The sequence below is a fragment of the Pseudomonas sp. Leaf127 genome (genome assembly GCF_001423155.1).
In the GTDB taxonomy this organism is placed as follows: Bacteria; Pseudomonadota; Gammaproteobacteria; order Pseudomonadales; family Pseudomonadaceae; genus Aquipseudomonas; species Aquipseudomonas ovata.
In genome coordinates this window covers 73,207-129,869 of the sequence record NZ_LMOA01000006.1, presented here as the reverse complement: position 1 = coordinate 129,869, position 56,663 = coordinate 73,207, and the positions used below count along the sequence as shown (strand labels likewise).

31 protein-coding genes and 2 pseudogenes are annotated in these 56,663 nt (G+C 65.1%); 15 read left to right on the top strand and 18 right to left on the bottom strand.

Annotated features, from left to right (window positions below):
* From ASF84_RS29615 to ASF84_RS06570, 15 genes and pseudogenes are all read right to left on the bottom strand, one after another.
* Positions 1-501, bottom strand: a pseudogene (locus ASF84_RS29615) (Ig-like domain-containing protein); the annotation flags it as partial.
* Between the two features lies 1 nt (position 502).
* Positions 503-3,242 (bottom strand): Ig-like domain-containing protein (locus ASF84_RS06635; RefSeq protein WP_330219664.1); only part of this gene is annotated, 2,740 nt, incomplete at its 3' end.
* A gap of 499 nt (positions 3,243-3,741) precedes the next feature.
* The coding region (locus ASF84_RS29610) for a DUF4347 domain-containing protein (protein WP_236709379.1) at positions 3,742-4,548 on the bottom strand (807 nt) is incomplete at its 3' end.
* A gap of 789 nt (positions 4,549-5,337) precedes the next feature.
* Positions 5,338-6,123, bottom strand: a complete 786-nt coding sequence (locus ASF84_RS06625) for a cyclase family protein (protein ID WP_056836480.1) — start codon at positions 6,121-6,123, stop codon at positions 5,338-5,340.
* Positions 6,120-7,103, bottom strand: a complete 984-nt coding sequence (locus ASF84_RS06620; protein ID WP_056836478.1) for an NAD-dependent epimerase/dehydratase family protein — start codon at positions 7,101-7,103, stop codon at positions 6,120-6,122. The genes ASF84_RS06625 and ASF84_RS06620 overlap by 4 nt, the downstream gene beginning before the upstream one ends.
* Positions 7,094-8,086: a fumarylacetoacetate hydrolase family protein gene (locus ASF84_RS06615; RefSeq protein WP_056836476.1), complete on the bottom strand. Its 993-nt coding sequence runs from the start codon at positions 8,084-8,086 to the stop codon at positions 7,094-7,096. The genes ASF84_RS06620 and ASF84_RS06615 overlap by 10 nt, the downstream gene beginning before the upstream one ends.
* Positions 8,083-8,655, bottom strand: coding sequence for a cupin domain-containing protein (locus ASF84_RS06610; RefSeq protein WP_056836474.1), 573 nt, complete (start codon positions 8,653-8,655; stop codon positions 8,083-8,085). Before ASF84_RS06610 ends, ASF84_RS06615 begins: the two co-directional genes overlap by 4 nt.
* A 16-nt stretch (positions 8,656-8,671) precedes the next feature.
* Entirely contained in the window at positions 8,672-9,880 is a 1,209-nt protein-coding gene (locus ASF84_RS06605; RefSeq protein ID WP_056836473.1) for an MFS transporter, read from the bottom strand.
* Positions 9,881-9,893: 13 nt separating this feature from the next.
* Positions 9,894-12,380: an efflux RND transporter permease subunit gene (locus ASF84_RS06600; protein WP_056836471.1), complete on the bottom strand. Its 2,487-nt coding sequence runs from the start codon at positions 12,378-12,380 to the stop codon at positions 9,894-9,896.
* Positions 12,381-12,384: 4 nt separating this feature from the next.
* Positions 12,385-13,446, bottom strand: coding sequence for a WD40/YVTN/BNR-like repeat-containing protein (locus tag ASF84_RS06595; RefSeq protein ID WP_056836469.1), 1,062 nt, complete (start codon positions 13,444-13,446; stop codon positions 12,385-12,387).
* 230 nt (positions 13,447-13,676) lie between these two features.
* Positions 13,677-15,044 (bottom strand): DUF1329 domain-containing protein, encoded by a 1,368-nt coding sequence (locus tag ASF84_RS06590; protein WP_056836467.1) that lies wholly within the window; start codon positions 15,042-15,044, stop codon positions 13,677-13,679.
* Between the two features lie 14 nt (positions 15,045-15,058).
* Complete coding sequence (locus ASF84_RS06585) at positions 15,059-16,729, bottom strand: DUF1302 domain-containing protein (protein ID WP_056836465.1); 1,671 nt, start codon at positions 16,727-16,729, stop codon at positions 15,059-15,061.
* Between the two features lie 69 nt (positions 16,730-16,798).
* Positions 16,799-17,923, bottom strand: a complete 1,125-nt coding sequence (locus tag ASF84_RS06580; protein ID WP_056836463.1) for an FAD-dependent oxidoreductase — start codon at positions 17,921-17,923, stop codon at positions 16,799-16,801.
* Between the two features lie 133 nt (positions 17,924-18,056).
* Complete coding sequence (locus ASF84_RS06575; protein WP_056836461.1) at positions 18,057-18,404, bottom strand: Rieske (2Fe-2S) protein; 348 nt, start codon at positions 18,402-18,404, stop codon at positions 18,057-18,059.
* Between the two features lie 3 nt (positions 18,405-18,407).
* The gene (locus tag ASF84_RS06570) at positions 18,408-19,349 is read right to left on the bottom strand and encodes a VOC family protein (RefSeq protein WP_056836459.1); all 942 of its coding nucleotides are present in this window, start codon (positions 19,347-19,349) and stop codon (positions 18,408-18,410) included.
* Between the two features lie 276 nt (positions 19,350-19,625).
* Here ASF84_RS06570 and ASF84_RS06565 point away from each other — a divergent pair, with 276 nt between their 5' ends.
* From ASF84_RS06565 to ASF84_RS29975, 5 genes and pseudogenes are all read left to right on the top strand, one after another.
* Complete coding sequence (locus ASF84_RS06565) at positions 19,626-20,564, top strand: LysR family transcriptional regulator (RefSeq protein WP_056836458.1); 939 nt, start codon at positions 19,626-19,628, stop codon at positions 20,562-20,564.
* Positions 20,565-20,708: 144 nt separating this feature from the next.
* Entirely contained in the window at positions 20,709-21,869 is a 1,161-nt protein-coding gene (locus ASF84_RS06560; protein WP_056836456.1) for an alpha/beta hydrolase family protein, read from the top strand.
* 605 nt (positions 21,870-22,474) lie between these two features.
* Positions 22,475-23,947 (top strand): betaine-aldehyde dehydrogenase, encoded by a 1,473-nt coding sequence (gene betB, locus ASF84_RS06555; RefSeq protein WP_056836453.1) that lies wholly within the window; start codon positions 22,475-22,477, stop codon positions 23,945-23,947.
* Positions 23,948-24,086: 139 nt separating this feature from the next.
* Positions 24,087-25,844, top strand: a complete 1,758-nt coding sequence (gene betA / locus ASF84_RS06550; protein WP_109513259.1) for a choline dehydrogenase — start codon at positions 24,087-24,089, stop codon at positions 25,842-25,844.
* A gap of 318 nt (positions 25,845-26,162) precedes the next feature.
* Positions 26,163-26,336 (top strand): annotated as a pseudogene (locus ASF84_RS29975) (DUF3422 family protein); the annotation flags it as partial.
* A 108-nt stretch (positions 26,337-26,444) separates the two neighbouring features.
* Here ASF84_RS29975 and ASF84_RS06540 read toward each other — a convergent pair.
* Genes ASF84_RS06540 through ASF84_RS06530 form a run of 3 tightly spaced genes read right to left on the bottom strand, consistent with a single transcriptional unit; the run spans position 26,445 to position 28,896 of the window.
* Positions 26,445-27,140 (bottom strand): RES family NAD+ phosphorylase, encoded by a 696-nt coding sequence (locus ASF84_RS06540; protein ID WP_056836449.1) that lies wholly within the window; start codon positions 27,138-27,140, stop codon positions 26,445-26,447.
* Entirely contained in the window at positions 27,134-27,538 is a 405-nt protein-coding gene (locus ASF84_RS06535) for an antitoxin Xre-like helix-turn-helix domain-containing protein (protein ID WP_056836447.1), read from the bottom strand. The genes ASF84_RS06540 and ASF84_RS06535 overlap by 7 nt, the downstream gene beginning before the upstream one ends.
* A 50-nt stretch (positions 27,539-27,588) precedes the next feature.
* Entirely contained in the window at positions 27,589-28,896 is a 1,308-nt protein-coding gene (locus ASF84_RS06530) for an LLM class flavin-dependent oxidoreductase (protein WP_056836445.1), read from the bottom strand.
* Positions 28,897-29,071: 175 nt separating this feature from the next.
* On the opposite strand from ASF84_RS06530, the gene ASF84_RS06525 reads away from it, so the two are divergent.
* The 10 genes from ASF84_RS06525 (at position 29,072) to ASF84_RS06480 (ending at position 56,351) form a co-directional block, all read left to right on the top strand.
* Entirely contained in the window at positions 29,072-31,537 is a 2,466-nt protein-coding gene (locus tag ASF84_RS06525; protein WP_056836443.1) for a TonB-dependent receptor plug domain-containing protein, read from the top strand.
* Positions 31,534-32,469 (top strand): ABC transporter substrate-binding protein, encoded by a 936-nt coding sequence (locus ASF84_RS06520; protein ID WP_056836441.1) that lies wholly within the window; start codon positions 31,534-31,536, stop codon positions 32,467-32,469. The genes ASF84_RS06525 and ASF84_RS06520 overlap by 4 nt, the downstream gene beginning before the upstream one ends.
* Positions 32,470-32,523: 54 nt before the next feature.
* A complete protein-coding gene (locus ASF84_RS06515; protein WP_056836439.1) occupies positions 32,524-33,300 on the top strand; it encodes a 2OG-Fe(II)-dependent halogenase WelO5 family protein in 777 nt (258 codons plus the stop codon).
* A gap of 2 nt (positions 33,301-33,302) precedes the next feature.
* Entirely contained in the window at positions 33,303-34,037 is a 735-nt protein-coding gene (locus tag ASF84_RS06510) for a hypothetical protein (protein WP_056836437.1), read from the top strand.
* Positions 34,038-34,119: 82 nt separating this feature from the next.
* Positions 34,120-35,511 carry an MFS transporter gene (locus tag ASF84_RS06505; protein ID WP_056836501.1) on the top strand — a complete coding sequence of 464 codons (1,392 nt, stop codon included), beginning with the start codon at positions 34,120-34,122 and terminating at the stop codon, positions 35,509-35,511.
* A 167-nt stretch (positions 35,512-35,678) separates the two neighbouring features.
* Entirely contained in the window at positions 35,679-36,662 is a 984-nt protein-coding gene (gene tauA, locus ASF84_RS06500; RefSeq protein WP_056836435.1) for a taurine ABC transporter substrate-binding protein, read from the top strand.
* Between the two features lie 364 nt (positions 36,663-37,026).
* Entirely contained in the window at positions 37,027-37,821 is a 795-nt protein-coding gene (tauB, locus tag ASF84_RS06495; RefSeq protein ID WP_056836433.1) for a taurine ABC transporter ATP-binding subunit, read from the top strand.
* A gap of 26 nt (positions 37,822-37,847) precedes the next feature.
* Positions 37,848-38,663: a taurine ABC transporter permease TauC gene (gene tauC, locus ASF84_RS06490; protein ID WP_056836498.1), complete on the top strand. Its 816-nt coding sequence runs from the start codon at positions 37,848-37,850 to the stop codon at positions 38,661-38,663.
* Positions 38,664-38,674: 11 nt separating this feature from the next.
* The gene (tauD, locus tag ASF84_RS06485; RefSeq protein WP_056836432.1) at positions 38,675-39,508 is read left to right on the top strand and encodes a taurine dioxygenase; all 834 of its coding nucleotides are present in this window, start codon (positions 38,675-38,677) and stop codon (positions 39,506-39,508) included.
* A gap of 766 nt (positions 39,509-40,274) precedes the next feature.
* Positions 40,275-56,351 carry a BapA/Bap/LapF family large adhesin gene (locus tag ASF84_RS06480; protein WP_056836430.1) on the top strand — a complete coding sequence of 5,359 codons (16,077 nt, stop codon included), beginning with the start codon at positions 40,275-40,277 and terminating at the stop codon, positions 56,349-56,351.
* The last annotated feature ends 312 nt before the right edge of the window (positions 56,352-56,663 follow it).

Sequence of the window (56,663 nt, the reverse complement as noted above, 5' to 3'; positions counted from 1 at the left end):
GTGCTTGCAGGTGTGAAAGTTGCAGTCCAGGTCAACCCGCCATTGGTGCTGGTCACGGTACTCAAGGTGCCATTGGCCACGCTCAGGTCGGCATTGGTGAAACCGCTTACCGCTTCGCTGAAGGTGATGGTCACCAACGAGGTTTCGTCGGCTTTCAGTGCTGAATCAGCCACGACGATGGTGGCCGTCGGGCGCACGGTATCAATGGCGTAGTTATTGGACACCGTCGTGCCACTGCCGGTATTGCCGACGGCATCGGTGACCCCGGCCCGGTTGAGGCTGATCAGGTTGGAGCTGTCGCTGGTCGCAGCCTTTGGCGTGAAAGTGGCGGTCCAGGTCAGACCGCCGTCAGTGCTGGCCACGGCACTCAGGGTACCGTTGACCACGCTCAGGTCGGCATTGGTAAACCCACTGACCGCTTCACTGAAAGTGATGGTGACCCGTCCCCGGATGCTCGCCGAGTGTTGCCACCAGCCGCTCCAGGGTCGGCGGTGCACCGCGNTGGTAAACCCACTGACCGCTTCACTGAAAGTGATGGTGACCCGTGAGGTTTCACCGACAACCAACGCGTTGTCAGCCATCACGATGGTCGCGGTCGGGGCCCGGGTGTCGATGCTGTAGCTGGGCGAACCGGTCGTGCCTGTGCCGGCATTACCGGTTGCGTTGAGCACACCGCTGTTGGCCAGGGTGATGAGGTTGCCGGTGACCTCGATGTTGGTGGCTGGCGTGAAGTCGGCGGTCCAGGTCAACCCGCCGTCAGCGCTGGTCACAGTGCTCAAGGTGCCGTTGGCCACGCTGAGGTCGGCGTTGGTAAAGCCGCTGACCGCCTCGCTGAAGATGATGCTCACAGTGGCGGTGTCACCGGTCTTCAAGGCCCGGTCACTCATCGTGATGCTTGCCGTTGGCCTTACCGTGTCGATGGCGTAGCGGTCAGAATCGGTCGTGCCGCTGCCGGCATTGCCGGCGGCATCAAGCACGCCGGCATTGTTCAGGCTGATGACATTGCTGGCATCGAGCAGATCGGCCGCCGGGGTGAAGGTCGCCGTCCACGTCAGGCCGCCGTCGCTGCTGCTCACCGCACTCAGGGTGCCGTTCTCGACCGTCAGATCGTCGTTGCTCAAACCGCTGACCGCTTCGCTGAAGGTGAGGGTGACCCGCGAGGTTTCACCGGCAATCAGCGCGCTGTCGCGCATCACAATGGTCGCCGTCGGGACCAGGGTGTCGACACGGTAGCTGACCGAATCGGTCGTCCCTGCACCGGTATTGCCGGTTGCATTGACCACACCGCTGTTGGCCAGGGTAATGAGGTTGCCGGTGGCCTCGATGTTGGTGTCAGGGGTTAAATAAGCAGTCCAGGTGATACCGCCATCGCCGCTGGTCACGGTACTCAGGGTGCCATTGGCCACACTCAGGTCGGCATTGCTGAAATCGCTGACCGCCTCGCTGAAGGTGATGAGCACGATGGCGGTGTCGCCGACCTTCAAGACCCGATCATACAGCTTGAGGCTCGCCGTTGGCCGCACGGTGTCGATGAGGTATGGCGTGGACGCCGTGGTCCCGCTGCCCGCATTGCCGGCTGCATCCAGCACACCGGCAGTGTTCAGGCTGATAAGGCTGCTGGCCTCGAGCAGATCGACCGCCGGGGTAAAGGTCGCCGTCCAGGTCAGGCCGCCATCGCTGCTACTCACAGCGCTGAGCGTGCCGTTCTCGACCATCAGATCGTCGTTGCTCAAACCGCTGACCGCTTCGCTGAAGGTGATGGTGACCGGCGAGGTTTCACCAGCAATCAGCGCGCGGTCCGTCATCAAAATGGTCGCCGTCGGGACCAGGGTGTCGACACGGTAGCTGACCGAATCGGTCGTCCCTGCACCGGCATTGCCGGTTGCGTTGACCACACCGCTGTTGGCCAGGGTAATGAGGTTGCCGGTGGCCTCGATGTTGGTGTCAGGGGTGAAATCAGCAGTCCAGGTGATACCGCCATCGCCGCTGCTCACGGTACTCAGGGTGCCATTGGCCACGCTCAGATCGGTATTGCTCAAGCCACTGACTGCTTCACTGAAGGTGATAGTCACGGTGGCGGTGTCGCCGGCCTTCAAGGCCTGGTCGCTTATCGCAATGCTTGCCGTTGGTCTTATCGTGTCGATGAGGTATGGCGTGGACGCCGTGCTCCCGCTGCCCGCATTGCCGGCCGCATCCAGCACACCGGTGTTGTTCAGGGTGATCAGATTAGCGGCCGTCTGCACATTGGCGGCGGGTGTTAAGGTCGCGGTCCAGGTCAGGCCGCCATCGTTGCTACTCACAGCGCTGAGCGTGCCGTTCTGCACCGTCAGGTCGGCCAGGGTCAAATCGCTGACGGCCTCGTTGAAGGTAAAGATCACCCGGGTCGTTTCGTCGGCTTTCAGGTCAGCGTCAGCAACGGTGATGGCCACTGTCGGGCGCAGGGTGTCGACAGTGTAGTTGCCGGAACTTGCATTGCCGGTCCCCTCCGTGCCGCCGAACAGCACCTTGGCCAGGTCCAGGGTGATGACGTTGCTGGTGTCTTCGATGTCCACGTCCGGGGTGAAGGTGGCGGTCCAGGTGATCCCGCCATCCGTGCTGCTGACCGGGCCAAGCGTGCCGTTGGCCAGCACCAGGTCGCTGCTGTCGAAACCGGTCACCGCGTCGCTGAACGTCAGGGTCACCTGCGTGGTCTGGCCCGCCTGCAAGCTGCTGTCGGCCAGTGCAATGGTGGCCCTGGCGTAGTCGAGGTTCAGCGTGCCCTGATTGTAGAGCGTGTCGATGCCGACAGCCGTCGCTCCTGCCGCATCTGTACGATCAAAGCCAGCAGTACCACCGGCGCCATCGTTACCGATCAGGCGTGCATGGCTGGAGGTATTGATATTGAGGGTGCCGGCGTTCCAGATCGCCCCGACGCCAATCCCTCCCACACCGGCGGCGGCGGCGGGCAAGTATTCTGGTTGGAAACGGTTACCAGCACCGACACCGCCCCCACCGGCGCCGGCGTTGTCGGTGATACTCGAATGGCCAATGATGGTCAGCACCGCCCCGCTGCTGTTGAAGATGCCACCACTGGCATCTGCACCCTTGCCTCTGCCATCGTTCAACTCATAGCCAGAGGCGCCGCCCCCTCCGCCAATATTGATAGTTGTGCTGCTGGCCGAGCCACCGGCACCGCCGGCTACAATAACAAACTGAGAAGGCCCCCCTGAGCCACCGATGTCAGAGCCGCCGGAGCCGCCCATGGGAACGCTCAATGAAGCGCCGTTGCCTCCTTTCCCGGAGCCGCCAGGATTTCCATCAGCGTAAACGGCGCGACCTCCATAGCCCCCGCCGACGCCCGTAGAGGCACTGGTCATGATACCGCCCCCACCACCGCCGCCCCCTTGAAAGGGTTGCTCGTTAATGTTCTGAGACGCTCCACCGCCCCCCGAAGCGGCATTGGCTGTCACCGTGACGCTGTTGAGCGTCAGGTTGCCGCTATTGGCAATCCCGGCCCCTAGAGACGAAACAGCAAAACCATTAGTGTCGGCACCATTACCGGCAATCAGCCCCCTGGTGACGACCAGGCCATCGAGCGTCACCGTACTACCCGAGGTCACTTCCAGCACGCGGCTCTTGTACTGGGCGTCGAGCGTAATGTCGGCGGTGCCGTTGTTGTCCAGGTCGCCATCGAGGGTGATGTTCTTGCTGATGGTCAACTGGCTGTCGAGCAGCACCGTCGCGCCGGGGGTGCTGAAGGTNGGTGATGTTCTTGCTGATGGTCAACTGGCTGTCGAGCAGCACCGTCGCGCCGGGGGTGCTGAAGGTGATGATGTCACCGGCCTGGGCGCTGGCCAGGATGTTGCGCAACGAGGCGCTGTTGCCGGTGTCGGCGTAGTTGCTGACCACCAGGGTCTGCAGGCCCCACTGGTAACTGTCCCTGACCTGCTGCGAGAGGGCACTGGTGCTCTCCAGGTTGCCGGTGGCCACTTCCAGGCTCCAGTCGCCGCCCATGCCGGTGCGGTTGCTCGACGCGGCGATGTCGCGGCCGGTGCTGATGGCCAGGGCGTTGACGAAATCGAGCCCCTCCTCGCCTTCGGCGGTGTTGCAGGCGTAGATCAGGATATCGCCACCGGCGTTCATGTCCTGGCCGATCTGCGCCAGCACGCCGCTGTACTGGTTGAGGTTGTCGCTCGACAGGTGGGTGCTGCCCAGCCACAGATCACCGGCATTGCCGTGCGCGATGATCTGCACCGAGCTGACCCCCGAGTGCGCGTCCAGGTACTCGGCAATCTGTTGCAGGCCTTCGCGGCTGGCATCCAGCCTGACCACGTCGGTGCCGGCGGCCACGCCGGCGATCAGGCTGTCGCTGTCCTTGACCCGTGTGTCGACGAACACCACGGTCTGGCCCGGCTCGGCAGGGCCGGTGGGGGTGATGTCGGCGGTGGCGTGCGTGTTGTCCTGGCCGGCATTGCTGTCGGCGGTGGTGTTCGCTGCGGCCTCGGCCGCTACCGGGTGCTCGGTTGCGGTGTCGGCCACGGTCGCGGCCACCGCGCCGTCGAACAGCATGCGCGGTTCCAGGCACAGGATCATGGGCGGAACGGCAACGGTCTGAGCTGAACCGGCAGGCTTGACGGTCCGAGACGTTTTTTTATTCCACCACATGCTGCTCACCCAGGATTGATCGTTGCAACGGATATGAAAACGGCGATCAGGATGACCGCAGCGTCTGATGTCACGTAAAGAACAGCAATATCATTTCAGAAAGACACGTTCCGAGAAAACTCGAACAGGCAGGATCGTCGTCAAACAATACGGGCGGCGAGCGCTCTGCCATGAGTATTTCTCATGCGCCCACCGGGCAAGCACTGCACTTACAGGCCGAAGGATTTAAAACGCCAGCATAACCGAATGAAAATAACGCGGATAGCGTATGGGCAAAGACAGTAGAGGCCTTTGGAGAGAAATATTAAAAAGCTGATCAGAGCGACAAATAAAAACAAAAATAAATTGCGCACACGCGTGGGAAATTTTTAAAAGTAAAGTATGACCACAATGCGATTGAGCCCCAGGCACAGGAACCTGAATAAAGACGCCTAGCGGACAATGAATCGCCGTAGCGCACCTGGCCCGGGCTGCGTCAGCAGTCGTGAATGTCAGCGTCTCACCGATGCCTGTGAGCGCTTCGCGCTCAATCGCGGACAAGCCCCCTCTCACAGACAGTCGAGGGGGGCAGCCGCCTGCACGGCCATGCGGCGTTAAAAAGCGACTCGCAATGCTCATTGACACGTGTCAACTGCGCTTGCTCGCCGCTTTTTGCCTTGCCTGACCTTCGCTCACCGACGTTTCGTACAGAGCCTAAGGTTCCAGAATCGCCACTGCTCGCACGAACCCGGCCGAGGCATGGCGGATCTTGTACGGAAAGCAACTGATCAGAAAGCCGTGATCCGGCAACTGCTCCAGGTTGGCAAGTTTTTCCATCTGCCCGTAGCCAATGTCACGCCCGGCCTTGTGGCCTTCCCAGATCAGCGAGGCGTCGCCGGTTTCGGCAAAGCGTTCACGGGTGTACTTGAACGGTGCGTCCCAGCTCCAGGCGTCGGTGCCGACCACGCGCACGCCGCGCTCGAGCAGGTACAAGGTGGCCTCGCGGCCCATGCCGATGCCGGCATCCAGATAGCCGGGCTGACCGAACAGGCTGCCGGCGCGGGTGTTGACCAGCACGATGTCCAGCGGTTGCAGCACATGGCCGATGCGCGCCAGTTCGGCCTCGACTTCGGCGGCGCTGACCAGATGGCCGTCGGGCAAGTGACGAAAATCCAGCTTCACCCCCGGTTGCAGGCACCACTCCAGCGGCAGCTCGTCGATGCCGAAGGCCGGTTTGCCGCCGTCAGTGGTCGAGGCATAGTGCCAGGGCGCGTCCATGTGTGTGCCGCTGTGGGTGGTGATCTGCAGGCGCTCGGCGGCCCAGGACTCCTGCCCTGGCAGGTCTTCCAGACGCAGGCCGGGGAACATGGCGGCCATTTCCGGCCAGCCTTGCTGGTGGTCGATGTAGTCGATCTTCGGCAGCAAGGGCGGTGGGTCGGTGTAGGGGTTGTTGTCCAGGCTGACAGAGAGGTCGAGCAAACGGCGGCGGGTCAGGTTCATGCAGAGCGATTCCTTGGCAGGAGGGTTACGCGGCGACGCGAGGGAATGTCGAGGGCATTGCGCAGCAAGGTGGCGGCAGAGCCGTCATGGCGAAACCCCAGCGCGCGGGCAATGGGGGTGTGCAAGGGGGGGAAACGACCAAACAGGGCCTCCAGTGACGGGTCAGGTTCAAAGCGAATGTGCGCACCGTAGTCGGCCCCGTAACAGGCGGTCAAGGCGTCCAGAACCTGGCCCATGGACAGATGTAACACAGGCAGTTGCCAGACTCGCGCGCCGTCCAGGCCGGACAATTGCGCAGCATGCAGCAGGTTATCGACGCAGCAGCGTGCCGACATCCACCACGCCGTCGCCTGAGGCGAAACCGGGCAGGTGTAGCTGTCACAATTGGCAAAGGCATGTAACACATCACTCATGAAAGCCGAGCGCAGGCCATTGGCTTGCCGGGGCCTGGCGACGATGCCGGGCAGGCGTACGCTGCGGCCATCGATCAGGCCCAGGCGCGTGAGGTCCTGTACGGCGGTTTCGATCATCAGCTTGTGGGCGGCATACGACAGTTGCGGACGCGGCTGATGGCTTTCGTCCATGCGCCGGGGCAGTTCGCTGCCATACACCGCGATACTGCTGGCATACACCAGCACCGGCGGGCGCTCGCGGTGGCGCAACTGCTGCAGCAATTCCAGGCTGGCCTGCAGATTGACCTGGTAGCCCAGCTCGTAGTCCGTCTCGGCGGCCCCACCCGGCAGGCTGGCCAGGTGAAACACCACGTCCACCCCGTCGGCCAGCGCCCGGCGCAGCAAGGCCGGATCGCACAGGTTGCCGAGATGACGCCGCACCCGGCGGTCATCGGGCAGATCGGTCAGTGCCTGATCCAGCAGCAACAGGGCCTCGATACGTTGCCCGCGCAACTGGCCGGCCTCCAATAGCCGCTGCACCAGTGCGCGGCCGACAAAGCCGTTGGCCCCGGTGATCATCACGCGCATGGCCAGCCCCCCTGCACCACCTGTTGATCGATGGCGCCAAACAAGACCTCGCCTTCCTGGCCACGGGCTTCCATGCGCACCCGGTCGCCGAAGCGCATGAAGCCGGTGCGCGGCTGGCCGTGCTCGATCATCTCGATGGCCCGCCGTTCCGAGATGCACGCCGAACCGACCTGGCGATCGGCATTGGACACCGTGCCCGAGCCGATCAGGGTGCCGGCGCACAAGCGTCGTGTCAGCGCTGCATGGGCGATCAACTGGTCAAAGCCAAAATGCATGGCACCGCCGTGCGGGTGGCCGAACCACGCCCCGTTCCATTCGACGTTCAAGGGCAGGTGCACGCGCCCGTCATGCCAGGCGGTGCCCAGCTCATCGGGGGTCACCGCCACCGGGGCGAAGCTGCTGGCCGGCTTGGCCTGCACGAAGCCGAACCCGGTCTGCATTTCACGCGGTGCCAGGGCGCGCAGGCTGACATCATTGAGCTGCACCAGCAGGCGCACATGCGCCAGTGCCTGCGCAGCCGGGCAACCCATCGGCACGGCATCGAGCAGCACCGCGAACTCGCCCTCAAAATCAATGCCGTGCGCCTCGCTGGGCAGCACGATGTCGGCGCGGGGACCGAGAAAGTCATCGCTGGCACCCTGGTACATCAGCGGAATACGCTCGGCGCCTTCGATGGGGTCGAGGTTGAAGGCCTTCTGCATCAGTTCGCCGTGGCTGAGAAAGCACGAGCCGTCCAGCCATTGCCAGGCGCGGGGCAAGGGCGCGGCCAGTTGTGTGATGTCCAGGTCGAACGCCTGTTCGGCCTGATGGGCATTGAGCTGCCGATAGAGGTCCTGCAACGGTGCCTCTACCTCGCACCAGCGCTCCAGCGCTGTTTGCAAGGTGGCGGCAATGCCGCCCGCCTTCACGGCGCGGCTCAGGTCGCGGGACACCACCAGCAGGCAGCCATCGCGGCTGCCGTCGTCGAGCGTGGCCAGCTTCATGGCAGCACCGCCTTGAGCGCGGCGTCATAGCGGCCGTCAAGCAGGATGAAGACCATCCGCGCCATCTGATCGGTGCGGTTGCTCCAGGCATGGTTGGTGCCGCGCTGCACGACCACGTCGCCGCGCTTGAGGTGGACCTCCTCGGTGTCGAGCACCAGCCACACCTCGCCTTCGGTGACGATGCCGTAGTCCAGGGTCTCGGTGCGGTGCATCAACCGGTGCCGCGCCTCGGCGTGGCCGGTGCCGGCCTGCTGCTGGCCGATCTCGGCGAACACCGCCGCGGCGTCCTCGACACTGAGCGACGGCTGTGCGCTGTCGGGCGGCATGTCCACCACGCGAATGACGCTGCCCAGGGGCACGGGGCTCAGTTGCAGCGGTTGCGTGGACGGATCGGCGCCGTTGTCCAGCGGCGCCGGACTGTGTGGGCTGTTCCAGAGTTCATGGAACACCGTGCCGGGCACGGCCTTGAGTGCCACGCTGTTGGGGGTGGCGCCGCACAGGGTGACCATGGCCTGGCCATGCGGGTCATGACCGGTGACAACACGTTTGAATTCGGGCAGCGGTTGCATGGTTTCTCCTGGAAAATCAGTGGCCATCGCCCAAGGGCATGGCAGGGGCGGACGTGGCCGGGCGCGATGAGCGGCGCAGCAACAGCAGGCACAGCGGTGCCAGGATCAGTTGCACCAGGGCAATCAGCAGCAAGGCCCTGGGCAGGTGGGAAAGCTCGCCGGTGGTGATGGCCAGTACCAGCAAGGGGCTGGCGAACTCGCCGGCGAAAATCGCCGCCGTGAACCCGCCGGTGGCCCGGCCGCGTTGCTCGAAACCGACGCAGGCCATGACGCGGGTGATCAAGGTGGGCAGCAACAGGCCGATGCCCAGGCCATTGATCAGCACCGCCAGTGCCATCAGCTCCAGGCGGGTCACGTACGCCATCAGTGCCCCGCCCAGCCCGGCAATGGCAAAGCCCAGCGCCAGCACGCGCGCCGCCGGCTGGCGCGACAGCCAGCGAAAGCTCAGCGCGCCCAGCAGCACGCCCAACTGGTTGGCGCCCATGACCAGGCCGATCTGTTGCGGGGCGTGGATGTCGAGCAATTGCAGGCGGTAACCGGCCTGCACCGGAACGATGAACAAGCTGACGCCGGCCAGCAGGGTCAACAGGTACAGCGGGCTCAGGGCGCGCCAGGCAAAACGCTCAGAGGCATGCCCGGCCGGACGGACTTGCACCTGAGGCTCCCACAGCAACAGGGCCAGCAGCGGCAGGCACACCAGCCCTGCCGCATACAGCACGAACGGCGTGCGCCAGCCGTGCTCGCCCAACGCCCCGCCAAGGCCCATGAACAGCGCCGCCGACAACGAGGTGACCACCATCTGCAAGGCAAACAGCCGCTCGCGGCGCCGGCCGTCGAAGTAGTCGCCCATCAGCGTGGTGCAGCAGGTCATGATTCCCGCCTCGGCCAGGCCGATGCCGGCGCGGCTGGCGACGATCAGGTGCAGCGAATCGAGCCACAGCGGCAAGACCCCGCACAGGCTGTAGAGCAGCATGCTGCCCAGCAGCAGGCGCCGCCGGCCGATGCGGTCGGCCAGCACCCCGGCCAGCGGCGCCAGCAAGGCGATCACCAGCGCCGGCAGGGTCAGGGCCACCGGCACCAGCACCGCCGCGCCCGGGGTGTCGGCAAAATGCGCCTGCATGCGCGGCAGCACCGGGGCGATCAGCACCGCCCCCAGCACCGGCAGGCAACTGCAGAACAGTAACAACGCCGCCTGGGCGCTGCCTGCACGAGCGTGATTGTTCATGGGACGATTCTCCTCAGGCCCGAACGGGCTTGCCGTCGCCGGCGGGATTGGGCGCGCGCTGCACGGGCAGTGCCGGACGGGCGGCCGTTTGCGCCGTGTCAGGCACACCGGTGGCGTCATGCGCCGGCGCCAGGCGCTGCGGCAACAGGAAGTAGGCCAGCGCCGGCAGCAGCACCAGCGCACCGACCATGTTCCAGACGAACATGAACGCCAGCAGCACGCCCATGTCGGCCTGGAACTTGATGGGCGACAACACCCAGGTGCCCACGCCGATGGCCAGGGTCACACCGGTCAGCATCACCACCTTGCCGGTGAACAGCAGCGCCCGGTAATAGGCCTGCGACAGGCTGGCGCCCTTGCGCAGTTCGGCCAGCACGATGCTCATCACGTACAGCGCGTAGTCCACGCCGATGCCCACGCCCAAGGCAATCACCGGCAGGGTCGCGACCTTGACGCCCATCCCCAGGCCGACCATCAGCGCCTCGCACAGAATCGACGTCAGCACCAGCGGCAGCACTGCGCACACCACGGCCCGCCAGGAGCGGAAGGTCACCAGGCACAGGATGATCACCGCGCCGTACACCCACCAGAGCATGTCGCGGTTGGCCTGACGTACCACGATATTGGTGGCGGCCTCGATCCCGGCGCTGCCGGCGGCCAGCACGAAGCGCGCCTGGTCGCTGTCGTTGGCTTTGGCAAAGGCCTGCACGCTGTCGACCACCCGGGTGAGGGTGTCGGCCTTGTGGTCGGTGAGGTAGGCGTAGAGGGTCAGCAGGCTGCAGTCGTCGTTGTACAGGCCACGCGGGGCCCCGGCGGTGACCATGTTCAGGGTCGCCTGGTTATTGACCAGTTCGTACCATTTGGGGTTGCCTTCGGACAGGCCGACCAGCACCCGGCGGTTGAGCAAGGCCAGCGAGTTAGTCGAATCCACCCCGCTCAGGCCGCGCAGTTGCCAGTCCAGTTGGTCGACGCGCTTGAGCGTGTCATAGGCCGAGCAGCCGCCCGGCGGGGTCTGCACCATCACCGCAAAGACATCACTGCTGGCGCCGTAATGCTGGGTGATAAAGGCATTGTCGCGGTTGTAGCGCGAGTCGGACCGCAGCTCCGGGGCGCCGGCATCCAGGTCGCCGATCTTCAGGTGCAGGCTGACCATGAAGCCGCCGATCGCCATCAGCGCGGCCACCGTTACGCACAACGCCGCCCAGCGACGCTGGGTGAACAGGTCCAGAAAGCGCCACAGCGCAGGCTTGGCCGCCCCGCTCGCTTCGGCCTCTTCAGCGCGCAGGCTGCGCCGGGCAGCCGTGGGGCTGACACCGATATAAGACAGCAGCACCGGCAGCAGGATCAGGTTGGTGAAGATCAGCACCGCCACCCCCAGGCTGGCGATGACGGCCAGGTCCTGGATCACCGGGATCTTGATGATCATCAGCACGGCAAAGCCCACGGCATCGCACAACAGCGCTGTCAGCCCGGCGAAAAACAGCCGCCTGAAGGTGAAGCGCGCCGCCACCAGCCGGTGCATGCCACGACCGATGTCCTGCATGATGCCGTTCATTTTCTGCGCGCCGTGGCTCATGCCGATGGCAAACACCAGAAACGGCACCAACACCGAATACGGGTCCAGTTCATAGCCCAGCAGCGGCAACAGGCCCAGTTGCCAGACCACCGCCACCAGTGAACAGGTCACCACCAGCGCGGTGCTGCGCAGGCAGCGGGTGTAGCCGTAGAGCACCACGCCGGTGATGACGATGGCCGCCGCAAAAAACAGCAGGATCTGGCGCAGGCCGTCGATCAGGTCGCCCACCACCTTGGCAAAACCGGTGATGTGGATCTCTACGCCTTGCGACTGGTAGTGACTGCGCAGGGTTTCGAGTTCATGGGCCAGGGCGGTGTAGTCCAGGGCCTGGCCGTCCGGGGTCTTGTCCAGCAGAGGCACATAGATAATGCTGGAGCGCTGATCGAAAGCCACCAACTGGCCGATCTCGTTGGAGCGCTCGATATTGCGCTGCAAGGCCGAAAGGCTCGCGGCTCCGCCGTCATAGCCATCGGGAATCACCGGGCCACCTTCCAGGCCCTCTTCGGTCACCCCGGTCCAGCGCGTTGAGGGTGTCCACAGCGACTTCATGGCGGCGCGGTCCACGCCCGGCAGCAGGTAGATCTCGTCGTTGAGCGCTTGCAAGTTGCGCAGGTAATCGCGGTCGTAGATCGTGCCCTGCGGGTTGGCCACTGCGATGCGCACGGCATTGCCCAGCCCGGCCAGTTCTTGACGGTGCGCCAGGTAGTTATGGATGAATGGATGATCGTGGGGGATGGTTTTCTCGAAGCTGGCATTGAGCGTCAGGCGCGTGGCCTGCCAGCCCAGCAGCAAGGTGGCCGCCAGGCACACCAGCAGCACCCAGGTGCGATGGTTGAACAGGGCGCGTTCCAGCAAGGAGCCGGAGGCGCTGTCGAAGTCGTCGAGGCGACCGCTGGACGGTGCCTTGGAAGTCGAAACGTGCATGGGCTCAGTCCGCCGCAGAAGAAGTGGAAGAAGACGTCAGGCGCCGGGCGCCGGCCATGCCCACGGTGATCAGCGCGCCGTCGGCGGCCTGGGTCACGGCGGTCAGCGGCAGGCCTTCGGACACCGCCTGCGGTGTGGCGGCAAAATCGTTCAGGCCGCTGCGCAGCAACAGGCCGGCCTGATTGGCCAGCAGCACCTGGTTACCGGTCACGCGAATGGCGTTGAGTGACGCCGGTATCGGGTTGGCCAGGGTTTCGAAGCTGTCGCCGTTGTCTCTGGAAACAAACAGCTTGCCGCGCAGGCCGCCCACCAGCAGGCGCCCGTCGGGCAGCAGGGCGAGGCTGAAATAGCTGCCTTCGTACGGCCCGTCCAGCGCCTGGAAATGCTCGCCGCCATCGCGTGAGCGCAACAGCAACCCTTGTTCGCCGGCAATGAACAGATCGCGCCCCTGGCGCGCCAGGGCATACAGGTGCAGGCCGCCAGGGTTGGGCAAGCGGGCGCCTTGCGACTGCCAGGTGCGGCCACCGTCGGCGGTGGCCAGCGCCAGGCCATAAGCCCCCACGATCAGGCCGTGACCGGCATCGCTGAAACTGAGCGCCAGCCAGGGCTTGTCGGCGCCATCGGCCACCAGGCGTCTGGCCGCGTCGATGCGCGTGCTGTCAGCTGACGCCTCGGCGGCGCGCAGCTCCACGGTCGCCACACGCTGGCCATCCAGTTGCAGGGCCCAGTGTTCGCCGCCGTCTTCACTGCGCAGCACCACCCCGGCGTGGCCCACGGCCCAGCCGGTGCGGGCATCGACAAACTGCACCGCGTTCAGGCCGACGCTGACCGGCACCGCCGTGGCCTGGCGCCAGTGCAGGCCATTGTCGTCAGACAACAGCACCACGCCCCGCTCGCCCACTGCCACCAGACGGTTACCTGCACGGGTCACGTCCTGCAGCACCGCGCGCAAAGCTTGCGGGCCTTGCACGGCAGGCTGTTGCAGCGCCTCGGTGGCTTGCACCGTGAACACCGGCGTCAAGCTGCAACAGGCGGCCAGCAGCCAGCGGAAAACCCTTGTATTCATGTGCACGCCACCTTTCAAGGTTGTTGTTATTGAGTCCAAAACGCCTGTCGCACAGCCAACAGGGCGCCGGTGTAGGAGCGCGCTCTGCCCGCGACCGGCTGCGTAGCAGTCGTAAATTTTCAGCGTTTCCGAGATCTTGCGAGCGCTTCGCACTCGGTCGCGGTGGTCCGGCATTCCGGCAAGCGCGCTCCTACCACGGTCAGGCTGCGGACAGCGCGCCCGCTGCAGCTTCAGCGCACGCCTTCGCCGGCCATGGCGTCGGCGGTGAACACCGAGTCCTTGATCGGCGGCACGATGCGGTACTGCTCGGCCTCGCCGGCAAACAGGTCGCCGGCAAACCAGGCCCCGGACACCAGGTCGTAGAAGCCGTTGGTCAGCGTCACCACCCCCGGCAGGTCGGGCAAGACGACCGGCGATGTCCACACCACCTTGGCCAATTGCCCACGAGCGTCGTAGCGCTCGCCCAGCACCGCCGCCCAAGTGTCTTCATCGAGGTAGTAGGTGCTCTTGGGCATCACATGGCGCTGGCCGTTTTTCAGCGTGGCCTCGACCACCCAGACCCGATGCAGCTCCCAGCGAACCACGTCGGACTTCAGGTGATGGGCGTCCAGCAGCGCTTCGGCACTCGAGGCGGTGAACACCTTGTTGGCGTTGTAGGGGATGTACATCTCTTTCTTGCCCACCAGCTTCCAGTCGAAGCGGTCGAGACGGCCATTGAACACGTACAGTTCATCGAAACTCATGACCCCGGCGGTGGCCGGCGTCGGCGTGTCGCAGCAGGCGTTGGGCAAGCGACGCACGCGGCGCTGGCCCGGCAGGTAGGTCCACACCGCCGCCTTGTCGGCATTGAGGTTTTCAAGGCCGGTGATGGCCTCGCCGGCACGCAGGGGCGGACCGTCGTTGATCATGCGGATCGACCAGAACACGCCCTTCTCGCCCGAACCACCCGGCAGGTACCAGGGCATCTGCAGGTCGGCACGCGAGTCGTTGGTCAACACATGCTTGCCGTCGGCGGTGGTCAGGTACTGGGAGAAGCTGGCGTGCCAGGACGCGCCGCGCCAGCGCAGCAGGTGGTTCCACATGGCTTCGGCGCCGTTTTGCGGAATCGGGAACGGAATACCCCCGGAGGCGCCCTCGGGCATCCCCCCCGCAGGGCCTTCGACCAGCTTGCCGGCCGTGGCATTGGCAAAGGTGGCGTCGTACACCGCCTGCGGCGCGGCGGCGCTGCGATGGGTCGGGTACACCTCGACCCGGTAGCTGTCGGGGTATTTCTTGAGCATCGCCTGCACACCGGGGGTCAGTTTGTCGGCGTACTGGGCCATGTTCTGCGCGGTGATGGTCAGGGTCGGCTTGTCGCTGGCGAACGGGTCACCGCGCTTGCCGCCCGCTTTATAGGCCGGGTCGGCCTGGGTGTAGCCGCCGGTCCAGGCCGGAATGCTGCCGCTGGCATTGCCGGCGCGCTCGGCGCCCAGCGGGGTCAGGCTGGTCTTGAGCCGGGCGGCGTCCTCGGCCGACACGGCAGCCATGGCACCGTGGGCGAACAACAGGGCAGCGCTCAGGGCGCTGAGCATCGAGACGATCTTGTAGGTATGTTTCATCGGGCTGTCCTGGGTCAGAAGCTGCGGCTGACGGTGAAGGCGATGAAGTCGCGGTCTTTGAGCGACTGTTCGAAGGTGTAGTTGTTGCTGGCATCCAGAAAGGTGTTACGCGGGCCGTAGTAGTGGGTGTAGGTCAGGCCCAGGTTCCAGACGTTCAGGTAGTTGCCCTTCAGGCCAACGTTGATGTCGCCGCCCTGGTCGGTGCCAAACCCGGTGCCCAGCGCGCGCGAGGCACCGTGGGTGTAACTGGCGCCAAGCGGCACGGACAGGTCCAGGCCCGGGTAGAACTGCCGGTACATCGGCTCGTAGACCAGGCGCAGGCTGGCCGCGTCGCGGTCGGCATTGGGGTCGATGGCATCGCGGTTCTTGCTCACGCTGAGCACGCGGTTCCAGGCGATTTCACCGAGAAAGCTCGATTCGCGGGCAATGAAGCTCGGCTCCAGGCTGGCCAGCCACGACAGGTTGGCGTGCAGGGTCCGGCCGGTGGCGTACACCGGGTTATCGCTGTTGTCGAGCGCCTCGCCAGGGGCCAGCGAATGCTGGTTGGTCGAGGCCAGCGGCTGGTTCCAGCGCGTCGACACTTCACCGGCCACGTTGAAATTGCCCAGCGTGGTGGAAAAGCTGGCGCCCAGGGCCGAGATGTCCTCGGGGTAGACCCAATAGAACTCACCCGCCTTGCCGGTAACCGGGTTGAGGCTGGCAAAGTCGGGGCGCACGTTGAGCTGCGGCGACTTGTCGTGGAAGCGGATGGCATACAGGCCCCAGTCAACGGTCTCGGTGCGCCAGCGCAGTTGCACCCCGCCTTGTCCCGAGTCTTTGGCGTCCTTGTCCTTGCCGTGGTAGAAGGCCAGCGGCTGGCCACCCGGCATGACCGGTGCGCCGACAAACAAGCGCTCGGCGCCGTCGCCAAAGAAGTCGTCATTGGAAAAATAGCTGCCGGCGGCCGGCAGGCGGTTGGCTTCCCAACTGAACTGGTAATAGGCGCCGATCGACACGTCCGGGGTCAGTTGCAACTGGCCGGACAGCTGTTGCACCGGGCGGATCAATTCCTTGAACTGGGTGTTGGGCACCGACAGGCCCTTGACCACGTCGATCGGTGCCATGCCACCGGCAATGCCGTTCATGCCGTAGAACAGGCTCTCGCCCCACTGCATGGCGTAGCGGCCCACACGCCCGGACACCGGCAGGCCGCCGATTTCGGTCTTGCCGAACAGAAAGGCATCGAGCAACTCGCCCTTGCGCCCGTGCAAAGTGCGGGTGTCATCGGTGAACTGGTCATAGCGCACCGAGGTGCTGTTACTGCGGCTCGGGTCGTTGTTGTCAGTGCCACGGTTATAGGCGTCGTCGTACCAGGCTGCACCGCTGACCCGTGCGCCGACGTTGTCATAGGTGATGTCCAGCTCCGAGAGCAGGTCCAGGCGGTTGGAGATCAGGCCCTTGCGGAAATTGCGGTCGCCGTCGTCCAGGTTCAGCGAGGTCTGGCCTTCGGTCAGGCGGCTGTCGGGGTCCTGGGTGCGCCAGGCGGCGCTGTATTTCAGGGTGTTATCCCAGCGCACCCGCAGGTCGGGGATACCCGTGTCGATTTCAAAGGCCTGGCTGTGCCCGGCGGCCAGGGCCAGCAGGGTCATGGCCAGGGGTTTGAGCGGCGGCAGCGTGCGCCTGTGTACAGGGTTGCCAGTCAACATCGGAAACACCTCTTTTATTGTTGTTGTGCGTGTGTACGGCCAGGCAGCGCGCAGGCGCCACCGCAGGGTTCAGATGGGGCGAGCGGTGACCTCCAGCATCTGCTTGACCAGGCCGATGCGGTCGAACGACGGGTCGCGCTCGACCTCCTTGGCGCCGGCCAGCAGCGACATTTCACTGATGTACTTGCAGCGCTCGAAACGCCGGGCCATGAAGCGCTGCAATTGCGCCTCCAGCGTGCCGTCGGCGGTCAGTTCTTCGGCCAGCACCACGGCGTCTTCGATGGCCATGCCGGCACCCTGGCCCAGGTGCGGGGTGGTGGCGTGGGCGGCGTCGCCGATCACCAGCACCCGGCCGCGGTACCAGGGCTCGTCGATGAACACCGCTTCCAGCGGCTTGTAGACCACTTCGGCAGAATCGGTGATCTGCTCGCGCAGCTCGCCGATCAGGCCGCCGAAACCGGCCAGCCGCTCGCGCAGTTCAGTGGCCAGATGGGCTTGTTCTTTCCAGGGATTGCCCGGCTCGTGGGAGGTGGTGAACAGGTACATCAGGTCGTCGGCCAGCGGCACCAGGCCCGCATTGCCGGCCGGGCCCTGGTAGTTGGCCAGGTGATCGAGCCCGCCGCTGCGCTTGAAGTTGTAGCGCCACACCGACTGGCCGGTGAAATGTGGCTGGTAGATGTCGCCAAACAGCAGGCTGCGCACTTTGGAGAACAAGCCGTCGGCACCGACCAACAGGTCGAAGCGCCCCTGGCGACCGTCGCTGAACAGCACGTCCACGCCCGCCTCGTCCTGCTTAAAACTGTCGATCGAGGTGCCCAGGTGCACCTGGGTGCCCAGCGCGATGGCGGTTTCGCTGAGCACCTTGTGCAGGGCGCGGCGCGAGATGCCGACATTGGCCGGGTACTCGGGGCCGGCCAGGCGCTGGCCGGGAATGCGCACCAGCTGCTGGCCGGTGGTGGAATAGATGGCGACGTCCTCAAAGGCGAAGGCCGCGTCCAGGTAGGCATCCAGCAGACCCAGGCGGTGCATTTCGCGCACCACGTTGCTCTGCTGGATGATGCCGACGCCGTAGACCGTCCATTCGGTCTTGAGCTCGACCAGTTCGACGGCAATCCCTTTGCGGCGCAGGGCAATGGCGGCGCACAGCCCGCCGATTCCGCCGCCGACGATCAACACGTTATTCACGGTATTCATGGCATTCCTTATGTCTTGTTCTTGTAGTTGCGCACGGTGTGCGGGCCTTCCTGTGCCTGGGCACAGCTTCCCGGTGCAACCGGGCTTTGACCAATCGTGTGTAGGGATGCGACCTATCGCCTGGCGCGATACCTCAGTCGTGCAACTGCGCCAGCGGCACTAGCAGCCAGCCGGCCTGCTCGTGGTGTTGCAAGGACACCAACGACTGCCCCCGACACGGGCCGTAGACGCACTCGCCGGTGTCGGGCCGAAAGCGGGCGTTATGGGCGTAACACACCACCCACTGGCCGTCGGCACTGAGAAACCGGTCCTTGCGGTACTCCAGGGGCGTGTGCAAATGCGGGCAGCGATTGCGATACACCCGCACAACGCCGGCATGGCGCAGCACAAACAGGCTGTCGGCACCCTGCCCTTGCGGGTCGAACCCACGCGCCTGGCCCTCGGTGATTTCGTCGAGCCGGCACAGCGTGGCGCAGGCCATGGCTCAGCCCTTTTTCGGTGGCGGGCCGCTGGGGGCCCATTTTTCCCGGGCACTGAACAGGAATAATTGCGAGTTATCGGCCGACATCGGCGCCTGCCGGGCGGCCCATGCGTCGTCATGACGGTCCATGTCGGCGTCGTACTCGATGTGGCAGCCCAGCGGCGAGTTGAAATACCAGAACCAGTTCGAGCCCAGCATGTGCCGGCCCGGCCCCCAGAAGCTGGTCCAGCCCTGGCTCTGGAAACGCGTACCGGCCAGCAGCACTTCGGTGCCGCTGCCCATGTGGAAGGTGAAATGCTCGCAGCCCTGCATGTGCGGCGGAGTCTGGATCATGAACAGGCAGTGGTGGTCGTCCATGGCGGCGGTGCGCATGAACGGGCCCACGCCAATGAAACTGTCCGTCGTGACAAAGCCCAGCCGGTCACGGTAGAACGCCTCGCCCTTGGTCGCATCGGGGACGAAATACACCACATGCGACAAGGTGCGCGGCAAGGCCGGCATGTCGCCGTAGATGCCCAATTGATTGAGTGGGCGCTGCGGGGCGCTGCCCGGCGCGTTGGTCAGGTCGGCGGCGGCTTCGAAGGCACGCCGGCAGGTGACCTGAAAGGCAATGGCAAAGCCCAGGTCGTCGATGCAGTGCAACGCACCGTCGGCATCACGACGCACCTCGCGGTCACGACCCAGCTCATCGGCAATGGCTGCCAGGTCGGCGGCGCTGGCCACGCCATACACGGTTTCGCGCAGCGACGGGGTCGGGCCCAGGGCCGGCGGCAGGCTTGGGTCATCGCCGCGGCGGATGATGATCGCGGTGCCGTCGAGCGCTTCGAAGCGCCCGCCCTTGGCGTCCAGGTGAGTGGCCGCAAGGCCGTAGTCGCGCAGGCAACTGGCACAGGCCGGGATGTCGTCGACGCCGAAGATCAGGGCGTCGAGGCCAAGAATATTCATGGCGGGCTCTCCATTGGAATTGTTATGGGCGCCGGGCAAGGGCGCAGGTATCGGCCACGACGGCAAGGGGCCGTCCGGTTGCAGCGCAGTTGACGCCAGCACTGGGCGGCTGACCAATCGTGTGTAGGGATGTGAGGCATCGGCAATTGCGATACCTGCGCGGGCATCCATAAGGCCGGGCGTTTACCGCCCACAGCGGCAGAAGCGGGATTGACGCGGGATCGGACGCGGGCGAAGGTATCGCCAAAATAACTACAAGACCCTCGAGGTATCGCCGTGCGCTTCAACCACCTGGACCTGAACCTGCTGGTCGCGCTGGATGTGCTGCTGGAAGAGCAGAACATCACCCGCGCCGCCGAACGCCTGCACATGACCCAGTCGGCTACCAGCGGTGTGCTGGGTCGCTTGCGGACCTTTTTTGAAGATGAACTGCTGGTGCAAGTGGGGCGCAAGATGCAGCCGACCCCCTATGCGCTGGAGCTGGCCACCCCGGTGCGCGAGGTGCTGCTGACCATTCGCTCGTCCATCACCGCCAAGCCGGTGTTCGAGCCGGCCAGCAGCAAACGGCACTTTCGCCTGGTGACCTCCGACTACCTGATCAGTGTGCTGTTCGCCCGGGTCATCCAGAAGATCCACCAGGTGGCGCCGTCGATCACCTTCGAGATGCTCAGCCCCGGCGACGGCAGCGGCGAGCTGTTGATGCGCGGCGAAGTGGACATGATGATCGTGCCCGAGCGCTACGCCATCGACGGCCACCCTTCGCAGCTGTTGTTCGAAGAAGAGCATGTGTGCGTGGTCTGGCGCGACAACCCCGAGGTCGGCCAGACCCTGACCATGGAGCAGTACATGCAGATGGGCCATATCTCGGTGGGGTTCGGTCGCAACCGGCACCTGAGCATCGAGGACTGGTTCATGAGCCAGTACAACTTCCACCGGCGCCTGGAAGTGATCACCAATGATTTCAATACCCTGCCGCAATTGCTGGTCGGCACTCATCGCGTCGCCACCATGCACCGCCGCCTGGCCGAGCTGTATGCGCGCTACCTGCCGCTGCGCATCCTGCCGGCGCCGGTGAAGATTCCGGTGATGCGCGAATACATGCTCTGGCACCGCAGCATGGAAGGCGACCCCATGCACCGCTGGCTGCGCGAGCGCATCCGCGACTTCATGCACGATGTCGACCAGCCGGCCGAGGCGTTGCAAGCGACGGGCTGACGCGGTGCAGCCATCGCGTTTGGCGATACCTCGCATCCCCCGTCGCGATTGGCCGCACCCTGCCCTGCCTGCGTACCTTTCAGGGGTACGCGCCCAGCCTGTCTTTGGGCGCCGGACCTTTCGCCCGCACAAGGACAATAAAAAATGTTCCGCTATTTCCCTACCAATTACGTCTGGAACCTGTCGGTGGACCTGGCCATCGAAATGGGCGCCCGCATGGGCGAGATCGAGCAGATGTGCGCGCCCTTGCAAGAGGCCGCCAGACAGCCCGACGCCGACGGCACCCGGGCCTTTCGTGAAACCTGGGCACAGATGGCCGACAAACTGTGCGGCCTGGCCGAAGAAGACCAGGCGGCCGGCCGCTTGCTGTCGGCCGGTGAAAAATACAGCCGCGCGGCCACTTATTACCTGACTTGCGAACGCCTGCAGGCCCATGGCGCGCCGGGCCGTGAAGCGCTGTACCAGCGTTTTCTGCAGACCTTCGCACAGGGTATTGCCTTGGCGAGCGAGAATTGCGAGCGGGTCGAGATTCCTTACGAGGGCAAGCACCTGAGCGGTCTGTACGTACGCGCCGAAGGCGTGCAAGGGCCGGCGCCCTTGCTGGTGCAGGTCAACGGCCTGGACTCGACCAAGGAAATGAAATACCGCGTCGGCCTGCCGGCCTGGCTGGCCAGGCGCGGCGTGTCGTCCCTGATCATCGACCAGCCCGGCACCGGCGAAGCCCTGCGCCTGCAAGGCTTGACCGCCCGTTATGACAGCGAGCACTGGGCCAGCCGCGTAGTGGACTGGCTGGAAACCCGCGACGATGTCGATCCCGAGCGCATCGGCATGGAAGGCGTGTCACTGGGCGGCTATTACTGCCCGCGCGCCGTGGCCTTCGAGCCACGCTTTGCCTGTGGCGTGGTCTGGGGCGCCAACCATGACTGGCGCGACGTGCAGAAGCGCCGCCTGGAAAAGGAAGGTGATTTTCCGGTGCCACACTACTGGGCGCATGTGTGCTGGGTCTGGGGCGCCAGGAACGTCGATGAGTTCATGACCATTGCCGAGAATGTCCACCTCGACGGCGTGCTGGACCGCATCAAGGTGCCGTTTCTGGTGACCCATGGCGAGAAAGACTCGCAGATTCCGCTCAAGTGGGCGCACCGCACCTACGAGCAACTGGTCAACAGCCCGCGACGCGAGCTGAAGATCTTCACCGACCGCGAAGGCGGCGTGCAGCATTCGAGCTTCGACAACAGCATCAATGCCGGACACTTCATTGCCGACTGGGTGGCCGAGGCATTGGGCGGGCGCACAAAAGCCTGACCTGCACGGCAACGACCGATCATGGTGGTCGCTTGATCAGGAATTTCATCAAAACAACTTTTTGATGTTAATGGATAGTTGATTTATCTCAGTAGGAGCCCGCTTGCCGGAATGCCGGACCACGGCGACCGAGTGCGAAGCGCTCGCAGAAATCTGTGAAACGCTGAAAATTTACGACTGCTGCGCAGCCGGTCGCGGGCAGAGCGCGCTCCTACACACCGCCCCCATGTTCACTGCGCTACAGCGTGCCGCCTTGGCGCGCCGCCTTGGCGCGCTGCCCTCCCGCCATGATGCAAATGTCGCGAACAAGCGGCGAACGTCTGGCGTCGTTCTCGGTCACACCCCTTACAGGATGCCTTTATTCAGGCTCATGGCACGCTCAAAAGCGTGTCATCAGCAAGGGATCGTCGCAGTCCTCTTTTTTACTGATTGAGCGTTCAACATAAATAAAGTAGGCTGTTTTCAGTTATCAGGGTCGATCACGGCCCTGGCCTTGGCGAACAACCCGCGTGCACCGATCACCACGGTGCAATGAACGAACCGCCCTGCGGCCCCACCCGGCCCGGAGGCGGACGCCAGTCAACCTATGCACTTGCGAGAATTTTATGGCCCGTTTTGAAACGCAAAAACTCTACATCCACGGCGGCTATGTCGACGCCAGCAGCACCGAGACCTTTGATGCCATCAACCCGGCCACCGGTGAAGTGCTGGCCAAGGTTCAGCGTGCCACGGCCGCCGATGTCGACCGTGCGGTCAAGAGCGCCGCAGAAGGCCAGAAAGTCTGGGGCGCCATGACTCCTGTCGAACGTTCGCGCATCCTGCGCCGTGCCGTGGACATCCTGCGCGAGCGCAACGATGAACTGGCGCAGCTCGAAACCCTGGACACCGGCAAGGCCTATTCGGAAACCCGTTACGTCGATGTGGTCACCGGCGCCGACGTGCTGGAGTACTACGCCGGCCTGGCGGTGGCCATCGAAGGCGAGCAGATCCCGCTGCGCGACAGCTCGTTCGTCTATACCCGCCGCGAGCCGCTGGGCATCACCGCCGGCATCGGTGCCTGGAACTACCCGATCCAGATCGCCCTGTGGAAGTCGGCCCCGGCCCTGGCCGCCGGTAACGCGATGATCTTCAAGCCCAGCGAAGTCACCTCGCTGACCACCCTCAAGCTGGCCGAGATCTTCACCGCCGCCGGACTGCCCGATGGTGTATTCAACGTCCTGACCGGCAGCGGCCGCGATGTCGGCAGCGCCCTGACCGAGCATCCGCAGATCGAGAAGATCTCGTTCACCGGCGGCACCAGCACCGGCAAGAAGGTCATGGCCAGCGCCTCGGGCTCAAGCCTCAAGGAAGTGACCATGGAGCTGGGCGGCAAGTCGCCGCTGATCATTTTCGAAGACGCCGACCTGGACAAGGCCGCCGACATCGCGATGATGGCCAACTTCTACAGCTCCGGCCAGGTGTGCACCAACGGCACCCGGGTGTTTATCCCCAACAGCCTCAAGGCCGCCTTTGAAGCCAAGGTGCTGGAGCGCGTCAAGCGCATCCGCATCGGCGACCCGACCGACGAAAACACCAACTTCGGGCCGATGGTCAGCTTCGACCATATGGAAAGCGTGCTGGGCTACATCGCCCAGGGCAAGCAACAAGGTGCACGCCTGCTGTGCGGCGGCGATCGCCTGACCGAAGGCGCACTGGCCAAGGGCGCCTACATCGCCCCGACCGTGTTCACCGACTGCACCGACGACATGACCATCGTGCGCGAAGAAATCTTCGGCCCGGTCATGAGCATTCTTGGCTACGACAGCGAAGAAGAAGTCGTGCGCCGTGCCAACGACACCGACTACGGCCTGGCTGCCGGCATCGTCACCGAGAACCTGACCCGCGCGCACCGCGTGATCCATCAGCTCGAAGCTGGTATCTGCTGGATCAACACCTGGGGCGAATCGGCCGCGGCCATGCCGGTAGGCGGCTACAAGCAGTCGGGCGTGGGCCGTGAGAACGGCATTCTGTCGCTGGCGCAGTACACCCGGGTCAAGTCGATTCAGGTCGAGCTGGGTGACTACGCCTCGGTGTTCTGATAGAGGCGGCGCCTGCGCACATCGCAGGCGCCGCCTGGCGGCATTGCGCCTGAGCCGTGAAAGCGCGGCAACTATTTTTCGCGGCCCAGGCCGCTCCTACGGTCGTTGACGCGACCGTTCAGAGATGAGGACGCATTTCATGTCCCAAGAATTCGATTACATCATCATCGGTGCCGGCTCGGCCGGTAACACTCTGGCCGCCCGCCTGACCGAAGACGCCGGCGTCAGCGTGCTGCTGCTCGAAGCCGGTGGCCCTGACTACCGCCTGGATTTTCGTACCCAGATGCCAGCGGCCCTGGCCTTCCCGCTGCAAGGTCGGCGCTACAACTGGGCCTACGAGACCGACCCGGAACCGCACATGAACAACCGCCGCATGGAGTGCGGTCGCGGCAAGGGCCTGGGTGGTTCGTCGCTGATCAATGGCATGTGCTATATCCGCGGCAACGCCATGGATTTCGACGGCTGGGCCAAGCTGCCCGGCCTTGAAGACTGGGCCTACCCGGACTGCCTGCCGTATTTTCGCAAGGCTGAAACCCGCGACATCGGCCCCGATGACTGGCACGGCGGCCAGGGCCCGGTCAGCGTGACCACGCCCAAGCCCAACAACAACCCGTTGTTCGCCGCCATGGTCGAAGCCGGCGTGCAAGCCGGTTACCCGCGCACCGAAGACTTGAACGGCTACCAGCAGGAAGGTTTCGGCCCGATGGACCGTACCGTCACGCCCAACGGACGCCGCGCCAGCACCGCGCGCGGTTATCTGGACACCGCCAAGCAGCGTGACACCCTGACCATCGTCACCCACGCCACCACCGACCGCATTCTGTTCGAGGGCAAGCGCGCCGTGGGTGTCAGCTACCTGGTGGGCAATGCCACCACGCCGACCCAGGCCCGGGCGCGCAAGGAAGTGCTGCTGTGCGCCGGCGCCATCGCCTCACCACAGATCCTGCAACGCTCAGGCGTAGGTCCTGCCGAGCTGCTGAACAAGCACCATGTGCCGGTGGTGCATGACCTGCCGGGCGTAGGCGAGAACCTGCAGGACCACCTGGAAATGTACATTCAGTACGCCTGCACCCAGCCGGTGTCGCTGTACCCGTCACTGCTGTGGTGGAACCAGCCGGCCATCGGTGCCGAGTGGCTGTTCAACGGCACCGGCATCGGCGCCAGCAATCAGTTCGAGGCCGGCGGTTTCATCCGCTCGCGTCCCGAGTTCGAATGGCCGAACATCCAGTACCACTTCCTGCCGGTGGCCATCAATTACAACGGCACCAAGGGCGTCCAGGAACATGGCTTCCAGGCGCACGTCGGCTCCATGCGCTCGCCCAGCCGTGGCCGGGTGCAGATCAAGTCCAAGGACCCGCACGAGCACCCCAGCATCCTGTTCAACTACATGGCTTCGGAGCAGGACTGGCAGGAGTTTCGCGATGCGATCCGCATCACCCGCGAAATCATCGCGCAACCGGCGCTGGACCCGTACCGCGGCCGTGAAATCAGCCCAGGCCTGGACGTGAAGACCGACGAACAGCTCGATGCCTTCGTGCGCGACCATGCCGAAACCGCTTATCACCCGTCCTGCACCTGCAAGATGGGCACCGATCCGCTGGCGGTGGTCGACGGTCAGGGCCGTGTGCATGGCCTGCAGGCGCTGCGCGTAGTCGATGCCTCGATCATGCCGGAAATCATCACCGGCAACCTCAACGCCACCACCATCATGATCGCCGAGAAGATCGCCGACCGTATCCGCAACCGCAGCCCGCTGGCGCGCAGCACGGCCAGGTACTTCAAGGCCAACGGCGCGCCGGTACGTCGCACCGCGATGCGCCCGACCGAGCACACTGAGGGTCTGGATGCACCGCAAGCGGCTCCGCTTCAAGCACCGCTGGAGCCTGTGGCGCACTGATAGTCTGCATTCGCGACCGTGGGTCGCTCCTACGGGTTTTTCGCAGGAGCGACCCACGGTCGCGAATGGCCCGACCTCATCATGGCCTGGCCTGCCACATTCGCTCGACCGGCCCCCACGTCCATGAACCGGCGTGACTCATCCCCCTCTCTTCGCATCCAATCTCTCAGGCATTGACTCTTCCTGTTGACGGATCTGATGACGCAATATGCCCATTGTGTGATCAACGCCATGCAAGTGCAGGTCATCGAAGAGCGTCCCGAGTCGTTTGATTTGAGCCGCTATGGTTTCCATGACCCGGCCGGCTCCGCTATCGGCCAGCAACGCCTGGCCACCACCGCAGCCTATGCCAACCTGGTGGATGAGCGCATTGCCGAGCGGCGCGAAACCCATGCCGGCGATTCCCAGCGCCTGGGTGTGTTCATCAAACGCCGCTTTCGGCCCTCGGTGCGTTACTGCGCGGTGATACCCGAACGCCTAGCGCAACTGGCCGTGCCGGCCTGCATCCCGGTGACCCTGGCCGTGCTATGGCACAGCCGGCGCAAGATCAGGGACACCGCCTGAACCGCCCCGGCCCGACCACAGAACCGGCAACAGACCCTAAGTCGCATTCGATAGCCGGTTCACGCTGGTGATACGCCCGTTCCAGATCATCTCGTAATGCGCGCTCTGGTGAATGGCGGTCACCGGGCGCGGGGTCATCAGCGCCCAGCACAGGTTGCCTGGCGAGCGCACCGAGCAATAACGCAGGCCCACGCCGCCCTGATGCTTGATGGCTGCACCCAACTGATGAGAGTGACTGTAATCGCCCGGCGCGTGAATCGGATGCGACAGCGACAAGGCGGCGGCATCGCGCAGGCCGGCCTCGTTGAAATGACACACCAGGGCGCGAAACACAAAGCGCTCGTAACTCAGCTCCGGCACTTTCGACCAATAACGCTGTTGATGATGGTGCACTTCGGCCACGGCGGTTTCGACGGTGTCGGCCACGTACAGCACGCCAAAGCGACCATCGCTGAAGCGTGAACCGTCCGGGTTGACGTGGGTAAAGGGCGCGGCGGCATAGGAACAGCCGGGAATGCCGAAGGGAATCTCGCGCAGCGCAATCAGCTCGATACGCCCGACTTCATTGAGCAGGCGCGGGTTGGTCAGCGCCTGGATCTGATACAGCGCCTCGAACTCGGCCGCGTCGGCCACGTCGTTGAACAGGTCGATGGGCGGGAAGCGCGAATTGACCAGCCGGTGCGCCTGCACGGCCTGTTGCGGCCGCTCGGCCAGTTCGGCCGGGCTCACCATTGCGCACCCCGCAGGGCATCGATGCGCCGGAAGGTTTCGTACAACGAAATGAAGTCGCCCTGGGCCATGATCTCCAGCGGTGTACGACCATTGAAGAAATCATTGTGATTGGCCAGCGAGGCGAAGCCGTACACATTTTCAGGGTTATCGAAAATCGTGCGCAGCGCTGCATGGATATTGAGCACAAAGCTGATGCGGTGCATCTGATCCATGTCCAGACTCACCGACCAGCCGGCGTCGTCTTGCCGGGCACGGGTATAGGTGCTGCGCGAGATACGCAGGATGCGGCAGGCCTGGTCTGTCGAGGCCTGCCATTTATCGAGAATGCGCAAGGCGGCGCGCAGGCCGGTAACGCACTGGGTCTTGCTGAGGACGGCGGCTTGAGCCAAAGCGGTCATGATGCACCTCGAATAATCATTCTGTAGATTCAAATCTAGCACAAACAACTCTACAGACCAAAATCTGCAGGACGCGGCAAGCCCAGGTGCTCGCGCAAGGTATGGCCGGTGTAGCATTCGCGAAACAGACCGTGCCGGCGCAGGATCGGCAAGACACCCTCGACAAACGCATCAAGCCCTTCGGGAAAATGTGCCGGCATCAGGTTGAAACCATCGGCGGCCTCACCTTCAAACCAGGCGATCATCTCGTCGGCCACCTGATGCGCGGTGCCGACCACAATGCGATGACCCCGTGCGCCGGCGGCCAGATGGCAGACCTGGCGCAGGGTCAGACCGTCCTTGTGGCTCATGTCCAGCAACAGTTGCGCCCGGCTTCTCATGTTCTGTGGCAGGGTCAGGTCCGGCAACGGCCGGTCCAGGTCCAGGCCGCGCACGTCATGCCCCAGTCGGTCACTGACCAGCGCCAGCGCCGCGTCCAGATCATTCCATTGCTGCAAGCGTTCGAAGTGCGCCAGCGCCTCCTCCCGGGTACGGCCGATGATCGGCATGATGCCCGGCATCACCAGGCAATGCGCCGGGTCACGACCGTGCTCGACCACCTGGCGCTTGAGGTCTCGATAGAACTGCTGCGCACTGTGCAAATCCTGCTGGGCGGTGAACACCACCTCGGCAATGCGCGAGGCCAGGGCCATGCCCGGTCCCGATGAACCGGCCTGCACCAGGACCGGATGGCCCTGCGGGCTGCGAGTCAGGTTAAGCGGGCCGGCAATATTGAAAAACCTGCCCTGATGATCAAGGCGGTGCATCTTCGCCGTATCCAGGTAGACCCCCGTTTCAGCATCGCGCACATAGGCGTCGTCTTCAAAGCTGTCCCACAAACCGCGCACCACATCGACGAACTCCTCGGCCACGGCATAACGCTGCTCATGATCGGGATGGTTGCCCAAGGTGAAATTGGCCGCACTGTCGTAGCCGGTGGTCACCACATTCCAGCCGGCGCGACCACCGGACAGGTGATCGAGGGTGCCGAACTGACGCGCAATCGTGAAGGGTTCGCCGTAAGTGGTCGATGCCGTGGCAACCAGGCCGATACGCTCAGTGACCATGGCCAGTGCGCCGAGCAGGGTCAAGGGCTCGAAGCGCACAATCATCGACGGCGGTTCCTGAGGACCGGTGACAAGTTTGTCACCGAAGAACACCAGATCGAAACAGGCGCGCTCCGCGCTTTCGGTCAGGCGTCGGATCAGATTGAAATTCTCGCTGCCGCTTTGTGCACCCGGATAACGCCAGCCCGAAGCATGATGACCGGCGGCCTGGATAAACAGGCCCAGACGCATGTGCTGTTGGATACGACTCATGACACCCACACTGGATTAAGTAGTTTTGTTACAAGATATAAATATTAGCTTATGAGCTTTATGTATTTTTAACATTTTGTTACCAGTCGTACACTTTCACTCACCCAATAATGGGATCCAAAACGGGCGCTTCCGGCGCTAAGGACACTGACGATGCACGCATGGATAACGACTGATGAACAACGCTGCCCGAACGTATTTTGCCCCCCTGCCCACCGCCGGGTTATTGATTGCCGCCAGTGCCCTGAGCAGCCTGGTCCAGGCTGAAGACACGCTGGACACCGTGCTGGTGACCGGCCTTCGTGGCAACCAGCAGCGCACCCTCACCGACACCCCTGTCCCGATCGACGTCTACACCAGCGAGCAGCTCACCGCCACCGGCAAGAGCGGCCTCAAGGAAATCCTCGCCCGCCTGATCCCGTCCTTCAACGTGCCGACCTTCAACGGTGGCGGCACCGGGTTTGTGGTGCGCGGCATCAGCATGCGCGGGCTGGGTGGCGATCAAGTGCTGATCCTGGTCAATGGCAAGCGCCGGCACAACACCGCCATGATCAACAACAATGCACGGGTCGGTAATGCCTCTACCCCGGTCGATCTGGACCTGATTCCCACCGCCGCCGTGGAACGCATCGAGGTGTTGCGCGACGGCGCCGCCGCCCAGTACGGCTCGGACGCCATTGCCGGGGTCATCAATATCATCCTCAAGCGCAACGCCCAGGGCCTGACGGCTGAAACCTCGCTGGGCCAGAACTACAACGGCGACGGCACCACCGGTCATGAAGCGGCCAACCTGGGCACGACACTGGGTTATGGCGGTTTTTTCAACCTGTCGTTCGACGCCAAGGCACAGGAACCCTGGATCCGCGACTCGGCCGCCTCCGGCCAGCTCTACTTCAACCAGCCCGACGGCTCACCCGACCCACGCGAAGGCAATCGCCATGGCTGGGGCAACGAATACGGCCTGGGCCGCGACCGTACCACGAGCCTGGCCTACAACCTGGAAGTGCCGCTGCAAAACGATGTGCGCCTGTATTCGTTCTCGACCTTGAGCTATCGCAACAGCAACAAGGACCTGGGCCACCGCAAACCCACCGACATCACCAGTCTGGCCGGCGTGCCAGGGGCGCCGTATGGCGACGGCGGCCAGGCCCGGCGCGAGATCGAGGAAGTCGACTACCAGGCCACCGCCGGGCTCAAGGGCGAGCTGGCCGGCTGGGACTGGGATGTCAGCAGCAGCTATGGCCGCGACAAGGCGCGCCTGTACACCGACAACAACGTCAACATTTCCAACGGTCCGGACTTTAGCCAGCACCGCTTCCACCTGGCCAACGAAGTCTTCGACCAGTGGACCACCAACCTGGACGTCACCCGCGCCCTGGACATCGGCTGGAGCAGCCCGCTGCAAATCTCGGCCGGGCTCGAATACCGCCGTGAAACCTTCACCCTCGAAGCCGGCGAGCCCAATGCCTACAACCAGGGCAGCTACGTGATTCCCAGCGGGCCGTTCGCCGGCCGGGTACCCGACCCCGGGCTGTTTTCGGTGGCCGGTACCAGTCCGGATGATGCCGGTAGCAGCCAGCGTCAGAACGTCGCCGCTTACTTTGACCTGGGCCTGGACATCACCAACGACTGGTACGTGGGCGCAGCAGTACGCCATGAGAAGTACAACCAGGGCATCGGCGACACGACCAGCGGCAAACTGACCACCCGCTATGAATTCCTGCCCGGTTATGCCGTGCGTGCCGGAGTCAGCAAGGGTTTTCGCGCGCCGTCGCTGGCGCAGAACCAGTTTTCGGCGACCAGCAGCATCACCCAGTTCGGCGTCGGCGGCGTAACCAGCGTGGCCCGTACCCGCCAGATGCGTCCCGACTCAGCCGAAGCCAAGGCGCTTGGGGCCACCTCGCTGCAACCTGAAACCTCGCTCAGCTACAGCCTGGGCCTGACGGCAGAGCCTGTGGAGCGCCTGCGGCTGACCGCCGACTGGTACCTGATCGACATCGACGACCGCATCCTGCAAACCGGCGTGCTCAGCGGCACGGCAGTGTCGAACATTCTCACCGCCAACGGCCTGCCGCCGAATCTGGCCGGCCAGTACTACGCCAACGCAGCCGACACCCGCACCCAGGGGGTCGACCTGGTAGCCGAGTACAGCCTGGCGTTGCAGCAATACGGGCAGGCGAAGTTCAGCCTGGCCTATAACCACAACCGCAACACCATTCGCGCGCTGGCCGCCAACCCCAGCCAACTGTCCAGCCTGGGCGCCGGCTACGTGTTGTTCGACCGTCAACAGCAGACCGACCTGACCCGTGCCACGCCCAAGGACAAGTGGATTGCCTCGACGCAATACCGGCTCGACCGCTGGAACGTCAACCTGGCCCTGACCCGCTACGGCCAGTACACCGAAGGCTCGAACATCCCGGAAAACGACCGCACCTACAGTGCCAAGTGGATCACCGACCTGGACGTGGCCTACGACGTCACCGACAACCTCACGGTGGCCTTGGGCGCCAATAACCTGTTCGATGTGTACCCGGACAAGAAAGGCATCAAGACCTGGGCCGGCACTTACGAATACGGCATGTTCTCACCGTATGGATTTGCCGGTGGTTATTACTACGGCCGTGTGAGCGTAGCGTTTTGAACCGCTCGGTCAAAACCCTGCTGGCCGTGCTGGGGCTGGGCTTGACGCTGGCAGGCGCAGTGCAGGCGCAGACCACGCTGCGGGTGGGCAGCCAGAAAGGTGCGCTGAAGGTGCTGCTGGAGGCGTCGGGGCAGTTGCAGGACCTGCCCTACACCATCGACTTCGCCTCATTTGCCTCGGCGCCGCCGGTGGCCGAAGCCCTGCGCGCCGAGGCCATCGATGTCGGCGCGCTCGGCGAGGCGCCATTCATCTTTGCCGTGGCCGCCCAGGCACCGATCAAGACCGTGGCGGTGATCAAGTTGCAGGTAACCGCCACCATGGTGGCGCTGGTGGTCCGCCAGGATTCGCCGCTCAAGACGACAGCGGACCTCAAGGGCCAGCGCATCACGACCACTCGCGGCTCGATTGGCCATTTCCTGGCCCTGGCGGTGTTGCGCCAGGCCGGGCTGCACGGCACGGATGCGCAGTTCATCTTCCTGCAACCAGGCGAATCACGGGTGTTGCTGGCCAATGGCGGGGCCGACGTGTGGGCAACCTGGGACCCCTATACCAGCATGGCCCGCCTGCAGGATCAGACCCGGGTACTGGCCAGTGGCGAGAAACTGTTTGCCGGCAATGTGCTGATCGTCGCCAGCCAGCAGGCCATCGACGAAAAGACCGAGGCCGTGCGCGACCTGCTGGGCCGCATCGACCGCGCCTACCAGTGGGCCAACCACCATGTGGACGCCTACGCCGAACGACTGGCTGCCTCCACCGGTCTGCCCGTCGAGTTTCATCGCGTCTCGACCCTGGAGTCGCGCCCGCAACGCATCGCCATCGATGCGACGGTGATCGATCAATTGCAACACAGCGCCGACCTGTACCGCGATGAAGGAATCATCCGCCAGGGCATCGACGCCAGCGCGCACTACGACACCCGTTTCGATCATTGAACCCGGCACTGTTTCATCTTCAGGGTTCACTTTTACTGCCAGGAGGTACGGTAAATGCTCGCGACCATCGAAGCACGAGCCTTGAGCTCGGTGCATATCCAGCAACTGCTCGATCACGCCATCTATGGCATCCGCATCCCGGGCTTTGTCAGCGAGCAGAGCCTGGAGGCGGCGCGTCGACAGTTGTTCGACCATCCGCAGCGCGGTGCCCTGGGGCATGCGCGCGAGTTTACCCGGCTGGGCATCGCCTATGCCGAAATCAAGGACGACACGGTGCGCCAGGCCTATCACCAGGCGGCGCGAGGCAATATCGACCGGGTGCGGGATGCCTTTCGGCCTTACCTGTCGCCGCTTGACGATTTACGCCTCAGGCTTGACGAGGCGTGGCCGCGGGGTGCGCACCTGCTCGATGTCGACGGCCAGAAGTGCTTCACCGGCGTCACCCGCTACCAGGAGCCGGGCATCGACCTGTGCCCGCACATCGACAAGCTGGAATGGAACCTGCCGCCCCATTTGCAAGTGGCCTTGCAGGCGCAGCTGTCGGCCAACATCTACCTGCAAGTGCCGGCGCAGGGCGGCGAGCTGGAGGTGTGGAACACCCGCCCCAGCGAAGACCAGTACCAGCATCTGAAAAGCGCCCGCCACTACGGCATCGACCGCGACCGGCTGCCGCCGGCCGACTTCACCACCCGTCCCGAAGACGGCGACCTGATCATCATCAACCCGCGGTTCATTCACGCGGTCCGTCCCGTGCACCACACGCCGCGAATCACCCTGTCGAGTTTCATCGGTTATTTCGGCGAGCAATCCCCCCTGATCTACTGGAGTTGAGCATGAGCGCGACCTATAAAGCGGCATTTGAAACGGACCTTCAACAGGACTATCGCGGCAAGCATGCCTTGCTGCTGATCAGCGTCGGCCAGGATTATCACGAAGGCGGCAAGTTCCAGGCCACCATCGACCTGATCAACCGCCAGGGGTTTGCGTTCACCACCATTGCCGTGGCCGATATCCTGCAGCGCCATAACCTCAGCAACTACAGCTATGAAGAGGTGTACCGGGTCAGCAGCGAATCGGGCGACCAATGGCTGGCCCGCAACCAGGCGGCGATCAACTCACTGGCCAGCGTGACGCGCATCCTGCGCTGGGAGCAATGCCTGCTCGACAGCGACTACCGGCCGTGGCTGGACCGGGTGCAGTTCGAATACGAGAACAACCGCGACTACCGCGATGAGGTCAACGGCACCATCGGTCTGTTCCTCGAGCGTCTGCACAAGCGCAACCCCGAGGCGGACCTGGAGGAAGCCCGTACCCGCTGCCTCAACTACCTGATCGAGGAATGCCCGATCATCATGCCGCTGTGGGCCTCGCAAGGCATCGACTTTGTGGTCTACCCACAACCGATGACCCGCGCCATGGCGGCCACGCGCCGGCACTTCGTCGAGCCCCACTACCCCCATCAAGCCCAATGGCTGTCGCTCAAATTCAAGAAACGCGCCGCCACGGTCGAGCCGCCGCTGCATGGTAACGCGCATCCGGTCTGGGCCAGGATTGCCTTCGCCATCTGATCACAGGTCCACAGGGGATGCGTCGGTCTTCAATGACCGGCGCATGGCCCAGGGCCGGCGGATCTGGACACAGGAGATTTTCATGACAGCTTCTCGCAAATGGTGGGCCCTGGGCGGTGTCAGCATCGCCAGCTTTCTGGGCTGCGTCGACTTCACCATCGTCAACACGGCCCTGCCGGCACTGCAAGAGCAGTTGCAGGTCCCGGTCGACGCTCTGCAATGGGTGATCAACGCGTTTCTGCTGGCGATGTCCAGCTTCATGGTGCTGGCCGGACGCCTGGCCGATCTGTACGGGCGCAAGCGCGTGCTGTCACTGGGGCTGGTGGTGTTCGGGCTGGCCTCCCTGGCGGCGGGCCTGGTCAGCCACCTTGAAGCGCTGGTGGTCGCCCGCGTGCTGCAAGGGCTGGCCTGCGCGGTGCTGTACACCGCGTCCGGGGCCATCGTGGCCCAGGCCTTCACCCCTGAAGAACAGGGCAAGGCCTTCGGTGTGCTGTTCGGGGTCAACGGTGTCGGTCTGGCGGCAGGCCCGGTCTTGGGTGGTGTGCTGACCCAGGCGTTTGGCTGGCCATGGATCTTTTTGATCAACGTGCCGTTCGTATTGCTGAGCCTGGCGGTGATCGCCTGCAATGTCAGCGAATCGCGCTCCGACGAGGCGCAACCCAGGCTCGACTGGGCCGGCACCCTGCTGTTGCTGATCGGCCTGCCGGCGCTGGTACTGGTGATTGTCCAGGGCAGTCACTGGGGCTGGCAGTCGACCACGACCCTCGGCACGCTGGTGCTGGCGGTGCTGGCGCTGGGTGTATTTGTACACGTCGAACGGCGCGTGACCTCGCCCATCATCGACCTGCGCCTGTTCGCCAACCGGCGATTCGTGGCGGCGGTGCTGGCCAGCTTTACCCTGGCGGTGTTCTATTGCGTGGCCTTTTTCATGATGCCGCTGTACCTGGCACAGGTGCGCGGCACCGACAGCCAGGGCACCGGCCTGCTGCTGTTGCCCACCACCCTGGGCGTGGCGCTGCTGTCACCCTGGGTCGGCCGGCTGGTCGATCGCAAGGGGCCGGCCCTGCTGATCCAGACCGGGCTATTGCTGTTTGCCGCCAGCGCCCTGTTGCAGGCCGCGTTTTCGCCGGACACCGCCTGGGCCTATGTGCTGGCCGCATTCGCCCTGATGGGTCTGGGCTGGGCCTGCCTGCTGGGGCCCTCGACGGTGCTGGGCGTAACGGCGGTGCCCGAGCGGTTCGGCTCGGTGGCGGTCGGTTCGCTGATGACCCTGCACAACGTCGGTGGCGGCCTGGGCCTGGCCTTGGGCGTCGGGTTGCTGCGGCATTACACCGGCACGGCACAAAACGTTGGCAGCAGTGCCTTCCTGCAAGGCTACCAGGCCGTGATGATCGCCCTGACGGCCGTGCTGTTCGCCGCCTGGCTGGGGCAGCGCTGGCTACTGCGTGAAGCACCGAGTGTTGCCAGGGCCTGACAGCCCGGATCATCCTCGTTCGCCGCTCTAAGCTCATTCCAAATAATTATTGGAATGAGCTTTTTTATAACCTCAATATTCGCCTACCGAGTGAACGGCCCAGCCAGACACCTGAAATGACCGCGCCCTCGTCGCGCAAACCTGCCCCTCTATCAAGAAGAATCGTCATGGCCCATAAAGCGTTCGTTCGTCCTCTGCTCACTGTGCTGGCGGCTTCCCTGCTGACCTTAAATGTTCAGGCTGCGCCCCTGATCATCGGTTACCAGACCGGTGTCGATCCCAGCAAGGTCGCACAGGCCGACGGTGCCTACGAAAAGGCCATTGGCGAGACAATCGACTGGCGCCGCTTCAACAGCGGCCCGGAAGTGGTGACCGCGCTGGCCTCGGGCGACGTGCAGATCGGCAACCTGGGCTCCAGCCCGCTGGCCGCCGCAGCCTCGCGCAAGGTGCCGATCGTGGCGTTCATCGTTTCGGCGCAGATCAATTCCGCCGAGGCCCTGGTGGTGCGTAACGGCAGCGGCATCGTCAACCCGCAGGACCTGGTCGGCAAGACCATCGCCACGCCCTTCGTGTCCACGTCGCACTACAGCCTGCTGGGCGCACTCAAGCAATGGGGCCTGGAAGGCAAGGTCAAGGTGGTCAACCTGCAACCGCTACAGATCGCCGCCGCCTGGAAGCGTGGCGACATCGATGGTGCCTTTGTCTGGTCGCCGGCGCTGGGCGAGATCCGCAAGACCGGCAAGGTGCTGACCGACGCCGCCGAAGTCGGCCGCTGGGGCGCGCCGACCTTCGAGGTCTGGGTCGCGCGCAAGGATTATGCCGAGAAGAACCCACAGGTCATCGCGCAATTCACCAAGGTGACCCTGGACGCATTCGCCGACTACGCCGCGCACAAGGCGCAGTGGACAGCCGATTCCGAGCAAGTGAAAAAGATCGCCAGGCTGACCGGCTCCAATGCCGAAGACGTGCCTGAACTGCTGGCCGGCTCGGAATACCCGGACGCCCAGGCACAACGCTCCAGCGCGCTGCTCGACGGCGGCACCGCCACCGCCATCCACAAGACTGCCAGCTTTCTCAAGGAGCAAGGCAAGGTCGAGACCGTGCTGGGCGACTACAGCCCGTACGTCAGCGCCCGGTACATCAAGCACTGAGCCCACAGCAGGAGATCACCGCCGCCCTCGCGCGCCGCAAACAAGGGACCGTTGTAGGAGCGCGCTCTGCCGGAATGCCGGACCACCGCGACCGAGTGCGTTAGCGCTCGCAAAATCTCGGAAACGCCACAAATGCATGACTACTACCCCATCAGGGATCTATGAAACGCCGCAATTTTACGACTGCTAACCCATCAGGGATTTATGAAACACCGCAATTTTACGACTGCTACGCAGCCGGTCGCGGGCAGAGCGCGCTCCTACAAGGGGTGAACTTAATATCCAATTAAATCAGCTAGTTATTTTTTATGACAGGTCGCGTACTCAAGGCCGCTGCAGCAACATCATTCTGGAGACAAAGCCCATGGCCCTGTTGCAACTGGAGCGCGTCAGTGCTCATTACCCGGGCGCCGCCGAGCCGGTGCTGGCCGACATTTCATTGACCCTCGGCCCCCGGCAATTGCTGGTGGCCCTGGGGCCGTCGGGCAGTGGCAAGACGTCGCTGCTGAACCTGATCGCCGGCTTCGTCGCCCCCGGCAGCGGGCGTATCACCCTGGACGGCGTACCGGTGCATGGCCCGAGTGCCGAGCGCGGCGTGGTGTTTCAGGACGACGCTTTGCTGCCCTGGCTGAACGTGCTCGACAATGCAGGCTTTGGCCTGCAACTGGCCGGCGTCGAACGGCGCCTGCGCGAACAGACCGCCCGCGAGATGCTTGCCCTGGTGGACCTGGCCGGCTTCGAAGACCGGCAGATCTGGCAACTGTCCGGTGGCCAGCGCCAGCGTGTGGGCCTGGCCCGCGCCCTGGCCGCCAACCCGCGTGTGCTGCTGATGGACGAGCCGTTCGGTGCACTGGATGCCTTTACCCGCGAGCAGGTTCAGGAGTTGTTGCTGCAGGTCTGGCAACGCACCAGCAAGCCGGTGTTCCTGATCACCCATGACATCGAAGAGGCCGTGTTCCTGGCCACCGACTTGATCCTGCTGGCACCCTCGCCCGGCCGGATCGACGAGCACCTCAAACTGGACTTCGGCCAGCGCTACGCCGCCGGCGAATCGGCGCGGGCCATCAAGTCCGATCCTGCCTTCATTGCCACCCGCGAGCATGTGCTGCAGCGGGTGTTCTCGCAACGCAGCGCCGAGGCGCGCAAGGAGCCCGCATGAGCGACGCCCAGATCAGCCAGGCCGGCATTGGCCACCTGGACCGTCAGCCCCCACCGGCAACACGCCGCCCCTGGGTGCTCGGCACACGCACCATCAGCAGCCTGACCTTCATTGTGCTGCTGACGCTGTGGTGGGCCATCACCGCCACCGGGCTGATCGAGCCGCTGTTTCTGCCGCCACCCTCGGCGGTGCTGCAAAAAGCCTGGCTGCTGGTCACCGACGGCTACATGGAGTCGACCCTCTGGCAACACCTGGGCGCCAGCCTGCAACGCATTGGCCTGGCGCTGGTGGCAGCTATTGTCTGTGCCGTGCCGGTGGGCATTGCGATCGGTCATAACCGCATTGCCCAAGGCATTCTCGACCCGTTGATCGAGTTCTACCGGCCCATCCCGCCGTTGGCCTACCTGCCGCTGATCGTGATCTGGTGCGGCATCGGCGAGCTGTCCAAGACCTTGCTGATCTACCTGGCGATCTTTGCGCCGATCGCCATTGCCACCGCCACCGGGGTGCGCAATGTCGACCAGGCGAAAATCCGCGCGGCCCAGTCGCTGGGTGCCAGCCGCCGCCAGCTGATCCGTCATGTGATTGTGCCGGCCGCCTTGCCGGACATCCTGATCGGCATCCGCATCGGCCTGGGGGTCGGCTGGTCGACCCTGGTGGCCGCCGAACTGATTGCCGCCACCAGCGGCCTGGGCTTCATGGTCCAGTCGGCGGCGCAGTTTCTGGTCACCGACGTGGTGGTGCTGGGCATCCTGGTCATCGCCCTGGTTGCCTTCGCCATGGAACTGGGCCTGCGCGCCCTGCAACGCAAACTGGTGCCCTGGCACGGCCGCTCACACTAAGAGATGACTCAATGAGCCTGCATATCACCCCTGTCAGTCCGGCGCTGGGCGCCCGCATCGAAGGCGTCGACCTCAGCCAGCCTCTGAGTGCTGCGCATCACGCGCAATTGCATCAGGCGCTGCTTGACCATCAGGTGCTGTTCTTTCGCAACCAGCCACTGACACCTGCGCAGCAGGCGCGGCTGGCGGCGCATTTCGGTGACCTGCACATTCATCCGATCTACCCCAACGTGCCCGGGCAGCCCGAGGTGCTGATTCTCGACACGGCGGTGACCGACCTGCGTGACAATGCACTGTGGCATTCGGACGTGAGTTTTCTTGAAACCCCGGCGTTGGGCGCAATACTCAGCGCCAGGCAGGTGCCGCCTTACGGCGGCGATACCCTGTGGGCCAGCAGCAGCGCCGCTTACGAAGCCCTGTCAGAGCCGCTCAAGCGCCTGCTCGACGGCCTGAGCGCCACTCATGACCTGAACAAATCGTTCCCGGAATCACGCTTTGCCATTACCGAGCAGGACAAGGCTCGCTTCGAGGACGCCAAACGCCGCCACCCGCCGCGCAGCCATCCGGTGGTGCGCACCCATCCGGTGACCGGGCGCAAGGGCCTGTTTGTCAACGAGGGCTTCACCACACGCATCAACGAACTGCCGGACGCCGAAAGCGACGCCATTCTCAAGCTGCTGTTCAGCCACTCGACCCAACCACAATTCACGGTGCGCTGGCAGTGGCAACAGGACGATGTGGCATTCTGGGATAACCGCATTACCCAGCATTTCGCCATCGACGACTACAGCCCGCAGCGACGCATCATGCACCGTGCCACTGTTCTGGGTGATGCGCCGTACTAGGGCCTGTTGCCCATCGTCCGCACAATGGGCAGCCGGATATCGACGGGCAAGCATGGAGCAGGGTTCATGCCTGTTCACGTTCAAGCCCGCACTTACCGACCCTACTAACCCGCCATGAACGCCCTATCCACATCCCTCTCCCGACATGAACTAAGCCCACTTGATCATCACGCTGGGTCAAAGGGTTTATTAACTCCGTTATTACGGGCATCGCACAAGCGGCCACCCCCTTGCTTATTCAAGCGCGCGCCCACTTCATGGTTATAACTAAAGTAGTAATCCATTAGTCCCTGTTCAAGCCTGCCTATTCAAGAATGGCGGCCCATGAGGCAGGCCGTGCCTTTTCAAGGATTTGGCAATCGCCTGCCCACGTGTCACGCCCGCTGTTCGCCGCGCATGAAGTTACGCCACTCCCAAGGTATTAATGCCTTAATCGATTCATCGAACATCCGCATTTAACTGAATAAAAAAACCGACAAACGGTTGGCGACATGTCGACTTGCCATTAGGCCCCCGTATTTGTGGATCGTTACGCTTACCGCCTCGACCAGCAAACAGCCAATACGCATTCACTTGATTAAACACGCTGTGACGAAACGAAGTGACGTTGCTATACCCAAGCCATCCAGAAGTTATCGAACACCTCTTGTGGTCAGGGAATTCACACAAGCGTTCGCCAGGCTCATGCATGTCCTGCACGGTCGGGAATGCTGGATAAGGTTGCAGCCTGACCACAGGGGTACACGGGGAAAAGGCAGGAGTCGTCATGGACAACATCGTAGTCGCCGATAAAGCCACATCCGAGATTTCCGCCAGGGAATGGGGCAGTTTTCAACTGGCAAAGCCAGGCGTGGTGCAGATGCCCGTCGCGCCGTCGCAGATCGCCTCGGTCAACCGTAACGGCCAGGACCTGATCCTGACCCTCAAGTCCGGTGAAAAAGTCACGATCGGTAATTTTTTCGCCACCACCGCTGAAGGCGTACAGAGCGACATGGTCTTTGTCGGTGAAGACGGTGCCCTGTGGCAAGCCCAGTACAGCGCCGACGCCTTCAACGGCTTTACCTTTGCCGAAGTTGCCTCCATCGACACCCTGATTGCCGACGCCGGCCTTGTCGATGGCGCGACCCAGACCTTCGCCTTTGCCGGCCTTGGCCTGCTGGGGGCTGGTGGCGCGGCGGCGGCCGCTGGCGGCGCAGGCGGTGGGGGCGGCGGTGGTGATGATCCTGTCGCCCCTGACGCACCCGGTAACCTGAGCCTGTCGACTGACGGCCTGACACTCAATGGCACCGGTACACCCGGCGCCACGGTCAACGTACGCAACCCCGACGGCACCGTGGTGGGCAGCACCGTAGTGGGCGCCGATGGCAACTTCTCGGTGCCGCTGGACACCGCGCAGAACAATGGCGAGCCGCTGGTGGTCGATCAGACCGATCCCAACGGCAATACCTCCGGTGGCACGCCGATTACCGCTCCGGACACCCGCGCGCCCCTGGCGCCGGCCAACCTGCAGTTGAGTGACGATGGCCTGAACCTGACCGGCATCGGCGAAGCCGGGGCCACCGTCACCGTGCGCGATGCCAATGGCAATGTGCTGGGCACCGCCGTGGTCGGGGCCGACGGCACGTTCAGCGTAGCGCTTGGCAGTGCACAGCTTGACGGCCAGACCCTGAACGTCGATCAGGCCGATGCCACCGGCAATGTCTCGCCAGAGGCAACCATCAACGCGGCAGACACCACCGCGCCTGCCGCCCCGGCCAATCTGCAGGTCGGCGCCAATGGCCTGACCCTGACCGGTACCGGCGAAGCCGGCGCCACCGTCACCGTGCGCGCTGCCAATGGCGCGCTGCTTGGCACCGCCATCGTCGCCGCGAACGGCACGTTCAGCGTAGTGCTGGGCAGTGCGCAACTGGACGGCCAGACCCTGAGCGTGGTGCAGACCGATACCGCCGGCAACGTGTCACCCAGCGCCTCGACCACCGCACCGGATGGCAACGACGCGCCGGGTGCGCCCACCAACCTGCAACTGAGCACCGATGGCCTGACCCTGACCGGTCGCGGCGAAGCCGGCGCCACGGTCACTGTGCGCGGTGCCAATGGCACCCTCCTGGGCACCGCCGTCGTGGCGGCCAACGGCACATTCAGCCTGACGCTGGGCAGCGCCCAATTGAACGGCGAAACCCTGAGTGTGGTGCAAGGCAACAATGATGGCACCTCACCGGTGGCGTCCCTGACCGCCGCCGACGTCACCGCTCCCGCCGCACCGACCAACCTGCTGGTCAGCGCCGACGGCCTGACCCTGACCGGCCGTGGCGAAGCCGGCGCCACCGTGACCGTCCGCGCCGCCGATGGCAGCGTGCTGGGCAGTACCGTGGTTGCAGCCAATGGCACGTTCAGCCTGACCCTGGGCACCGCGCAGACCGATGGCCAGGTCCTGTCTGTCAGCCAGGCCGATGCCGCCGGCAACCTCTCGCCTGCTGCCTCGGCAACCGCGCCCGATGGCGTGAATGCGCCATCGGCACCCGGTGACCTGCAATTGAATGCCGACGGGGTGACCTTGACCGGCACCGGTCAGCCCGGAGCCACCGTCACCGTACGCAACGTCGATGGCACCGTACTGGGCAGCGCCGTGGTCGCCGCCGACGGCACCTTCAGCCTGACCCTGGACAGCGCTCAACTCAACGGAGAAACGCTGTCGGTGGTCCAGACGGACGCATTCGGCAACAGCTCGGCCGCCACATCACTGACCGCCGCGGACCTCACCGCCCCGTCAGCGCCGGCCAACCTGCTGGTCAGCAGCGATGGCCTGACCCTCACCGGCACCGGCGAAGCCGGCGCCACCGTGACCGTACGCGCCGCCGACGGCAGCGTGCTGGGCAGCGCTGTGGTCGCCGCCGATGGCACATTTACCGTCACTTTGGGCGCCGCGCAAACCGACGGGCAGGCCTTGTCGGTCAACCAGACCGATGCTGCCGGCAACCTCTCCCCCTCGACCTCCACGACAGCGCCTGATGGTGTCAACGCACCTTCTGCCCCCACCGGCCTGCAACTCAGCGCCGACGGCCTGACCCTGACGGGCAGCGGTGAAGCCGGCGCGACCCTTACCGTGCGCACGACCAATGGCGCCATCCTCGGCACCGCAGTAGTGGCCGCTGACGGCACCTTCAGCCTCACCCTGAACAGCGCCCAGTTGAATGGCGAAACCTTAAGTGCCGTGCAGAGCAATGCCGACGGCACCTCGCCGTCCGCCTCCCTGATCGCCGCTGACGTGACCGCCCCGTCAGCCCCGGCCAACCTGCTGGTCAGCAGCGATGGCCTGACCCTCACCGGCACCGGCGAAGCCGGCGCCACCCTGAGCGTACGTGATGCCAACGGTACGCTGCTGGGCAGTACGATGGTCGCGGCTGACGGCAGCTTCAGCCTGACCCTGGCCAGTGCGCAACTCGATGGCCAGACCCTGAGCGTGGTGCAGACCGATGCAGCAGGCAATGTCTCGCCCGTGGGCTCGACCATTGCCCCGGACGGGGTCGACGTTCCGGCGGCTCCCGGCGCCCTGCAACTGAGTGCCGATGGTCTGACCCTGACCGGTACCGGTGAAGCCGGCGCGACGGTCACCGTACGAGGGACCGACGGCGCGATGCTTGGCACGGCCACTGTCGCGGCCGATGGCACCTTCAGCGTCACCTTGGGCCGCGCACAATTGAATGGCGAAATCCTGAACGTCGTACAAAGCGATGCCGACGGTACTTCGCCTTCAACCTCGCTGACCGCCGACGATGTCACCGCCCCGGCCGCGCCTGCCAATCTGCAAGTCAGCGTCAGTGGCCTGGCCCTGGATGGCACCGGTGAGGCCGGCGCAACCGTTACCGTACGCGCCGCCGATGGCCGCGTGCTGGGCACTGCCGTGGTGGCCGCCGATGGCACTTTCAGCGTCACCCTGGGCAGTGCACAGACCGATGGCCAGGTACTGTCCGTCAGCCAGGCCGATGCCGCCGGCAACCTCTCGCCTGTTGCCTTGGCAACCGCGCCCGATGGCGTGAATGCGCCATCGGGCCCCGGTGGCCTGCAATTGAGTGCCGATGGCCTGACGCTGAGCGGCACCGGTGAAGCCGGTGCAACAGTGAGCGTGCGCGGCCCGGACGGCGTTCTGCTCGGCACTGCCGTAGTGGCCGCCGATGGCACCTTCAGCGTGCCCCTGGACACTGCGCAACTCGATGGCCAGACCCTGAGCGTGGTGCAGGCCGATGCCGGCGGCACCTCGCCTTCGACTTCGCTGACCGTAGCCGATGTCACCGCACCGGCTGCGCCAGTCAACCTGCTGCTCAGTGCCGATGGCCTGGCCCTGAGCGGTACCGGTGAGGCGGGTGCGACCGTCACCGTACGCGCTGCCGACGGCAGCGTGCTGGGCACGGCCGTGGTCGCCGCCGACGGTACCTTCAGCGTGCCCCTGGACACTGCACAACTCAATGGCCAGACCCTGAGCGTGGTGCAGGCCGACGCCGGCGGCACCTCACCGCCCATCCCGATCACAGCAGCCGACATCAGCGCGCCGCTGGCACCGGCCAGCCTGCAGATCAGCGCCAATGGCCTGACCCTGAGCGGCACCGGTGAAGCCGGAGCGACCGTCACCGTGCGCGCCGCCGATGGCAGCGCACTCGGCACTGCCGTGGTGGCCACCAACGGCACTTTCAGTGTCACGCTCGACTCCGCTCAACTGGACGGCCAAGTGCTGTCCGTCAGCCAGACCGATGGGGCCGGAAACCTTTCGCCCGCCGCCTTGGCCAGTGCACCGGATGGCATCGATGTGCCGCTCGCCCCGACCGGCCTGCAACTGAGCACTGACGGCCTGACCCTGAGCGGGCTCGGTGAAGCCGGTGCCACCGTCACCGTACGCGATGCCAACGGCAATGTGCTGGGCAGCGCCATGGTCGCCGGTGACGGCCGCTTCAGCGTCACCCTGGACACTGCGCAACTTGATGGCCAGACCCTGAGCGTGGTGCAGGCCGATGTCGACGGCACCTCGCCATCGGCCTCCTTGACCGTGCCCGATGTCAGCGCACCGCAAGCCCCGAGCGGCCTGCTGTTCAATGCCGACGGCAGTCAGCTCAGCGGCCAGGCCGAGGCCGGTTCGACCGTACTGGTGCGCAGCGCCGACGGAACCTTGCTGGGCAGTGCGGTAGCGGCGGCTGACGGCAGCTTCAGGGTGACGCTGGTCCCGGCATTGGCCGACGGTGAAGGGGTAAACGTGTCGGCGCGAGACCCGGCCGGCAATGTTTCGCCCATCAGCAGCCTTACCGCCCCTGACCTTCCAGGCGACACCACGCCTCCTGCGGCGGCGACCGATCTGGCGCTCAATGCCAATGGCACCGTATTGACCGGACGCGGCGAAGTCGGCGCCCAAGTGGCGGTCACCAATGCCGCCGGCACTTTGCTCGGCAGCGGCCTGGTCGGCGTCGACGGCACCTTCAGCATCACCCTCGACCCGGCTCAGGATGACGGCCAGGCGCTGGGCGTGGTGCTCACCGATGCCGCCGGCAATGCCTCGCCCAATGCGACGGTGACCGCACCGCACCTGGGCCGGATCGACCCACCGGTCGATCTGGCCGTGTCTGCCGACGGCCTGTTCCTGACCGGCCGCGCCTTTGCCGGCCTGCGCATCTTCGTGCGCAGCGCCTCGGGGCTGATGCTGGGGTCTTCCACCGTCGAGGCCGACGGCACCTTCAGCGTGGCCCTGACGCCGGGCCAGGTCAACGGCGAACAACTGGACGTCACCGCAGCCGATGCGGCGGGCAACAGCGCGCCGAATGTGACAGTGATGGCACCGGACATGACCGCACCGGCCGCGGTGACCGCCCTGGTGGTCAGCCCTGACGGCAGTAGCGTGGCCGGCAAGGGCCAGGCCGGCGCCACCGTGACGGTGCGTGACGCCAACGGCAACACCCTGGCCAGCGGCGTGGTCGCGGCCAACGGCAGTTTTGTGCTCACGCTGGACCCGGCCGTGGCCGGGAACAGCGTGCTGTCGCTCAGCCAGGTCGATGGCTCGGGCCTGGAGTCGCCGGTCAGCAACGTGACCGTACCGGATGCCAGCGGTCCTGTGCCGCCCGATTCGGCCATCCTTGACCCTACCGGCACGGCGGTCAGCGGTATCGGGGTGGCCGGCACCACCGTCGAAGTGCGTGATGCCAATGGCAACGTGCTGGGCAGCACCGTGGTGGCCGCCAATGGCAGCTTTACCGTGCCGCTGAGCGCGCCACAAGCCAACGGTGAAGTGATCGAGGTGGTGGTCATCGCTGTCGACGGACGCGAATCGATCCCGACCCTGCTCACCGCGCCGGACACCACGGCCCCGGTACAACCGGACAGCCTGGTCATCAATGCCGATGGTCTGGTGATCAGTGGCCGTGGCGAACCGGGGGCCACCGTCACCGTGCGTGATGCCGACGGCAACCTGCTCGGCTCCGGCACCGTGGGGGCCACTGGCAGTTTCTCGGTGCCGCTGGCCAGTGCCCAGAACCAGGGCCAGGTGCTGCAAGTGACCCTGAGCGATGCGCAAGGCAATACCTCCGTACCCGCCAGCCTGACCGCACCGGACCTGCAAGCACCATTGCAACCGGCCAGTCTCGCCCTGGATGCCACGGGCACCGTGCTCAGCGGGACCGGCCGGGCCGGCTCGACCATCACCGTGACCGACCAGGACAATAACGTGCTGGGCACCGCCGTGGTCGGTGCCAACGGCCTGTTCAGCGTGACCCTGGCCAGCGTGCAGAATAACGGCCAGGTGCTTGAAGTGACGGCGGTATCGGCGACTGGCGAAAGCGCCACGCCCGTGGATTTCGCCGTACCGGACACCCTGGCACCGCAACCGGTCACCGACCTTTCGCTTAATGCCAACCGCACGCAACTGAGCGGTGAAGGTGAAGCCGGCGCACGGGTGACCGTACGCAATGCCAGCGGCACCGTACTGGGCACGGCGCTGGTGGCTGCCGATGGCTCGTTCAACGTCGCCCTGTCGCCGGCGCCGGACGCCAGCGAAGTCCTGCAAGTGGTGCAGGCCGATGCCGCCGGGAATCTATCGGACCCGGTCAATACCGTACCGATGGACACCATCGCGCCCGATCCGCTGAGCAACCTGGCGATTTCTGCCAACGGCAGCGTGGTCAGCGGCAATGGCGAAATTGGCGCGCGGGTGCTGGTTTTCGATCCAGCGGGCATGCAGATCGGCAACGGCCTGGTGGGCCTCAATGGCCGCTTCGAAATCACCCTGACCACCGCACAAGACAATGGTCAGGCCCTGACCCTGACGCAAACCGATGCGGCCAACAATACCTCGCCGATCGCCAACCTCGATGCGCCGGACATTCAGCCACCGTCAGCGCCGGCCAATCTGTTGCTGGCCGGGAACGGCCTGACCCTGACCGGCAGCGGCGAGGCCGGTGCGACGATCAGCGTACGCGATGCGACCGGCACTGAAATCGGCACGGCCACGGTGGCCGCCAATGGCACCTTCAGCCTGACGCTGACCAGCGCCCAGCTCAATGGCCAGAACCTGAGCGTGCTCCAGACCGACAGCGGCAATAACGCCTCGTCGGCCACCGCACTGATCGCTGCGGACAGCACCGCCCCGCTGGCAGCGACCAACCTGGTGATCAGTGCCAATGGCGCGACCCTGACCGGCACCGGTGAAGCCGGCACCACGGTCAAGGTGACCGGTGTCGGCGGCGTGGCGCTCGGCACTGCCGTGGTCGCGGCCAATGGCAGTTTCACGGTGACTCTGGTGCCGGCGCAGATTGACGGGCAACAGCTCAGCGTCACGTTGACCGACGGTGGCCCTAATGTGTCACTGGCCCAGACCGTTGCCGCCCCCAGCCTGGGCGTACTGCCCCAGCCTGACAACCTGGCCATTGATGCCGACGGCCTGACCCTGACCGGTACGGCGCAAGCCGGCACCACCGTGCAGGTGTATGCCGCCGACGGCAGCTCGCTGGGCAGCAGCATGGTGCTGCCGGATGGTACCTTCAGCGTGGTGCTGGGCAGCACGCAGCTCAACGGTCAAATCCTGGAGCTGGTGATCCGCGATGACAGCGGTCGCAGCTCGCTGCCTTTGCAATACAACGCGCCGGACAGCACCCCGCCGGCGGCGGTCGCCAACCTGGCGATCAGCCCGGATGGCCTGACCGTATCCGGCACCGGCGAGGCCGGTTCGATAGTCACGGTGACCCGTAACGGCACCCCGCTGGGCACGGTCACGGTCGGCAGTGACGGTGTGTTTACCCTGTCACTGGACAGCGCCGCCCTGACCGGCGACAGCTTGAGCGTGGTGGCCCGCGATGCGGTCGGCAATGCAGCACCCGCCGTGCTGCTGGCCGGCCCGGACGCCAACAGCGTGGCCAGCCCCACCGGCCTGCTGCTGTCGGCCGATGGCCTGACCCTGACCGGCCTGGCAGCCGTCGGCAGCGTGGTCCGGGTCAGTGGCAGCGGTGGCGCCCTGCTTGGCACCTCGACCGTGGTCGGCGCCGACGGCACATTCAGCGTGAGCCTGGCCCAGGCACAGACCAATGGCCAGACCCTCTACGCCACCGCCAGTGCCGGCGGCCAGAATTCGGTGCCAGCCTTGTTGCTGGCGGCCGATACCACCGCGCCCGACGCCCCCACCAACCTGATGATCAATGCCGATGGCAGTTTCCTGACCGGTCGTGCCGAAGCCGGCGCCAGCCTCACGGTGCGCGGCCCGGATGGCAGCGTGCTGGGCACGGCCACGGCCAGCAGCACCGGCACCTTTATCGTTACCCTCAGCCCGGCACCGTTGAACGCACAATTGCTGTCGGTCACCCAGACCGACGGTGGCAATAACACCTCGCCTTCGGCCACCGTCAATGCCCCTGACCTGCAAGCCCCTGCCGCCCCGACCGAGCTGGCGATCAACGCCGCCGGCACCGTGGTCAGCGGCAAGGGTGAAGCCGGCGCCACCGTGCAGGTTCGCGATGCCGGCGGTGCGCTGCTGGCCAGCGGCGTGGTCGATGGCAGCGGCCACTTCCAGGTCAGCCTGGCGCAACCGCAACTGACCGGTGCCGCCTTGCAGGTGCAGTTGACCGATGCGGCCAACCAAAGCTCACCGGCCAGCAGCCTTGCAACCCTGGACCGTACCCCGCCCGCGGTGGTCAGCGACCTGAACCTGAGCGCCGATGCCACCACCCTGGCCGGCAGGGGTGAGGCCGGCGCGACCGTGCAGGTGCGCGACGCCAACGGCACCGTGCTGGGCAGCGCGACTGTGGCTGTCAACGGCACCTTCAGTGTCACCCTCGCTCCGGCCCCGACCAATGGCCAGACCCTGGAAATCGTCCAGGTCGATGTCGCCGGCAATACCTCCTCCGAGGTCAACCTCAACGCCCCGGACATCAGCCCGCCCGCCGCCCTGGCCAATGTCGTCATCAATACCGACGGCCTGACCGTGACCGGCAATGGCGAACCAGGCGCCACGGTGTTTGTGCGTAACATCGGCGGCACGGTACTGGGCAGTGCCCTGGTCGGCGCCAATGGCGGGTTCAGCGTGACCCTGAGCGGCGCGCAGTTGAACGCCCAGTTGCTGACCGTCAATCAGGAAGACCCACCCGGCAACGAAGGCCCGTCGGTCAACGTCACGGCACCTGACATCACGCCACCGGCCACCCCGGACCAACTGCTGCTCAACGCCACCGGCCTGCAGGTGACCGGTCGCGGCGAAGCCGGCAGCACGATCACCGTCAGCGACGCCAACGGCCGGCTGCTCGGCACCGGCACGGTGGGCGCCAATGGTCTGTTCCAATTGACCCTGAGCGAAGCGCAACTCAACGCCCAGACCCTGAGCGTCAACGCTCGCGACACCGCCGGCAATACCTCAGGCAGCGCCAGCCTGCTGGCCGCCGACCTGACGCCACCGGCGGCCGTCACGGCGCTGGCCGTGGCCGCCAATGGCGCTACGCTGACCGGGCTGGGCGAAGCCGGCGCCGAGGTCACCGTGACCAACGCCAGCGGCACCGTGCTGGGCACCGCGTTCGTGGCCGCCAATGGCACTTTCAGCGTGACCCTGAGCCCGGCGGCCAGTACTGGCAGCGTGCTGACCGTGATCCAGAGCGACGAGGCCGGCAATGATTCGCCCGGCGCCAGTGTCACCGCGCCCGGCAACCTGGCACCCGATACCCCGAGCAACCTGAGCCTGAGCGCCGATGGTCTGAGCCTGAGCGGCACCGGCACCGCTGGCTCTACCGTGGTCGTGCTCAGCCTGAACGGCCAGGTGCTGGGCACCACACTGGTGGCCGCCAACGGCAGTTTCAGCGTCGACCTGCTCAACGCGCAGCTCAATGGCGAGACCCTGAGCGTCTCAGCCACCAACAGTGGCGGCTACAGTTCACTGCCGACACAACTGCTGGCGGCAGACGTCAAGGCACCGGATGCACTGACCGATTATCGGTTGTCGACCGATGGCCTGACCGTCACCGGACGCGGCGAAGCCGGGGCCACCGTGACGATCAGCGCCGCCAATGGCGCCGACCTGGGCACGGCCGTGGTGGCCGCCAACGGCACCTTCAGCGCCACCCTGTCGCAGCCGCAACTCAATGGCCAGGTTCTGAACCTGACCCAGACCGATGTGGCGCAGAACGAGTCAGTGGCGGTCAGCCTGATCGCTGCCGACCGCATCGCACCGCTGATCGCCACCGGCCTGGCGCTGGACAGCACCGGAACCCGGTTGTCCGGCCTGGGTGAGGCCGGCGTCACTGTCACCGTGACCAACAGTGCCGGCACCGTGCTGGGCACCGGCATAGTACGTGTCGACGGTACCTTTCAGGTCACCCTCGATACGCCACAGCTCAACGGCCAGCCCCTGGCCATCAGCCTGGCAGACGCCGCCGGCAACGTATCGCCCGTGGCCGGCCTGGTCGCGGCAGACCGCACCGCCCCCATGACCCTGACTGACCTGGTGTTTGCCGGTGACGGTGTGACCATCACCGGGCGCGGCGAAGCCGGGGCCACCGTGCGGGTCGGCAACAGCCTCGACAGCGTGGTGATCAGCCCGACCGGCGCCTTTACCCTGGTGCTTGGCACCGCGCTGCTCAACGGCCAGACAATCAGCCTGACCCAGGTCGACGGCAGCGGCAATGTCTCGCCTGCCGCCAGTCTGCTCGCACCGGACAGCACCGCCCCGCTGGCCCTGCAAAATGTCCTGGCCGACCCGACCGGCACACGGGTGACCGGCAGCGGTGAGGCCGGCGCTACCGTAATTGTGCGCAATGCCGGTGGTGTCGAACTGGGCCGGGCCATGGTGATGGCCGACGGCTCGTTCAGCGTGGCCTTGAGCCCTGCGCAAATCAATGCCCAGGCCCTGAACGTCCAGCAGATCGACCTGGCCGGCAACCTGAGCCCGACCAGCACCGTACCCGCCCCGGACCTGACGCCACCAGCGCTGGCCACAGGCGCAATCAATGCCGCCGGCAGCCAGATCAGCGGGATCGCCGAAGCCGGCGCGACCGTGCGGGTCAGCCGTGCCGACGGCACCCTGGTGGGCACGGTAACCGCCAATCCTGATGGCACCTTTGCACTGCTGCTCAATCCCCCGTTGGTCAACAAAGAAGCGCTGCACGTGGTGGTGATCGACACGGCGCAAAACCTGTCGCCGGTGCTCAGCCTCACCGCACCGGACCTCACCCCGCCAGCAGCGGTCGCCAACCTGCAGGTCAACGCCCAGGGCAACCAGCTCACCGGCACGGGTGAAGCCGGCGCCACGGTCACGGTCCTCAGTGGCAACATCAGCCTGGGCACGGTGATGGTTGCCAGCGACGGCACATTCACAGTAGCCCTGAACACCCCGCAACTGAACGGCCAGGTCCTGACCGTGCAACAGACCGATGCGGCCGGTAACCCATCGCCGTCGGTCACCACCCCGGCACCCGACACCACCGCGCCCAACGCACCGGGCGCCTTTGCGCTGATCAACGCTGGCCTGACCCTGAACGGCACAGGTGAGGCCGGCGCCAGCGTGACCGTGCGCAATGCCGACCAGACCGTACTGGGCGTCGGTACTGTGGCCAGCAACGGCACGTTCAGCATCGACCTCAGTGCACCGCAGCTCGATGGCGAACGGCTGAGCATTCGCCAGACCGATACGGCGGGTAATGCCTCGGCCAATGCCACCTTCACAGCCCCTGATATCACCGCGCCCGACGCCGTCGCCAACCTGGCGCTGAGCCTCAATGGTCTGGTGCTGACCGGCACCGGTGAAGCCGGCGCCACGGTGCAGGTCTCGGTGGCCGGCACCGCGCTGGGCGCCCCTGTGCTGGTCGGCAGCGAGGGTACGTTCAGCGTCAACCTGGGCACCCCTCAACTCAACGGTGAAGTGCTCAGTGTCGTACAGACGGATATCAGCGGCTCCAACCAGCCTTCACCGGCGGTGACCCTGAACGCGCCAGACATTACCGCGCCAGACCTGGCGATCGTCGGCCTGCCGACCGCCAGCACTCTCAGCGTCAACGCTGAAATCGGCAGTACCGTCACCGTCAGGGCCGCCGATGGCAGCCTGCTGGGCACCGCCGTAATCACCCTGCCCGGCACAACGGTCATCGCCCTCAATACCCCGCAGATCACCGGTGCACCCTTGACCGTGGTGGCCAGCGATCTCCTCGGCAACGCCACCACCCTGATCGTCGATTCGCTCGACACCACCCCTCCGCCATTACTCAGCAACGTGGCGCTCAACTCGACCTACACCGAGCTTTCAGGCCTGGGCGAGGCAGGCGCCACGGTAACCGTGACCCGCGGTGGCACAGCCATCGGCACCGCCGTGGTCGCCGCCGATGGCACCTTCACCGTCACCTTCGATACACCAGTGGTGGCCTTGCAAACACTTATCGTTACCCAGGCCGACACCGCAGCGACGCCCAATGTGTCGCTGCCGGTGACGCTGACCGTACCGTTGTTTGCGCCACCGGCCGCGCCGGCCAATGTGGTGCTCTCGGCCGACGGCAACACCGTGACCGGTCAGGGCACGGCCGGGCTGACGGTCAATGTCAACGCGGCGGACGGCACCGTGCTGGGCACCACGACGGTGCTGCCGGACAACAGCTTCAGCGTCACCCTGAACCAGACGCAGACCAACGGTGAGCAGATAAAAGTCACGACCTCCGCGCTGATCGGAGGCGACTCCAGTCCGGTGTTCGTCACCGCACCCGATACCACTGCACCGGATCCACTGGCCAACGTGGCGCTCAACCCGGCCGGTACGGTGGTGACAGGTAACGGTGAGGCGGGTGCCACGGTCATCATCAGCAATGCGGCCGGCGTGGAGCTGGGCCGGGCCACGGTGGCCGCCAATGGTGGTTTCAGCGTGACCCTGAGCAGCGCCCAGACCAATGGCCAGGTGCTGGACGCCGTGCAACGTGATGCAGCCAATAACATCTCGACCGAGGCCAAGGTCTTTGCTGCAGACACTACCGCCCCGCTGCTGGCCAGCAATCTGGCTGTCACCACGGGCGGTACGGTGGTCACGGGCAACGGTGAGGCCGGTACGACGATCAGCGTGCGTAATGCCGTCGGCACTGAAATCGGCACCGGGCTGGTTTCGGCCGCAGGGACGTTCAGTGTCACCCTGACCGGCCCGGCCCTGCTCAATGGCGAACGGGTACAGGTCACCCTGAGCGATGCCGCGCTCAACGTCTCGCCCATTGCCAGCGTCAATGCCCCGGACACCACACCACCGGCGGCACCCGGCAACCTGGCGATTGTCGGCAGCGGCCTGCAACTGACCGGGACCGGCGAAGCCGGGGCCACGGTGTACGTCACCAGCCCGCTGGGTGTGGCGCTGGGCAATGCGCTGGTCGCCAGCGATGGCAGCTTTACCGTGCAACTGGCCAGCGCCCAGCTCAACGGTCAGGTGCTCAGCGTGCGTCAGGCCGATGCGGCAGGCAATGCCTCGCCGGTGGTGACCACGATCGCAGGCGATACCGTCGCCCCGCTGCTGGCCACCAACCTGGTGGTGGCCGCAGGCGGTGCCAGCCTCAGCGGCAGTGGCGAAGCCGGGACGACCGTCGAAGTGCGCAGTGCCGGCAATGGGCTGCTCGGCAGCGGCACGGTCGGCAGCAACGGCCTGTTCACCGTGGTGCTGAGCCCGGTGCAGACCGATGGCGAGGTGCTGAGCGTACGCCTCACCGATGCCGCGCAGAATGTATCGCTGCCGGCCAGCGTCACCGCACCGGACACCACGGCTCCAGCCGCCCCGGCTACAGCGGTGATCAATGCCACCGGCAGCCTGATCAGCGGCACCGGCATCGCCGGCGATCGCATTGCGGTCGACACGGCCGGCGGCACCCGCCTGGGCACCGCGCTGGTGGCCGCCAACGGCACCTGGTCACTGATCCTGAGCCCCGCACAGATCGACAGCCAGGTGCTGAGCGTCACCCAGCTGGATGCGGCCAACAACGCCTCCCCGGCCGTGACCGTGACCGCCCCGGACCTGACGCCACCACCGGCGGCCACCGCGCTGCTGTTATCGGTCGACGGCCTGACCCTGACCGGCAGCGCCGAGGCCGGCGCCACCGTGACGGTGAAAAATGCCGTGGGCGCCACCCTGGGCACCACCACCGCGCAAGCCAACGGCAGCTTCAGCGTGGGACTCTCCGGCGCGCAGATCAACGGTGAAACCCTGACCGTCGGTGTGGCTGACGCCCGTGGCAACCCAGGGCCGAACGTGACCCTGGTGGCGGTCGATGTCGATGCCGGCCGGCCGGTGGTGGCCAGCGACAACCTGACCACCGCCACGGTCAACCTGGCGGCGGTGAGCACCACCCGTACCTACACCGACTCGTTCCCGACCCTGGTGGGCCTGGGCTTTAGTCACACCTTCAACTTCACGGTCGACAGCGGCACCACGGCCGACCCTGTGCTGACCCTGACCAGCGGAGGCGTACTGGACCTGGGCACCCGCGCCACCTTCACCCTGCAAGTGCAGGACAGCAACGGGGCCTGGGTGACCCTGGGCACCGCGGGCAACGGTTCGCTGATCAACCTGGACGTGCTGTCCTCCACCGGTGTGCGTGTGGACATCAGCACCCTGCTGGCCGGCACCTACCGGCTGACCGTGGCCAGCAACAGCCTGACGGCGGTCACCAATATCAACAGCACCCTGGTGCTGGATATCAACAGCCTGAGCCAGTTCAACGGCGCGGCGGGGGCCGCCGTCACCGGCAACGTGATCAGCGATGTCGGGACCGATGGTACCCGCGACATCACAGGTCCCGACAACGGCGCGGTGGTGCGCATGCAGACCGGCACCAGCAACGGCAGCCCGGTCTACACCAGTGCCGGCACCGGGCTGGTCGTCCAGGGCCTGTATGGCACGCTGACCATCGATGCCCAGGGCAACTACAGCTACCGGGCCAGCGGCAGCGCCAGCAGCGTGGGCAAGGTGGATGTCTTCACTTACCAGTTGCTGCACGCCAACGGCCTGTCCGACACCGCCACGCTGTACGTGCGCATCGACAGCCCACAGGCCATCGAGACCTGGAGCAACACCAACCTGGCGACCCCTGCACTGTTGCTTGATGCCAGCAATGATGTCGCCAGCACCGACATCACCCTGGCCAACCGGGTGGTTACCAACACCTCCACCCTGGGCACAGTATCGGCCGGGCTGCTCAGCCTGAGCGCTTCGGGCACTGAAGACTTCACTCTCAGCGGCGCCGGCACGGTCAATGACCTGACGCTGACGTTAACCTCCAGTGGCTTGCTGTCGCTGCTGAGCGCGGTGAACGTGACCCTGCTCAAACAGAGCGCCACCAACGCCAACCAATACGACGTGGTGAAAACCTGGTCCGGGACCAACGCACTGATCAATCTGGGCGGCGGCGTCTATGGTGCATCGATCGACGATCAGCCACCGGGTAACTACCGGGTCAGCCTGAGCTACACCGGCGTGTCGGTGGGCCTGAGCATCACCGTCGGGCTGATCAACAGCACCACCCTGCCCAATCAGTTCGTGGTCAACAGCTCCACGCCGGTAGCCGGCAACCTGCTCACTGACACCGCCGGGGGCGGCGCTGACGTGCTGGGCTCGGCACTGACCGTGCTCAGTGTGCTGGCGGCCGCCAACACCTATGTGCAACCGGGCTACAACGGCACCAGCATCATCGGCACCTACGGCACCTTGCTGGTGCAGGCCAACGGCGACTATACCTACACGCTCAAGCCGGGCCTGACCGGTGCCGTGATCGGTCAGGAGGAAGTGTTCACCTACCGCCTGACCCACCCCAACGGCAGCACCGACACCGCCACACTCACTATCGACCTGGACCAGGCCAGTACGGCCAGCTCACGCATGGCGCTGGCCAGCGCCGACAATGACGATGCCTCGAACAGCCTGGCGGCCAGCACCGGCACCGCCGGCAACGACACCCTGGACGGCTCGCAGGGCGGCGCGGTCAGCCTGCACGGCGGCGCCGGCAACGATAAGTTGATCATCAGCGACCTGGACTTCGTGGCCGTCGATGGCGGCACCGGCACCGATACCCTGCTATGGGCCGGTGGCGACGCCAGCATCAACCTGGGCAATCTGCATGACCGGCTGAGCAACATCGAGGTCATCGACCTCAACACCACCAGCTCGGTCAACCTGACCCTGAACCTGGCCGACCTGGTGGCCGTGACCGAGGCCGATAACAGCACGCTGTTGATCAAGGGCAGCACCCAGGACAGCGTGCACCTGGGCGGAACATGGGCAGTTGATGGCACACAGCTGGCAGATGGTCTTCACTACACCCAGTACACACCGCAGGAGGACCCGACCCATCACCTTTGGGTGCAGAACGGTATCCAGGTGGTGTGACGCAGGACACGGCGCGCTGCGGGGGCGGCGCGCCGGTATCAACCAGTAAGGGATTATTGTGAAGTCAGCCTATGCCTGCATTACCCGACACGCGCCCGTCGCCCTGTTGGCGATGGCCACGCTGCTCAACAGCCACCCGGCCTACGCCGCACAACCTTCGGTCACCACCAGCCGCCTGGAACCTGGCACCGGCCAGGCAGATCCACCGCCTCAAGGCCGGGACTCGCCACCGGCAGACACCGTCCAGGAGGTGTCCAGTCTCTATCAGCAAGGCGAAGGCATCATGGCCACGCTGCTCAACCGCCACCGGGC

Excerpts from the sequence above, each read along its gene's own strand:
- ASF84_RS06625 (WP_056836480.1), bottom strand. The coding sequence starts at position 6,123 with ATGAACCTGACCCGCCGCCGTTTGCTCGACCTCTCTGTCAGCCTGGAC.
- ASF84_RS06620 (WP_056836478.1), bottom strand. The coding sequence starts at position 7,103 with ATGCGCGTGATGATCACCGGGGCCAACGGCTTTGTCGGCCGCGCACTG.
- ASF84_RS06615 (WP_056836476.1), bottom strand. The coding sequence starts at position 8,086 with ATGAAGCTGGCCACGCTCGACGACGGCAGCCGCGATGGCTGCCTGCTG.
- ASF84_RS06610 (WP_056836474.1), bottom strand. The coding sequence starts at position 8,655 with ATGCAACCGCTGCCCGAATTCAAACGTGTTGTCACCGGTCATGACCCG.
- ASF84_RS06605 (WP_056836473.1), bottom strand. The coding sequence starts at position 9,880 with ATGAACAATCACGCTCGTGCAGGCAGCGCCCAGGCGGCGTTGTTACTG.
- ASF84_RS06600 (WP_056836471.1), bottom strand. The coding sequence starts at position 12,380 with ATGCACGTTTCGACTTCCAAGGCACCGTCCAGCGGTCGCCTCGACGAC.
- ASF84_RS06595 (WP_056836469.1), bottom strand. The coding sequence starts at position 13,446 with ATGAATACAAGGGTTTTCCGCTGGCTGCTGGCCGCCTGTTGCAGCTTG.
- ASF84_RS06590 (WP_056836467.1), bottom strand. The coding sequence starts at position 15,044 with ATGAAACATACCTACAAGATCGTCTCGATGCTCAGCGCCCTGAGCGCT.
- ASF84_RS06585 (WP_056836465.1), bottom strand. The coding sequence starts at position 16,729 with ATGTTGACTGGCAACCCTGTACACAGGCGCACGCTGCCGCCGCTCAAA.
- ASF84_RS06580 (WP_056836463.1), bottom strand. The coding sequence starts at position 17,923 with ATGAATACCGTGAATAACGTGTTGATCGTCGGCGGCGGAATCGGCGGG.
- ASF84_RS06575 (WP_056836461.1), bottom strand. The coding sequence starts at position 18,404 with ATGGCCTGCGCCACGCTGTGCCGGCTCGACGAAATCACCGAGGGCCAG.
- ASF84_RS06570 (WP_056836459.1), bottom strand. The coding sequence starts at position 19,349 with ATGAATATTCTTGGCCTCGACGCCCTGATCTTCGGCGTCGACGACATC.
- ASF84_RS06560 (WP_056836456.1), top strand. The coding sequence starts at position 20,709 with ATGTTCCGCTATTTCCCTACCAATTACGTCTGGAACCTGTCGGTGGAC.
- betB (WP_056836453.1), top strand. The coding sequence starts at position 22,475 with ATGGCCCGTTTTGAAACGCAAAAACTCTACATCCACGGCGGCTATGTC.
- betA (WP_109513259.1), top strand. The coding sequence starts at position 24,087 with ATGTCCCAAGAATTCGATTACATCATCATCGGTGCCGGCTCGGCCGGT.
- ASF84_RS06540 (WP_056836449.1), bottom strand. The coding sequence starts at position 27,140 with ATGGTGAGCCCGGCCGAACTGGCCGAGCGGCCGCAACAGGCCGTGCAG.
- ASF84_RS06535 (WP_056836447.1), bottom strand. The coding sequence starts at position 27,538 with ATGACCGCTTTGGCTCAAGCCGCCGTCCTCAGCAAGACCCAGTGCGTT.
- ASF84_RS06530 (WP_056836445.1), bottom strand. The coding sequence starts at position 28,896 with ATGAGTCGTATCCAACAGCACATGCGTCTGGGCCTGTTTATCCAGGCC.
- ASF84_RS06525 (WP_056836443.1), top strand. The coding sequence starts at position 29,072 with ATGAACAACGCTGCCCGAACGTATTTTGCCCCCCTGCCCACCGCCGGG.
- ASF84_RS06515 (WP_056836439.1), top strand. The coding sequence starts at position 32,524 with ATGCTCGCGACCATCGAAGCACGAGCCTTGAGCTCGGTGCATATCCAG.
- ASF84_RS06510 (WP_056836437.1), top strand. The coding sequence starts at position 33,303 with ATGAGCGCGACCTATAAAGCGGCATTTGAAACGGACCTTCAACAGGAC.
- ASF84_RS06505 (WP_056836501.1), top strand. The coding sequence starts at position 34,120 with ATGACAGCTTCTCGCAAATGGTGGGCCCTGGGCGGTGTCAGCATCGCC.
- tauA (WP_056836435.1), top strand. The coding sequence starts at position 35,679 with ATGGCCCATAAAGCGTTCGTTCGTCCTCTGCTCACTGTGCTGGCGGCT.
- tauB (WP_056836433.1), top strand. The coding sequence starts at position 37,027 with ATGGCCCTGTTGCAACTGGAGCGCGTCAGTGCTCATTACCCGGGCGCC.
- tauD (WP_056836432.1), top strand. The coding sequence starts at position 38,675 with ATGAGCCTGCATATCACCCCTGTCAGTCCGGCGCTGGGCGCCCGCATC.
- ASF84_RS06480 (WP_056836430.1), top strand. The coding sequence starts at position 40,275 with ATGGACAACATCGTAGTCGCCGATAAAGCCACATCCGAGATTTCCGCC.